Annotated in this window: 50 protein-coding genes, 2 tRNA genes and 1 riboswitch (2 of these 53 running past the window's edge); of the genes, 29 read left to right on the plus strand and 23 right to left on the minus strand. The window is 70.0% G+C overall.

Annotation, left to right across the window (positions count from 1 at the left end):
• From AC1D2H_RS03965 to AC1D2H_RS04000, 8 genes are all read left to right on the plus strand, one after another.
• Nucleotides 1–1,480, plus strand: the 3' portion of a protein-coding gene (locus AC1D2H_RS03965) for a nitrite/sulfite reductase (protein ID WP_478009956.1). It extends 236 nt beyond the left edge of the window; the window shows 1,480 of its 1,716 coding nt (coding positions 237–1,716); its start codon lies off the left edge, out of view; its stop codon occupies nt 1,478–1,480.
• Nucleotides 1,481–1,485: 5 nt separating this feature from the next.
• Nucleotides 1,486–1,980 carry a DUF934 domain-containing protein gene (locus AC1D2H_RS03970; protein ID WP_478009957.1) on the plus strand — a complete coding sequence of 165 codons (495 nt, stop codon included), beginning with the start codon at nt 1,486–1,488 and terminating at the stop codon, nt 1,978–1,980.
• A complete protein-coding gene (locus AC1D2H_RS03975) occupies nt 1,977–2,735 on the plus strand; it encodes a phosphoadenylyl-sulfate reductase (protein WP_478009958.1) in 759 nt (252 codons plus the stop codon). Before AC1D2H_RS03970 ends, AC1D2H_RS03975 begins: the two co-directional genes overlap by 4 nt.
• Nucleotides 2,732–3,697 (plus strand): sulfate adenylyltransferase subunit CysD, encoded by a 966-nt coding sequence (gene cysD / locus AC1D2H_RS03980; protein ID WP_478009959.1) that lies wholly within the window; start codon nt 2,732–2,734, stop codon nt 3,695–3,697. Before AC1D2H_RS03975 ends, cysD begins: the two co-directional genes overlap by 4 nt.
• The gene (locus AC1D2H_RS03985; RefSeq protein ID WP_478009960.1) at nt 3,697–4,986 is read left to right on the plus strand and encodes a sulfate adenylyltransferase subunit 1; all 1,290 of its coding nucleotides are present in this window, start codon (nt 3,697–3,699) and stop codon (nt 4,984–4,986) included. Before cysD ends, AC1D2H_RS03985 begins: the two co-directional genes overlap by 1 nt.
• Before the next feature lie 76 nt (nt 4,987–5,062).
• Complete coding sequence (gene cobA, locus AC1D2H_RS03990; RefSeq protein WP_478009961.1) at nt 5,063–5,851, plus strand: uroporphyrinogen-III C-methyltransferase; 789 nt, start codon at nt 5,063–5,065, stop codon at nt 5,849–5,851.
• Nucleotides 5,848–6,171 (plus strand): ferredoxin FdxA, encoded by a 324-nt coding sequence (gene fdxA / locus AC1D2H_RS03995; RefSeq protein WP_056194839.1) that lies wholly within the window; start codon nt 5,848–5,850, stop codon nt 6,169–6,171. The genes cobA and fdxA overlap by 4 nt, the downstream gene beginning before the upstream one ends.
• A 19-nt stretch (nt 6,172–6,190) precedes the next feature.
• Nucleotides 6,191–7,276 carry an NAD(P)/FAD-dependent oxidoreductase gene (locus AC1D2H_RS04000; RefSeq protein WP_478009962.1) on the plus strand — a complete coding sequence of 362 codons (1,086 nt, stop codon included), beginning with the start codon at nt 6,191–6,193 and terminating at the stop codon, nt 7,274–7,276.
• Between the two features lie 12 nt (nt 7,277–7,288).
• On the opposite strand, the gene AC1D2H_RS04005 is transcribed toward AC1D2H_RS04000, so the two are convergent.
• Complete coding sequence (locus AC1D2H_RS04005; protein WP_478009963.1) at nt 7,289–8,524, minus strand: type II toxin-antitoxin system HipA family toxin; 1,236 nt, start codon at nt 8,522–8,524, stop codon at nt 7,289–7,291.
• Nucleotides 8,514–8,783, minus strand: coding sequence for a helix-turn-helix domain-containing protein (locus tag AC1D2H_RS04010; protein ID WP_477932694.1), 270 nt, complete (start codon nt 8,781–8,783; stop codon nt 8,514–8,516). Before AC1D2H_RS04010 ends, AC1D2H_RS04005 begins: the two co-directional genes overlap by 11 nt.
• Nucleotides 8,784–8,940: 157 nt before the next feature.
• A riboswitch (TPP riboswitch) is annotated at nt 8,941–9,044 on the plus strand.
• Between the two features lie 69 nt (nt 9,045–9,113).
• Here AC1D2H_RS04010 and AC1D2H_RS04015 point away from each other — a divergent pair.
• The 4 genes from AC1D2H_RS04015 (at nt 9,114) to AC1D2H_RS04030 (ending at nt 12,481) form a co-directional block, all read left to right on the plus strand.
• The gene (locus AC1D2H_RS04015; RefSeq protein WP_478009964.1) at nt 9,114–11,255 is read left to right on the plus strand and encodes a TonB-dependent siderophore receptor; all 2,142 of its coding nucleotides are present in this window, start codon (nt 9,114–9,116) and stop codon (nt 11,253–11,255) included.
• 36 nt (nt 11,256–11,291) lie between these two features.
• Nucleotides 11,292–11,367, plus strand: a tRNA-Asn gene (locus AC1D2H_RS04020).
• A 114-nt stretch (nt 11,368–11,481) separates the two neighbouring features.
• A tRNA-Asn gene (locus AC1D2H_RS04025) sits at nt 11,482–11,557 on the plus strand.
• A 189-nt stretch (nt 11,558–11,746) separates the two neighbouring features.
• Nucleotides 11,747–12,481 (plus strand): hypothetical protein, encoded by a 735-nt coding sequence (locus AC1D2H_RS04030; RefSeq protein WP_478009965.1) that lies wholly within the window; start codon nt 11,747–11,749, stop codon nt 12,479–12,481.
• 45 nt (nt 12,482–12,526) lie between these two features.
• On the opposite strand, the gene AC1D2H_RS04035 is transcribed toward AC1D2H_RS04030, so the two are convergent.
• Nucleotides 12,527–15,766 carry a di-heme oxidoredictase family protein gene (locus AC1D2H_RS04035; RefSeq protein ID WP_478009966.1) on the minus strand — a complete coding sequence of 1,080 codons (3,240 nt, stop codon included), beginning with the start codon at nt 15,764–15,766 and terminating at the stop codon, nt 12,527–12,529.
• A 157-nt stretch (nt 15,767–15,923) separates the two neighbouring features.
• Between AC1D2H_RS04035 and pdxR the strand changes: the two genes are divergently transcribed.
• Nucleotides 15,924–17,381 carry a MocR-like pyridoxine biosynthesis transcription factor PdxR gene (pdxR, locus tag AC1D2H_RS04040; protein ID WP_478009967.1) on the plus strand — a complete coding sequence of 486 codons (1,458 nt, stop codon included), beginning with the start codon at nt 15,924–15,926 and terminating at the stop codon, nt 17,379–17,381.
• Between the two features lie 65 nt (nt 17,382–17,446).
• On the plus strand, nt 17,447–18,847 hold the full coding sequence (locus AC1D2H_RS04045) for a B12-binding domain-containing radical SAM protein (protein ID WP_478009968.1): 1,401 nt from the start codon (nt 17,447–17,449) through the stop codon (nt 18,845–18,847).
• Here AC1D2H_RS04045 and AC1D2H_RS04050 read toward each other — a convergent pair.
• On the minus strand, nt 18,837–19,850 hold the full coding sequence (locus AC1D2H_RS04050) for a phosphoenolpyruvate carboxykinase (ATP) (RefSeq protein ID WP_478009969.1): 1,014 nt from the start codon (nt 19,848–19,850) through the stop codon (nt 18,837–18,839). The genes AC1D2H_RS04045 and AC1D2H_RS04050 overlap by 11 nt on opposite strands.
• A gap of 14 nt (nt 19,851–19,864) precedes the next feature.
• Between AC1D2H_RS04050 and AC1D2H_RS04055 the strand changes: the two genes are divergently transcribed.
• The gene (locus AC1D2H_RS04055; protein WP_478009970.1) at nt 19,865–21,094 is read left to right on the plus strand and encodes a nucleotidyltransferase family protein; all 1,230 of its coding nucleotides are present in this window, start codon (nt 19,865–19,867) and stop codon (nt 21,092–21,094) included.
• Here the strand turns inward: AC1D2H_RS04055 and AC1D2H_RS04060 are convergent.
• On the minus strand, nt 21,070–22,161 hold the full coding sequence (locus tag AC1D2H_RS04060) for a glycosyltransferase family 4 protein (protein WP_478009971.1): 1,092 nt from the start codon (nt 22,159–22,161) through the stop codon (nt 21,070–21,072). The two genes, AC1D2H_RS04055 and AC1D2H_RS04060, sit on opposite strands and share 25 nt — an antisense overlap.
• Nucleotides 22,162–22,175: 14 nt before the next feature.
• Here AC1D2H_RS04060 and AC1D2H_RS04065 point away from each other — a divergent pair, with 14 nt between their 5' ends.
• Nucleotides 22,176–22,982, plus strand: a complete 807-nt coding sequence (locus AC1D2H_RS04065) for a class I SAM-dependent methyltransferase (protein WP_477932714.1) — start codon at nt 22,176–22,178, stop codon at nt 22,980–22,982.
• On the opposite strand, the gene AC1D2H_RS04070 is transcribed toward AC1D2H_RS04065, so the two are convergent.
• From AC1D2H_RS04070 to AC1D2H_RS04130, 13 genes are all read right to left on the minus strand, one after another.
• On the minus strand, nt 22,946–24,352 hold the full coding sequence (locus tag AC1D2H_RS04070) for an oligosaccharide flippase family protein (protein ID WP_477932716.1): 1,407 nt from the start codon (nt 24,350–24,352) through the stop codon (nt 22,946–22,948). The two genes, AC1D2H_RS04065 and AC1D2H_RS04070, sit on opposite strands and share 37 nt — an antisense overlap.
• The gene (locus AC1D2H_RS04075; protein ID WP_478009972.1) at nt 24,349–25,449 is read right to left on the minus strand and encodes a glycosyltransferase family 4 protein; all 1,101 of its coding nucleotides are present in this window, start codon (nt 25,447–25,449) and stop codon (nt 24,349–24,351) included. The genes AC1D2H_RS04070 and AC1D2H_RS04075 overlap by 4 nt, the downstream gene beginning before the upstream one ends.
• 1 nt (nt 25,450) lies before the next feature.
• Nucleotides 25,451–26,944 (minus strand): B12-binding domain-containing radical SAM protein, encoded by a 1,494-nt coding sequence (locus AC1D2H_RS04080; protein WP_478009973.1) that lies wholly within the window; start codon nt 26,942–26,944, stop codon nt 25,451–25,453.
• The gene (locus tag AC1D2H_RS04085) at nt 26,941–28,050 is read right to left on the minus strand and encodes an amidohydrolase family protein (RefSeq protein ID WP_477932722.1); all 1,110 of its coding nucleotides are present in this window, start codon (nt 28,048–28,050) and stop codon (nt 26,941–26,943) included. The genes AC1D2H_RS04080 and AC1D2H_RS04085 overlap by 4 nt, the downstream gene beginning before the upstream one ends.
• The gene (locus AC1D2H_RS04090; protein WP_478009974.1) at nt 28,047–28,712 is read right to left on the minus strand and encodes a class I SAM-dependent methyltransferase; all 666 of its coding nucleotides are present in this window, start codon (nt 28,710–28,712) and stop codon (nt 28,047–28,049) included. Before AC1D2H_RS04090 ends, AC1D2H_RS04085 begins: the two co-directional genes overlap by 4 nt.
• A complete protein-coding gene (locus AC1D2H_RS04095; protein WP_478009975.1) occupies nt 28,709–29,701 on the minus strand; it encodes a radical SAM protein in 993 nt (330 codons plus the stop codon). The genes AC1D2H_RS04090 and AC1D2H_RS04095 overlap by 4 nt, the downstream gene beginning before the upstream one ends.
• Nucleotides 29,688–30,770: a hypothetical protein gene (locus AC1D2H_RS04100; RefSeq protein ID WP_478009976.1), complete on the minus strand. Its 1,083-nt coding sequence runs from the start codon at nt 30,768–30,770 to the stop codon at nt 29,688–29,690. The genes AC1D2H_RS04095 and AC1D2H_RS04100 overlap by 14 nt, the downstream gene beginning before the upstream one ends.
• Nucleotides 30,767–31,216, minus strand: coding sequence for a hypothetical protein (locus tag AC1D2H_RS04105; protein ID WP_478009977.1), 450 nt, complete (start codon nt 31,214–31,216; stop codon nt 30,767–30,769). The genes AC1D2H_RS04100 and AC1D2H_RS04105 overlap by 4 nt, the downstream gene beginning before the upstream one ends.
• Nucleotides 31,217–31,317: 101 nt before the next feature.
• Entirely contained in the window at nt 31,318–32,025 is a 708-nt protein-coding gene (locus tag AC1D2H_RS04110; RefSeq protein ID WP_478009978.1) for a TorF family putative porin, read from the minus strand.
• Nucleotides 32,025–33,227: a S8 family peptidase gene (locus AC1D2H_RS04115; RefSeq protein ID WP_478009979.1), complete on the minus strand. Its 1,203-nt coding sequence runs from the start codon at nt 33,225–33,227 to the stop codon at nt 32,025–32,027. The genes AC1D2H_RS04110 and AC1D2H_RS04115 overlap by 1 nt, the downstream gene beginning before the upstream one ends.
• A complete protein-coding gene (locus AC1D2H_RS04120; RefSeq protein ID WP_478009980.1) occupies nt 33,224–33,847 on the minus strand; it encodes a zf-HC2 domain-containing protein in 624 nt (207 codons plus the stop codon). Before AC1D2H_RS04120 ends, AC1D2H_RS04115 begins: the two co-directional genes overlap by 4 nt.
• On the minus strand, nt 33,847–34,482 hold the full coding sequence (locus AC1D2H_RS04125; RefSeq protein WP_478009981.1) for an RNA polymerase sigma factor: 636 nt from the start codon (nt 34,480–34,482) through the stop codon (nt 33,847–33,849). The genes AC1D2H_RS04120 and AC1D2H_RS04125 overlap by 1 nt, the downstream gene beginning before the upstream one ends.
• Nucleotides 34,483–34,577: 95 nt before the next feature.
• Complete coding sequence (locus AC1D2H_RS04130) at nt 34,578–36,785, minus strand: phospholipase C/P1 nuclease family protein (RefSeq protein WP_478009982.1); 2,208 nt, start codon at nt 36,783–36,785, stop codon at nt 34,578–34,580.
• Nucleotides 36,786–36,870: 85 nt separating this feature from the next.
• Between AC1D2H_RS04130 and AC1D2H_RS04135 the strand changes: the two genes are divergently transcribed.
• The 8 genes from AC1D2H_RS04135 (at nt 36,871) to AC1D2H_RS04170 (ending at nt 44,453) form a co-directional block, all read left to right on the plus strand.
• Nucleotides 36,871–38,049: an MlaE family ABC transporter permease gene (locus tag AC1D2H_RS04135; RefSeq protein WP_477932741.1), complete on the plus strand. Its 1,179-nt coding sequence runs from the start codon at nt 36,871–36,873 to the stop codon at nt 38,047–38,049.
• Complete coding sequence (locus AC1D2H_RS04140) at nt 38,050–38,898, plus strand: ABC transporter ATP-binding protein (RefSeq protein WP_477932743.1); 849 nt, start codon at nt 38,050–38,052, stop codon at nt 38,896–38,898. It abuts the gene before it with no gap.
• Nucleotides 38,899–38,903: 5 nt separating this feature from the next.
• Nucleotides 38,904–39,860 carry an MlaD family protein gene (locus AC1D2H_RS04145; RefSeq protein WP_478009983.1) on the plus strand — a complete coding sequence of 319 codons (957 nt, stop codon included), beginning with the start codon at nt 38,904–38,906 and terminating at the stop codon, nt 39,858–39,860.
• Nucleotides 39,857–40,435 (plus strand): ABC-type transport auxiliary lipoprotein family protein, encoded by a 579-nt coding sequence (locus AC1D2H_RS04150; RefSeq protein ID WP_478009984.1) that lies wholly within the window; start codon nt 39,857–39,859, stop codon nt 40,433–40,435. The genes AC1D2H_RS04145 and AC1D2H_RS04150 overlap by 4 nt, the downstream gene beginning before the upstream one ends.
• A 109-nt stretch (nt 40,436–40,544) precedes the next feature.
• The gene (locus AC1D2H_RS04155) at nt 40,545–41,894 is read left to right on the plus strand and encodes a phenylacetate--CoA ligase family protein (RefSeq protein WP_478009985.1); all 1,350 of its coding nucleotides are present in this window, start codon (nt 40,545–40,547) and stop codon (nt 41,892–41,894) included.
• On the plus strand, nt 41,891–42,730 hold the full coding sequence (locus AC1D2H_RS04160) for an alpha/beta hydrolase (RefSeq protein WP_478009986.1): 840 nt from the start codon (nt 41,891–41,893) through the stop codon (nt 42,728–42,730). The genes AC1D2H_RS04155 and AC1D2H_RS04160 overlap by 4 nt, the downstream gene beginning before the upstream one ends.
• 108 nt (nt 42,731–42,838) lie before the next feature.
• Complete coding sequence (locus AC1D2H_RS04165) at nt 42,839–43,606, plus strand: hypothetical protein (RefSeq protein ID WP_478009987.1); 768 nt, start codon at nt 42,839–42,841, stop codon at nt 43,604–43,606.
• A 94-nt stretch (nt 43,607–43,700) separates the two neighbouring features.
• Nucleotides 43,701–44,453 (plus strand): substrate-binding periplasmic protein, encoded by a 753-nt coding sequence (locus AC1D2H_RS04170; RefSeq protein WP_478009988.1) that lies wholly within the window; start codon nt 43,701–43,703, stop codon nt 44,451–44,453.
• Here the strand turns inward: AC1D2H_RS04170 and AC1D2H_RS04175 are convergent.
• From AC1D2H_RS04175 to AC1D2H_RS04190, 4 genes are read right to left on the minus strand one after another with little or no spacing between them, the layout of a single operon-like run.
• The gene (locus AC1D2H_RS04175; RefSeq protein WP_478009989.1) at nt 44,450–44,842 is read right to left on the minus strand and encodes a RidA family protein; all 393 of its coding nucleotides are present in this window, start codon (nt 44,840–44,842) and stop codon (nt 44,450–44,452) included. The two genes, AC1D2H_RS04170 and AC1D2H_RS04175, sit on opposite strands and share 4 nt — an antisense overlap.
• Nucleotides 44,839–46,800 (minus strand): amidohydrolase family protein, encoded by a 1,962-nt coding sequence (locus tag AC1D2H_RS04180; RefSeq protein ID WP_478009990.1) that lies wholly within the window; start codon nt 46,798–46,800, stop codon nt 44,839–44,841. Before AC1D2H_RS04180 ends, AC1D2H_RS04175 begins: the two co-directional genes overlap by 4 nt.
• The gene (locus AC1D2H_RS04185; RefSeq protein WP_478009991.1) at nt 46,797–47,858 is read right to left on the minus strand and encodes a dipeptidase; all 1,062 of its coding nucleotides are present in this window, start codon (nt 47,856–47,858) and stop codon (nt 46,797–46,799) included. The genes AC1D2H_RS04180 and AC1D2H_RS04185 overlap by 4 nt, the downstream gene beginning before the upstream one ends.
• On the minus strand, nt 47,855–49,135 hold the full coding sequence (locus tag AC1D2H_RS04190; RefSeq protein WP_478009992.1) for an MFS transporter: 1,281 nt from the start codon (nt 49,133–49,135) through the stop codon (nt 47,855–47,857). Before AC1D2H_RS04190 ends, AC1D2H_RS04185 begins: the two co-directional genes overlap by 4 nt.
• Before the next feature lie 315 nt (nt 49,136–49,450).
• Here AC1D2H_RS04190 and AC1D2H_RS04195 point away from each other — a divergent pair, with 315 nt between their 5' ends.
• Nucleotides 49,451–50,089, plus strand: coding sequence for a TetR/AcrR family transcriptional regulator (locus AC1D2H_RS04195; RefSeq protein WP_478009993.1), 639 nt, complete (start codon nt 49,451–49,453; stop codon nt 50,087–50,089).
• Between the two features lie 272 nt (nt 50,090–50,361).
• On the opposite strand, the gene AC1D2H_RS04200 is transcribed toward AC1D2H_RS04195, so the two are convergent.
• Nucleotides 50,362–51,363 (minus strand): LacI family DNA-binding transcriptional regulator, encoded by a 1,002-nt coding sequence (locus AC1D2H_RS04200; RefSeq protein ID WP_478009994.1) that lies wholly within the window; start codon nt 51,361–51,363, stop codon nt 50,362–50,364.
• A 132-nt stretch (nt 51,364–51,495) separates the two neighbouring features.
• Between AC1D2H_RS04200 and AC1D2H_RS04205 the strand changes: the two genes are divergently transcribed.
• The 4 genes in view from AC1D2H_RS04205 to AC1D2H_RS04220 are tightly spaced (at most 5 nt apart) and all read left to right on the plus strand, a layout consistent with a single transcriptional unit that may run on beyond the window.
• A complete protein-coding gene (locus tag AC1D2H_RS04205) occupies nt 51,496–52,791 on the plus strand; it encodes an ABC transporter substrate-binding protein (RefSeq protein ID WP_478009995.1) in 1,296 nt (431 codons plus the stop codon).
• A complete protein-coding gene (locus AC1D2H_RS04210; protein WP_478009996.1) occupies nt 52,788–53,657 on the plus strand; it encodes a carbohydrate ABC transporter permease in 870 nt (289 codons plus the stop codon). Before AC1D2H_RS04205 ends, AC1D2H_RS04210 begins: the two co-directional genes overlap by 4 nt.
• Nucleotides 53,654–54,487, plus strand: a complete 834-nt coding sequence (locus AC1D2H_RS04215; RefSeq protein ID WP_477931392.1) for a carbohydrate ABC transporter permease — start codon at nt 53,654–53,656, stop codon at nt 54,485–54,487. The genes AC1D2H_RS04210 and AC1D2H_RS04215 overlap by 4 nt, the downstream gene beginning before the upstream one ends.
• Before the next feature lie 5 nt (nt 54,488–54,492).
• A protein-coding gene (locus AC1D2H_RS04220) for an ABC transporter ATP-binding protein (protein ID WP_478009997.1) crosses the window boundary here: on the plus strand, nt 54,493–55,244 show its 5' portion. The gene runs 277 nt beyond the window's last position; the window shows 752 of its 1,029 coding nt (coding positions 1–752); it begins with the start codon at nt 54,493–54,495; the stop codon falls past the right edge of the window.

Consider the following 55,244-nt stretch of genomic DNA (forward strand, 5'->3'; position numbering starts at 1 on the left):
CCGCCAGCCCGACGGCCCGTTTGCCGGCCAGGGTGGTTATGGCCATTTCACGACGCGCCAGAACCTGCAATACAACTGGATCCCGCTGGTGGACAGCGCCACGGTGATGGAGCTGCTGGCCGAGGTCGACATGCACGGCATCCAGACCAGCGGCAACTGCATCCGCAACATCACCAGTGACGCCTTCGTCGGCATCGCGCCGGACGACATCGTCGACGCGCGCCCCTACTGCGAGATCCTGCGCCAGTGGAGCACGCTGCACCCCGAGTTCGCCCACCTGCCTCGCAAGTTCAAGATCGCCGTCTCGGGCGCCAAGGAAGACCGCGCCGCCATCGGCTGGCATGACATCGGCCTGCAGCTGAAGAAGAACGAAGCGGGCGAGGTCGGCTTCCAGGTGCTGGTGGGTGGAGGCATGGGCCGCACGCCGATTCCGGGCGTCGAGATCAACGCCTTCGTGCCCTGGCAGCAGATCCTCGTCTACATCGAGGCCATCGTGCGCTGCTACAACCTGGCCGGCCGGCGCGACAACCTCTACAAGGCCCGCATCAAGATCCTCGTCAAGGCCGAGGGCCAGAAGTTCTTCGACGCGGTCAACGAGGAATACCGCCGCATCCTGGCCGACGACAACGGCGGCCACGAGCACATCATTCCCCAGGCCGAGCTGGACCGCGTGGCGGCCTGCTTTGTCGACCCTGAGGGCGTCGCACCGGTCGCCGAGCCCGTGCTCGACACCAGCGATCCGGCCTTCGCACGCTGGCTGGCGCGCAACGTCGACGGCCACCGCGTCGCCGGCTACCGCGCCGTGACGCTGAGCCTCAAGCGCGTCGGCATCGCGCCCGGCGACACCAGCGCCGACGTGATGGACACCGCCGCGGCCCTGGCCGACCAGTTCAGCCACGGCGAGCTGCGCGTCACGCACCGGCAGAACCTCGTGCTGCCCTGGGTCAAGGCTTCGGACCTGCCCGAGCTCTTCCAGGCCGCCCGCGCCGCCGGCTTCGCCACGCCCAATGCCCGCCTGCTGACCGACCAGATCGCCTGCCCCGGTGGCGATTTCTGCGCGCTGGCCAATGCCCGCTCGCTGCCGCTGGCCGCCGAGATCGCCGAGCGTTATCAAGACCAGGACGAGCTCGAAGACCTCGGCGAGATCGACCTGCACATCAGCGGCTGCATCAACTCCTGCGGCCACCACCACAGCGGCCACATCGGCATCCTCGGCGTCGACAAGGACGGCGACGAGTGGTACCAGCTGACGCTGGGCGGCAGCGACGGCACCAAACTGTCGGGCACGACCGTGGCCGGCAAGGTCATCGGCCCCAGCTTTGCGGCCGACGAGATCGCCGACGCCATCGACGCCGTCATCGAGACCTTCAAGCGCGAGCGCCAGGCCGGCGAGCACTTCGTTGACGCCGTGAAGCGCCTCGGCCTCGACCCCTTCAAGACCGCCGCGAATGCCGTTCGCGTCTCGACCGCGAAGGCTTGATCGATATGAAATTCATCAACGCCACCACCTGCCAATGGAAGCACGCCATCGGCGAAGACGGCCCCAAGCCCGATCCCGATCCGGCGCCCAACCGCCTGCTGTCGCTGGAGCAATGGCATGCCGTGAAGACGCGCTGGCCGGCCGGCACGCCGGTCGCCATCGAGTTCCCGAACGACGCCGACATCAACCAGCTGGTGCCCGACCTGGGCCGCATCGCCCTCGTCGTGCTCGACTTCCCCAAGTGGACCGACGGCCGCGCCTACAGCCAGGCCCACATCCTGCGCAGCCGCTTCAAGTTCAAGGGCGCCATCCGCGCCCGCGGCGAAGTGCTGGTCGACATGATGCAGTTGCTGGCCCGCACCGGCTTCGACGAGGCCGTCATGCGCGGCGACCAGTCCCAGGCTGCCGCGCAGAAGGCGCTGGACCTGTTCGCGCCGGTGGGCTTCTACCAGGGCGACGTCGGCGAGACGCGACCCTGGTTCCAACGGAGCGCAGCGTGAGCACCGAAGCCAGCAGCCTGCCCTGGGCCGCCGCGCCTGCGGCTGGCAACGCCATCGGCCTCTACGCCAAATGGACGCCGGCGCTGGACGCCAAGATCGATGCCGCGCTGCAGCGCCTGCGCGACGCCAGCATCGAGCATGGCGACGGCCTGGTGCAGAGCAGCAGCCTGGGCGTGGAAGACATGGTCATCACCGACCTGATCGCCCGCACCCAGCTGCCCATCGCCATCGCCACGCTGGACACGGGCAAGCTGCATCCCGAGACGCTGGCGCTGATCCCGCGCATCCACGAGCGCTACGGCCGCGAGGTCGAGGTCTTCAAGCCGGTGGCCGACGCCGTCATCCAATTCGTCCGCAAGGAGGGCGAGGAGGCGATGTACAAGAGCATCGAGCTGCGCAAGGCCTGCTGCGGCCTGCGCAAGATGGAGCCGCTGGGCCGCATGCTGAAGGGTCGTTCGGCCTGGATCACCGGCCTGCGCCGCGAGCAGAGCGGTGCCCGTGGCGACGTGGCCTTTGACGAAGACGACGGCAACAACCGCCGCAAGATCAGCCCCATCGCCGACTGGACCTGGGCCGAGGTCTGGGCCTATGTCGAGAAATACGCCGTGCCCTACAACCCGCTGCATGACCAGTTCATGCCGAGCATCGGCTGCGCGCCATGCACCCGAGCGATTGCCGTGGGAGAAGACTTCCGCGCCGGACGCTGGTGGTGGGAGGACTCTACGAAAGAATGCGGCCTGCACGCCAAATCATGAATGCTGCTGTGAAACCCGAACAACTCATCGCCGACGTCGACCACGCCCACCTGGATGCGCTGGAAGAGGAAGCCATCTTCATCCTGCGCGAGGTCGCAGCCACCTTCGAGCGCCCCGCCCTGCTCTTCTCCGGTGGCAAGGACAGCTGCGTCGTGCTGCGCCTGGCCGAGAAGGCCTTCAAGATGAAGAACGCGGCGCACCCGAGTGGCTACTCGGGCCAGCTGCCCTTCCCGCTGGTGCATATCGACACCGGCCACAACTTCCCCGAGGTGATCACCTTCCGTGACCAGCGCGTCGCCGACATGGGCGAGCGCCTCGTCGTCGGCCACCTCGAAGACTCGATGGCCCGCGGCACCATCCGCCTGAGCCACCCGCTGGAAAGCCGCAACGGCCACCAGACGGTCACGCTGCTGGAGACCATCGAGGAGCACAAGTTCGACTGCCTGATCGGCGGCGCCCGCCGCGACGAGGAGAAGGCGCGCGCCAAGGAGCGCATCTTCAGCCACCGCGACAGCTTCGGCCAATGGCAGCCCAAGGAGCAGCGCCCCGAGCTGTGGACGCTGTTCAACACGCGCATCCGCCCGGGCGAGCATTTCCGCTGCTTTCCCATCAGCAACTGGACCGAGCTGGACGTGTGGCTCTACATCGCCCGCGAGAACATCCCGCTGCCGCAGATGTACTTCGCGCATGAGCGCCAGGTCATCCGCCGCAAAGGCCTGCTGGTGCCGCTGACCGAGGTGACGCCGCCGGAAGCAGGCGAGACCGTCGAGACCGCCACCGTGCGTTTCCGCACCGTGGGCGACATGACCTGCACCTGCCCAGTCGAGAGCCCCGCCGCCAATGCGAGCGAGGTCGTGGCCGAGACGTTGACCGTCACCGTCAGCGAGCGCGGCGCTACGCGCATGGACGACCGCACCAGTGAAGCTTCGATGGAGAAGCGCAAGAAGGAAGGGTATTTCTGATGAAGGCGCTGCGATTCCTCACGGCGGGCTCCGTTGACGACGGCAAGTCCACGCTGATCGGCCGCCTGCTGTTCGACGGCCAGGCCATCCTGGCCGACCAGCTCGACACGCTCGAACGCCGCGCCGCCGGCCGCCCCATCGACCTGAGCCTGCTGACCGACGGCCTCGAAGCCGAGCGCGAGCAGGGCATCACCATCGACGTGGCCTACCGCTACTTCGCCACCAAGACGCGCAAGTTCATCATTGCCGATGCCCCTGGCCATGAGCAGTACACCCGCAATATGGTCACGGCCGCAGCCGGCAGCGATGCCGCCGTCGTGCTTGTGGACATCACCAAGCTGGACCTGACGGAAGCCGAAGTCACGCTGCTGCCGCAGACGCGCCGCCACTCGCTGCTGGCCCAGCTGCTGCGCGTGCCCAGCATCGTCTTCGCGATCAACAAGATCGACGCACTGGACGACGCCGGCGCCGGCTTCGCCAAGGTCAAGACGGCGCTGGACAAGTTCGCCGCCGCGGCGGGCCTGAACGTGGCCGCCACCGTGCCCGTCAGCGCCCTGCGCGGCGACAACGTGACCCAGCCGCTGGACGCACCCTGGTGGAACGGCGAGAGCCTGCTGCAGGTGCTGGAGCGCCTGCCCACGCTGAGCGAGCGCGCCGACGCGCCGCTGTCCCTGCCCGTGCAATACGTGCAGAAGGACGCCTACCAGTCCAAGGGCACCGGCGTGCAGCCGCGCGTGCTGTGGGGCCGCATCGCCCACGGCGCCGYCAAGGCCGGCGACACCATCGAGGTGCTGCCGTCCAGGCAGACCGCCGTCGTGTCCGAGGTGCGCCTGGCCGGCGAGACCGTGCCCAGCGCCGAAGCCGGCGACTCGGCCGGCCTGGTGCTGGACCGCCAGCTCGACGTCAGCCGCGGCGACTGGATCGTCACGCCCGGCTCGGCCGCGTCGACCAAGACCTTCCCGGCGACGCTGGCATGGCTGGACACCGAAGCCGCCAAGCCCGGTCGCAAATACTGGGTGCGCCACGGCAACCGCTGGGTGCAGGCGCGCATCTCGGCCATCGACTCGGTGCTGGACATCAACACCCTGCAGCCGCAAGACGCCCACGAGCTGCCCGTCAACACCATCGGCCGCGTGCAGATGGAAGTGCAGCACGAGCTGCCGGTCGAGCCCTTCGTGGACAACCGCGTCGGCGGCGCGCTGATCGTCGTCGACCCGGCCAGCCACCGCACCAGCGGCGCCCTGCTGGTGGACGTGCAAGCCGCCACGCCGGCGGAAGAGGCCTGGTGATGAGCGCCGCGCCGCGCCGCCCCAAGCAAGCTCGCTCCCGCTTGGCGGGACAGCACGAAGTGCGAAGGGTGCAGTCATGACCGGCCGTGTGATCTTCGTCAGCGCCGGCCCCGGCGCGGCCGACCTGATCACGCTACGCGGCGCGCGCGCGCTGTCGCAGGCCGACGTCGTGCTGGCCGATGCGCTGGCCGACCCAGGCCTGCGCGAGCTGGCGCCGCAAGCCCGCTGGATTTCTGTGGGCAAGCGCGGCTTCGAGCATTCAGCCAAGCAGACCGAGATCAACGCCCTGCTCGTCAAGGCGGCGCAGGAACACGCCCTCGTCGTGCGGCTGAAGGGCGGTGACGCCAGCGTCTTCGGCCGCCTGGAAGAAGAACTCATCGCCCTGGCTGAGGCCGGCATCGCCAGTGAAGTGGTGCCCGGCGTGACCGCGGCTCTTGCCGCCGCCGCCCAGGCGCAACGCCCGCTGACGCGCCGCGGCCGAGGCCGCAGCGTGTCGCTGACGACGGCCATGACCGAGGCGGGTGAACTGCGCGCCGCGCAGAGCGCCGACACCGAAGTCTTCTACATGGCCGGCCGCCAGTTGGCCGCCCTTGGCCGCCAGTTGCTGGCCGCCGGCTGGGCGCCGGACACGGCCACGCTGGTCGTCAGCCGTGCCGGCTGTGCCGATGCCATCACCAGCGAGCACACGCTGGCTGACCTCGCCCACGCGGCCCTGCTGCACCGCGGCCGTCCCACGGTCGTCACGGTCGGGACAGGAGCCAGCCGCGTCCACGCGCAGGATCAAAACCACGCCGACCTTAAAATCGTCGTTTCGCCCGAATCATTGCCCATCGGGGCGCCCCTTACTTCCCAGAGCCGCTCATGACCCACGTCGTCACCGAAGCCTGCATCCGCTGCAAATACACCGACTGCGTCGACGTCTGCCCGGTCGACTGCTTCCGCGAAGGCCCGAACTTCCTCACCATCGATCCCGATGAGTGCATCGACTGCGCGGTCTGCATCCCCGAATGCCCGGTCAACGCGATCCTGCCGGAGGAAGATGTGCCGGGCGATCAGATCCACATGATCAAGATCAACGCCGACCTCGCCAAGGGCTGGCCCAGCATCACCAAGCGCAAGCCCGCGCTGCCGGACGCCGACGAGTGGAAAGACAAGACGGGCAAGCTGCCCGAGCTGATCCGCTGAACTTTCCTTCCCTCTCCTCATGCAGGCAGTAGAGATCAGGCCCGACGCCATCCACACCGACGCCGTCATCGTCGGTGCCGGCCCGGTCGGCCTCTTCCAGGTCTTCGAGCTGGGCCTGCTGGAGATCAAGGCCCACATCATCGACAGCCTGGCCTACCCCGGTGGCCAGTGCATCGAGCTCTATCCCGACAAGCCCATCTACGACATCCCGGCAGTGCCCGTGTGCACCGGCAAGGAGCTGACCGACAACCTGCTCAGGCAGATCGAGCCCTTCGGCGCGACCTTCCACCTGGGCCAGGAAGTCACGGTCGTGCAGAAGCAGGACGACGGCCGCTTCCTGATCGAGACGAACAAGGGCACGCAGCTCCTGACCAAGACCGTCTTCATCGCTGGGGGCGTCGGCAGCTTCCAGCCGCGCACGCTGAAGGTCGAAGGCGTCGAGAAGTACGAAGGCACGCAGGTCCACTACCGCGTCAAGGGCCCGACCCAGTTCGCCGGCAAGAACCTGCTCATCATCGGCGGCGGTGACTCGGCGCTGGACTGGGCGCTGAACTTCTGCGCGGCGCACGCTGACGGCAACCCGCACAAGGCCGAGAGCGTCATCCTCGTACACCGCCGCGACGGCTTCCGCGCCGCGCCCGCCAGCGTCGCCAAGATGCACGAGCTCTGCGACGCCCACGAGATGCAGTTCATCGTCGGCCAGGCCACGGGCATCGACGAGCGGGATGGTCAGCTCACCGGCGTCAAGATCACCGGCAACGACGGCATCACCCGCGTCGTGCCCTGCGACCAGGTGCTGGCCTTCTTCGGCCTCAGCCCCAAGCTTGGGCCCATTGCCGAATGGGGCCTGGCCCTGGAACGCAAGCAGATCGTCGTCGACACCGAGAAGTTCGAGACCAGCGTGCCCGGCATCTTTGCCGTCGGCGACGTGAACACCTATCCGGGCAAGAAGAAGCTGATCCTCAGCGGCTTCCACGAAACCGCGCTGGCTGCGTTCGGTGCCGCCCCTTACGTGTTCCCCGACAAGCGCGTGCATCTGCAATACACGACGACCAGCCCGAAGCTGCACAAGGTGCTGGGCGTGGAGTCGCCGGTGTTCGACTGAGCCGAGCGGCCCTCACTGGCCGTAGGCCAGGCCCGACTGCCAGACCTCCCGCATGCGCGACAGCAGCTCGCGCGGGATGCGGTCATCCGACTCCGCTTCAGCCAATGCCCGTTGCATGCCCTGGGCCAGGCGTTGCAGCACCGCCGCTGGTGCCTTCACATTGCACACCTTGGTACCGAAAACGAGCAGCTCCTGCGTCGTCGGATAGGCCTTGCTCGTGTGCTTGCCGGCAAACAGCTTGAGGGCCAGCGTCCGGTCCTCGAGCTCGGGGCCGCCGGCGTACTGCGTGTAGCGGTAGATGGCCGTCGTGACGACATCGAACATCGGTGCCAGCCAGATGTCGCTCGGTGAGCGGTAGAGCAGGCCGAAGTTCTTCAGATGCGCATCGCCATTGCGAACCATGATGGAGAACGAGACCTGCTCGAAGAACCGGTCAAGGTCGGCTTGCGGCAGTTGCAGTTGCCTCAGCAGCCCCGCGATGCGCTCGTAGCTGCCGTGGTATTTGCGGTCGGAAAGCGTGTCGCGAACGCGCTGCCCGGACAGTGCCGCAATGTCTTCGAAGCCGAGGCGCTCCACCGTGCCATCCGGCTTCAGGACGGTGTCGAAGCGCTCTAGCACCAGCATCTGGCCGTCATGCGACAGGTCGAACACCGGCGTCGCGATGCCGGCCAGGTTGGCTGCGCGCAGGCACAGGTATTCGTTGGCCGCCAGGCCGGGATAGGCCTCGCTCGCCGCCTTCACGATGAGGGTGGGAATGGGCACCGCGATCCGCAACTCGGGCACCATGATTTTGGGCTGCATGCCGGCAATGCCGGCACCGGTGCTCAGATAGGCCGCCACCAGGTCGTTGAACACTTCAGGCGAGTAAGCGGTGCTGAGCAGGCCCTCCTTGCTCAGCGGTACCGCGGCCTGCGGCGCGTCGGCACCGGGGATGCGATAGCCCAGCCGGCCGATGCCGTTGTCGCCGATGAGGGCCAGCATGTGCATGGCCGTCGTCTGCTGCTTGGGGAACAAGGCCCGGATGCGCATGAACAGATCGCCCTCGGGCAGGTTCTGGTCCATGGGCGCAAAGAGGTCGCCATCCGTCCACGTGAGCCGGGCCGCCGCAGGCATCAGCAGCGCGACCGAGGGCTGCTCGGCAGAGGCCTCCAGGTACCGGAACTCATAGGTCGACGCCTTGAGCAATTGGCCCGCACTCAGGCGCGGCCAGATGGACACGTCGAGCTGGGCGATGCGCTCAGGCAGCATCGTCATCCTTGTTGAAGGCCGCAGCCACTTCCTCCATCGTCGGCAGGCCCACCGGCTCCAGGCGCATGGCCATATTCAGGGCGCGAAGCACGTCGAACAGCGACGACACGGACGCCTCCTCGCCCCCCTCCAGGCGGTAGACCACCTCACGCACCCGCCCGGCCCGCTCGGCCACCGCCTTCTTGCTGAGGCCCAACGCTTCGCGCCGCTGCTGAAGCAGCTCGCCGAGTTCGGCAGGGAGCCTGATATTGCCAGTCATGGCTTGCATTTTCCGTATAAATACAGAATGTGCAAGTCATGACTTGCACATTCATCAACCGACTTACGTGCGGCGGGCCGGGCAAAGTCGGCTCCMATCAAAGGCCGGAACACCACGCAACCCGTAGAATGCAACCCGCGCACCACCTCGTGTGGCGTGTCTTCGCTAGGGGTGTTGAACGGCCACGGCCGGTTCGACTGAGACAGTCCCTTTGAACCTGATTGAGGTAATCCTCGCGCAGGGAAGCAGCCGATCAGCAGGGCCTCCTTTCTCTCGTCTCCGGAGCCCTCCGCGTCCTCGTTTGCCGACCTGCCATCGCTTTGCATTCCGATGGCACGACTCTCTTTCTCCCTCTCCGTTCTTGGTGCCGCTACGGCGCTGCTCGTCACCAGCCTCGCCGCCGCCCAGACCCTGCCCCAGGTCAGCGTGACCGGCAAGGCCGTCGAGGCCGCGCCGGGCCTGTCCGGCTTCAGCGACCCGCCGGCCAAGCTGCCGATGCAGGCCGTCAGCCTGTCGGCCGAGCGCCTCACCGATCTCGGCATCGGCCAGCTGTCGGGCCTGACCAAGCTCGACGCTTCCGTCTCCGATGGCTACAACGCCGTCGGCTACTGGTCGCAGCTCAAGGTGCGCGGCTTCGATCTCGACAACCGCTTCAACCTGCGCCGCGACGGCCTGCCCATCAGTGGCGAGACCTCGCTGTCGCTGGCCAACAAGGCCTCGGTCGAGGTGCTCAAGGGCAGCTCAGGCATGCAGGCCGGCACCAGCGCGCCGGCCGGCCTCGTCAACCTCGTCGTCAAGCGGCCGCTGGCCGAGGATGCGACGGCCTTGATGCTGGGTGCCATCCAGGGCGGCAGCGTGGAAGCCAGCCTCGACCATTCGCAGCGCTTCGGCACCCAGCGTGAGTTCGGCCTGCGCATCAACCTCGCCGCGGCCCACCTCGACCCGACGCTGCGCAACAGCAGGGGCAATGCACGCACCGCCGCTCTGGCCGCCGACTGGCGCGTCAGCCCCGACACCCTCGTCGAGGCCGAGGTCGAACTCAACCGCCAGAGCCAGCCCAGCCAGGATGGCTTCAGCCTGCTCGGCGACACCCTGCCCGACGCCCGGCGCATCGACCCGAACCTGAACCTCAACAACCAGCCCTGGACGCTACCCGTCGTCTTCGACAACACCCACGCCTCTCTGCGCCTGCAGCAGAAGCTGGCGGGTGAGTGGCGCGCCCAGGCCCATCTCGGCATCCAGCGCCTGCGCACCGACGACCGCAACGCCTTCGGCTTCGGCCTGGACTGCAACGAGACCAGCAGCTTCGAAGGCGTCTACTACTGCGACCGCTACGGCGCCGATGGCCGCTTCGATCTCTACGACTACCGCAGCGAGAACGAGCACCGCGACACGACTGCCCTGGACCTGTCCGCCAGCGGCCCCCTGCAACTCGCCGGCCTGCGTCACGACCTGACCGTTGGCGGCCTGAGCAGCCATTTCAAGGCCCGCTTCCAGCGCCAGGCCTACAACTTCGCCGGCGTCGGCAACATCGACGGCAGCGCGGTCACCGCCCCGCAACCCGCCCTCACCGGCGAGAACACCAACCGCGACGAGCGCAGCAACGAGCTCTACCTGCGCGACCGTGTGGCGCTCAGTGCCGACACCAGCGCCTGGCTGGGCGTGCGCCACACCCGCCTGCACCGCGAGAGCGTGCGCACCGACGGCTCGCGCGCGACGGACTACTCGCAGAGCGTCACGACGCCCTGGGTCGCGCTCAGCCATGCCATCGCGAGCGACTGGCTGGTCTACGCGAGCTGGGGCCAGGGCGTCGAAAGCGAAGTCACGCCCAACCGCTCGCGCTACAAGAACGCCGGCCAGGCCCTGCCCGCGCTGAAGAGCCGCCAGACCGAGATCGGCCTGAAGACCGGCACCCAGCGCGTCGAAGGCTCGCTGGCTGCCTTCGACATCCGCCGCCCGCTATGGCGCGACATCGGCAGCTGCGACGTCGCCCTGAGCTGCGAGCACATCACCGACGGCTACGCCCGCCACCGCGGCATCGAAGCCAGCGCCGACCTGAAGTGGAGCGGCGGCGGCCTGTTTGCCAGCGTCACCCGCCTGCACGCCCGCCGCGAAGGCAGCAGCGACGCCGCCCTCAACGGCCTGCTGCCACCCAATGTGCCGCAGACCACCCTCAAGGCCCAGCTACGCCAGGACCTGTTGCCCGGACTGCAGGCCCAGGCCGGCCTGCGCTTTGAGGGCAGCCGCTTCGCGACGCCCGACAACAGCATCGCCGTGCCAGCGTGGACTGTCGTCGACGCTGGCCTGCGCTACACACAGAGCGTGGGCAACCAGACCTGGGTCTGGCGCGCCGCGGTCGACAACCTGACCAACCGCCGCGCCTGGCGCGAGTCGCCCTGGCAGTACGAGCACAGCTATCTCTACCCCCTGGCCGCTCGGACTTTCCGCACGAGTCTCGAGATCCGCCTCTGAGCCCGCACAAAAAACTGCTATAGTCACGGGCTCTGTTCCTCGATAGCTCAGTCGGTAGAGCGCCGGACTGTTAATCCGTAGGTCCCTGGTTCGAGCCCAGGTCGGGGAGCCAACAGAATTTGAAGTTGTCGCGCGAGCGGCAACGGATGAAAACAAGAGCCCGCTGCAACCGAACGGCGGGCCGACAGACAGGAAACCCGTCGCAAGCGGGTTTCAACCGAACGATTCCTCGATAGCTCAGTCGGTAGAGCGCCGGACTGTTAATCCGTAGGTCCCTGGTTCGAGCCCAGGTCGGGGAGCCAAATCAAGCCTCATTCGCGAAAGCGGATGGGGCTTTTTCTTTGGCCGGCTGCAGCCGCCGCAACCCTGCCTGACTAGAAGCGCTCCAGGTGCGCCCCCTAACTCCGCACTACGTTGAAGGCCGCGGATGTCACTTGCATCGCCTAGATTCGGTTGCCCCTCAGCAAGTCACCCTGCGATTGGAGCTGAACATGTACCGACTCTCCCACTTAACCGGTGCCCTGTTGCTGGGGTGCTGCCTGCAACTCGCCGGGACCAACGCCTTGGCAGCGACCTGCGACGGTTCGAGCGACCCGTGCAGCATTGACCTCGGCCGCGCCACCGCCAATTTCGCAACCGGCGCCGCGTCGTACTACGCCGAAGCGGTGCTGGTGAACGGCACAGACGCCTACTACGGAGTGAACCCGCAGTTCCTGCCGACGTTGCAAGTCACGCACTCGGCCAGCAGCGATGGCTTCACCTTCCARCCGCAGATGTACGCCAGCGTGGGCGGCAGTGGCATCCAGGGGTTGTTTGAGGTCGCAGCCATGCTGCAGTTCACCGGCCTGACGTTTGTCGCCGAACCGGGCTACCAGATCACCGGCCTCCAGGCCGTGGTGAAGGGCAGCTTCTCCTTGGTAGGCAATGGCTACGGGGGACTGTCCTTGCCCGGCCCGCTCCAGTGGGTTGACCAGAACTTCACCGCCATGGTCTCGCTCGATCCGGCCGCTGCTGACTTCCAGACCGGCTTCACGGTCGCGGCCAGCTACGTCGAGGGAGAAGACGGCACGGCGCTGTCGTACGGGACAGGCAGTGCCAGCATAGATAGCGTGGCTTTCATCGTCAGCGTGTCACCCGTGCCCGAGCCAGGTTCGTGGACCCTGCTGGGGAGTGGCATTGCACTGCTGCCTTGGCTGGCGAAGCGTCGTTCACGGCATTCTCGTTAGAAGAAAAAGCGCCGGGTTCCCACCCGGCGTCTCTGATTCAAAGCCTCACAGCGATTTCAGGAACGCCAGCACCGCCTCCCGATCCGCCTTGCTCATCGCCTCGAACCGCTGACGCGACTTCTCACCTTCCCCGCCGTGCCAAAGAATGGCCTCGGTCAGGTTGCGGGCGCGGCCGTCGTGCAGATAGCCGACGCGGGCGGCGTTGCCCATGACCTTGTCGGTGTAGCCGATGCCCCAGAGCGGCGCGGTGCGCCACAGGCCGCCGCTGGCCTGGCCCTCGACATAGTTGTCCGCCAGGCCCGCGCCCATGTCGTGCAGCAGCAGGTCGGTGAAGGGCTTGATGGTCTGGTTGCGCAGTTCCGCGAACAGATGGCCCGGGCCGGTCTTCAGCGTCGCCGCGTGGCAGGCCGTGCAGCGGGCCTGGTCGAACAGGCGGCTGCCGGCCGTGACCTGCAGCGGGTCGACGCGATGCTCGTCCAGCGGCGCCACGCCCTTGGGGAAGCCGCTGGCCAGGCTGCGCTGGGCCGGCACCCCCACGAGGGCCAGGTAGCGCGACACCTGCTGCAGATCGGCCTCGGAGATGCCCGGCTGCGCCGCGCCCGCCGCGCAGGCCACAGGGCCGTTGTTGCACGCACGGCTGGGGTAGACGGGCGAGGTGACGGCCATGTCCTGCAGCAGCGCGGCGGCGGCCTGGTGGCGCAGCGACACCTTGGAGGCCTTCCAGCCGAAGCGGCCCAGGCGCACGGCGCCGGTCTCGGGGTCGAAGACGTAGTTGGGCACGCCCTTCACGCCGTCGACATCCGGCGTCGCGCGGGCCAGGGCGAGGATGTCGGCCTCGGGCACGGCTTCGAGCAGGCCGGTGCCAATCATGGGCTGGGCCGCGCGCAGCGAGACCACTGCGGGCACCGGGCCGTCAAAGGCCAGCGTGGGCTTGCGCAGCTCGACCGTCGTGCCGTCAGCCAGCTTGACGCTCTTCGTCTCGAAGCCGGCCACACGCACGCCGTTGCCCCAGTCCTGCGGCACGCCCGTGGCGGACTGCGCATTCATCTGGATGGACGTGCCATAGCGCGAGTGCGGCACCTGCTGGCCGTTCGCGTCCAGCATCGCGGCGCGTACCGACATCGCATCCAGCCGCTGGTTCACGGCCAGGGGCGCGGGGCTGCGGCCGTTGTTGACGTGGCAGCCGATGCAGGCCGACTGGTTGAAGCGCGTGCCCTGCAGGCCCACGGCGCCCAGGTAGCGGTCGTTGCCCGCTTCGTTGTGGTCACCCGTCGTGAAGTTGGTGTGCACCAGGCGGCGGCCCTCGACGAAGCGCTGCACGTTCTGCATGCCGGTGTGGTTGTGCGGCTGCTGGAACATGAAGAGGCCGTTGTCGGAATAGTTGTACGACACCGAGCCGTCGCCACCCGACAGCGTCGCCACCGGCAGCGGCGCGTTCATCAGCCGCGGCTGCACGCCGTAGGACGGGCGCAGGCCCACGCCGACGACATAGGTCCACTCGCCGGCGTAGTAGCGGATACCGCCGTTGTCGCCGATGGCCTGCATGGCCTGGGTCGTCGAGAAGAAGGACGGCGAGACCTCGATGACGTCGCCGACGACCAGCGGCCGGCCCGGCACGCTCCTGCCGTTGGGCATGCCGTCGGCGCCGATATCGCCGTGGCCGGGATAGCCGTTCACTGTCAGGCTGCAGCCGTTGTTCAGCACATTGGCGTTGAGCAACTTGCCATTGGGCGGATAGGCCACGGGCGGGCAGATGGTGATGTTCTGGTCGGCCAGTTGGCCGGGGTTCATCCAGCCATAGCCGGTCACGCCCACGCGATCGAAGGCGCGGAACCAGGCCACGCCACCGGGCAGTTGCGGCTGCGGGAAGTATTGGTTGACCCGCAGCGTCGGCTTGGTGACGCCGGCCACGCGGCTGTTGTCGACGACCTCGAAGCCCCAGGTGCGGTTCTTGAAGTACTGGGGCACAAACGTCAGGAAGTTGCCGGGGCCCTTGTCGACGGGGTTGCCCAGCGCATCGACCGTCTCGTTGGGGCCGTAGCCGATCTCGTTCCAGTCCTCGCCGCGCTCGCGCCCGTGGCGGGCCAGGCCGCGCACGCCGAAGCGCGTGACGAGCGTCCCATCGGGCAGCGTGAACTGCAGCGACTCCAGCGGCTCGGTGCTGGTGGGCAGGGGCACCAGGCCCGTGCCGTTGGCCGGGAATCTGATGGCGGAAGTGGCGACGTCGGCAATGGTGTTGTCACTGCCCGGCGACTTGAACTCGACCTCGAACAGCGAGTAGCCATAGGCCGTGGCCCGCGCCACGCCCTGCAGGCGGATGAAGCGCGCATTGGCATTGAGGTTGAAGAACTCCTCCGTGCCGCCGCGGCCGTTGCCGACGTTGCGCAGCTCGGTCCAGTTCTGGCCGTCGTCGGACACGCGCAGCGAATAGGCCTTGCCGTAGGCGTTCTCCCAGACCAGCTTCATGTAGCCGACGGGCGTCTTGGCGCCGAAGTCGAACTGGATCCAGGCGCCGTCTTCGAAGGTGCTGGCCCAGCGCGTGCCGGGCTTGCCGTCGATGGCCTGCAGCGCGTTGTTGCCCTGGTTCTCCACGGCTGACGAGGTGGCCGTCACCGGCTTGACGGCAACGCCGGGCTTGCTTAGGTCGGGGCCCGGGCCAGGGGCAGGTGCCGGGCTGGGCGCGGGCGCAGGTGATGGCGCCGGGGCGGGCGAAGGTGCAGGCGCGGGCGCCACGCCCGAGAAGGCCTGGATCTCGAAGAGGGAATAGCCATAACCCGAAGAGCGCTGGATGCCCTTCATGCGCAGATAGCGACCCTGGCCGTTCAAGCCGGTCCAGTCCTCGCTGCCGCCCTGGCTGTTGGGAATGGACTTGATCGTCGTCCAGTTGCTGCCGTCGCTGGAAACCTGCAGCTCGTACTGGTTGGCGTGCGCGCGCTCCCAATCGATGTGCACGCGGCTGATGGTCACCGTGCGGCCGTAGTCCAGCACCAGGAACTGGTCGTCGCTGAAGCCGCTGCTCCAGCGCGAGTTGTCGTCATGGTCGATGGCCTTGGCCGGGCCGAGGTCGGCGCGCTCGGACGAGCTCGCCGTCGCGCTCACCGGCGTCAGCGCTGCCTCGGATTCGCCGGCGCTGGCCGCCAGGGCCCGGGCCGTCGGGCCGGCCTCGCTGCTCTGCGCCGACGGCTGGGCTGGGTCGCCAGAACCGCCGCCGCAGGCCGACACCAGCAGGCTCACGGCGAAGGGCAGGCCGAGGGTTGAAAGATTGCGTAAACCGTGTGGCTTCATTGATCCCTCTTGATCGTGTTTGAGATGACCCGCCTAAGATGACATCGTCGTCATCCGCGGCCGAACAGCCCGTGGAATGACGCGCATGCTGCCTACCCCCTAGTCCGCAGTCGCGGGCCAATTCAGCTGTCACACACCAAACCAATTCGAGTGCCGCATGCGTCGCGCCGCTGAACATTCGCTGGCCCTCGGCCCTCGGCCGATCGGCGTCACGCTGCAGCAATGGCTGTACGCGGCCCTTTGTGAAGCGATACGCGATGGCCGCCTCCCGCCCGGCAGCCGCCTGCCCACTTCGCGTGGCCTGGCCCGCGACCACGGCTGCTCCCGCTCCACCGTCACCGCAGTCTTTGAGCGGCTTCTTGCTGACGGTTACATCTCAGCCCATGTCGGCCGCGGCAGCTTTGTCGCGCCGCAGCCTCCGCCGGCGTCTGTTGTCGAAGTGGCATTGCCGCCCCAGGCCCCTGCGCTGTCCCGCCGTGGCCGCCAGATGAGCGCGGCCGGTGTCGTCGTCATGAGCCGCAACGGCCCGCTGCCGCGCACCTTCGAGGCCGACCGCATCGATGCCGGCCTGTTCCCGGCCGCCGTCTGGGCCAGGCTCGCCGCCAGGCGTGCGCGCTGGCACGAGACCCGCATCGTGCAGGGCATCGAATGGCAAGGCCTGGCACCGCTGCGCGAATTGCTGGCCCAGCAGCTGCTGCTGACGCGCGGCATCCGCTGCGACGCCGACCAGATCGTCATCGTGCCCGGCACGCGCCAGGCCCTGGACCTGCTCGCCCGGCTGCTGCTCAACCCCGGCGAGCAGGCCTGGGTGGAAGACCCCGGCTCCCCCGCCGTGCAGGCCCTGCTGGCGGCGGCCGGCGCGCGCGTCGTGCCGGTGCCGGTAGACGAACAGGGCCTGCAGGTCGACGCGGCCCTGCGCATGGCGCCGCGCGCCCGCCTGGCTTGCACGACGTCCGCCGCGCAGATGCCGCTGGGCCACGCCATGTCGGCGCCGCGCCGCCAGGCCCTGCTGGCCTGGGCCCGCGGTGCCTGCGCCTACGTCATCGACGAGGACCGCGACGGCGACTTCGTCTTCGACGGCAGCGGCGCCCACGCACTGAAGGCCGAGGACGACGGCGACTGCGTCATCCACCTCGGCAGCCTGGCCTTCAGCATGGCACCCTGCATGCGCCTGGCCTACCTGGTGCTGCCGCGCCGCCTCGTCGAGCCGGTGTGCACGGCGCTGGCACTGACCCAAGCCCAGCCGGCGCTGCTGGACCAGGCCGTGCTGCACGACTTCATCGCCGACGGCCACTGGGCCCGGCATCTGCGCGAGCTGCGCCAGGTCTACGGCGCCCGCGCCGAGGCGCTGCGCCATGGGCTGGACAAGCACTTCGGCCGCTGGCTGCAACTCGTGCCCGCGCGCCGTGGCCTGAACCTGACGGCCTGGCTGCCCGGTTCGGCCCGCGATGCCGACCTGGCCGGCCGCGCGGCCGCCGCGGGCGTGACGGTCGCGCCGCTGACGGCTTACCGGCTGCAACACCCCGCACCGGCCGGCCTGCGCTTCGGCTTCGCGGCCTTCAGCGAGGCCAGCATCCGCAGCGGGGTGCAGAGACTCGCCGCGGCCTTGGACTAGGGATGCCTTGAACCTGCCGGCCTCCGGCCGGCACCCACGCCTCAACTCCAACTTGAGGGGAAGGCGTGCTCTCCATCCTGGTCGGCCACAGCTTCTTTCTGCGCTTCGACGCCAAACAGTTCGACCGCGCCAAGCCCTACCCGCCCCTGGCCACGCTGCAGGTCGCCGAACTGCTGCGCCGCCAGGGCCATGAGGTCGCCCTCTTCGACGCGATGCTGGCCGCCGGCACGCAGGACTTCGACCAGCAGCTCGCCGCCGTGCGGCCGCGCGTCGTGCTGCTCTACGAGGACAACTACAACTACCTCAGCAAGATGTGCCTGGCCAAGATGCGCGAGGCCGCCTGCGCCATGATCGCCAGCGCCGCCCGGGCCGGCGCGCGCGTCATCGTGGCCGGCTCGGACGCCAGCGACGCGCCAGAGATCTATCTGCGCGCCGGTGCCGACGTCGCCCTGCGCGGCGAAGGCCTGGACGTGCTGCCCGCCCTGCTGCGCCGCCTGGAGGCCGAGCCCGCGCGGCCCGGCCGCGAACTGCTCGCCGGCCTGGAGCAGCCCGTCACGCTGCAGCCGCGTGGCGACCACGCCGAGCTCGAAGCCCCTGCGGCCTGGGACCTCGTCGACATACCGCGCTACCGCGCCACCTGGACGGCGGCCCACGGCTACTTCAGCCTCAACATGGCGGCCTCCAAGGGCTGCTCATTTCGCTGCAACTGGTGCGCCAAGCCCATCTGGGGCCAGCGCTACCAGCAGCGCAGCGCGGCGGCCGTGGCGGCAGAGATGGCCGAGCTGAAGCGCCGCTTCGCGGCCGACCACGTCTGGTTCGCGGACGACATCTTCGGCTTCCGCGCCGACTGGGTGCAGCGCTTCGCCGCCGAGCTCGATGCGCGGGGCGGCGGCGTGCCCTTCACCATCCAGGCCCGCGCCGACCTCATCAGCGACGCGATGGCCCAGGCGCTGGCCGACGCCGGGTGCCGCGAGGTCTGGATAGGCGCCGAGAGCGGCAGCCAGCAGGTGCTGGACGCGATGAACAAGGGCACGACGGTGGAAGAGATCCGCCAGGCCAGAGAGCGCCTGCAGGCGGTGGGCGTGCGCGTGGGCTTCTTCATCCAGCTCGGCTATCTCGGCGAGGGCCTGGACGAACTGCTGCAGACGCGCCGCCTCATCGAGGAGGCGCGGCCTGACGACATCGGCGTCAGCGTGTCCTACCCGCTGCCGGGCACGCGCTTTCACGAGCAGGTCAAGGCCCAGCTCGGCGCCAAGACGCATTGGGACGACAGCGGCGACCTCGCCATGATGTTCCGCGGCACCTTCGGCAGCGAGGTCTACCGCGCGGTGCGCGACCTGCTGCACGCGCAGGTGGACCTGGGCGCCGCCGACACGCCCGCGCGCCGCCGCGCCGGCGACGAGTTGAAGCAGCGCTGGGCCCGGCTGATCGCCAGCCTGAGCCCCGCCACCGCCCTCACGCCATGAGCAGGCCCTTCAGCGCCAGGGCGCCCGCGCGCGGCTGGCTGCCGCGGCGCAGTTCCCAGCCATGAAGCCCGCCGCAGCCTTCGACAAAGTCGGCCCAGCCCGGCTGGCCGGCGGCATAGGGCTGGCTGATGTGCAGGCGCTGCATCATCTCGGCGGCGTCCAGCGGCCGCAGCAGCACATCGTCTGCCGCCGCCTCGGGCGAGGCGAAGACGAGATGCGCGAGACGCAATGGCTCGGCCGCCAGCGGCGCCCAGCCGCCGCGCAGGTCCAGCTCATGCTTCTCGACGCCGCTGCGCCGGCGAATGACCGGCGTCGCCGCGATGCGTGCCCGCAGTGCCACGTCGTCCACCCAGCGCAGCGCATCGAAGCGCAGGTGCAGGAAGTTCGCGACGCCCGTCACCCGGCGCGTCAGCGGGTCGACAAAACTGGCGTCCTCGGTCAGGAAGTCCAGCCCCTGCAGCATCGCGTGCAGGGCCAGCGTCGACTTGCCGGCACCGCTGGCGCCCAGCAGCAGCGCGCCGACACCCTGCAGGCCCACGCAGCCGGCATGCAGGGGCACCAGGCCACGGGCACGACAGGCCAGCGAGTAGGCCGCGAACTCGATGAGCTCGTAGCGCAGGTGATAGGGAAAGGCCAGCAGCTCGCGCGAGACCTGCACCACGGCGCGGCCGGCGGCCACGTTGACCAGGGCCAGGTTGCAGGCGTCCATCGCCGCGCCCAGCAGGCCGGCGCCACCGAGCATGCGCGGCAGCGGCGGCTCTGCGCCGAAGCTGCCGCTGCCCTCCACCAACTTCAGCTCGATGCACAGCGTGGGCCCGCCCACGGTCTGCGGCGGCAGGCCGAAGTAGGCCGCGTCGGCCAGCGCCAGCAGCTCGGCGCTGTCGCTGCGGAACTCGACGCGCGCGCCCAGCAGCGGGTGGCTGCGGCTCAGGGCCAACGGGGCCCGCTCGCCAAAGGGATCGGCGGTCTGCCGGGGATCGGCCTGCCAGGTCGTGGTGCTCATGAAAGGGAAGCGGTGTGAAAGAGTTGGAGTTGCCCAAGGCAGCGGTGCTGCAGAGGGCGCTGCGGTCGACGACGGACCGGCTGGCGGCCGAACTGGCCGCCCCCCTGCCCATCGCGCCGGCCTGGAACGATTTCGAATGGCGGGCCGCGATGGCCGTGTCCGTCATGCACGGCATCAGCGGCCTGCTCGCCGCCCGCCTGATCTGGGCAGGCCCCGCGCCTTGGCAGGCCTTCCTGGCCGAGCAGGCCGCGCAGGGCCGCCGGCGCGAGGCCCGCATCCGGGAGCTGCTGGCCCGCCTGCAAGGCGCCGCCGTTGCGGCCGGCCTGCCGCTGCTGGGCCTCAAGGGCGCCAGCCTGCTGCGGCTCGATGTCTACGCGCCGGGCGAGCGGCCGATGAGCGACGTGGACCTGCTGGCCCGCCCCGGCGACCTGGATGCCGCCGACCGCCTCGTCACGGCCCTCGGCTACCGGGCGGGCGCCGCCAAACGTCGCCACATCGCCTACGAACCCCTGCAGCAGCGCGCCGACCGCGCCTTCGGCGAGCATGAGGACGACCCGATCAAGATCGAACTGCACCAGGCCGTCAGCGAGCCGCTGCCGCTGCATGAGATAGCCATCACGGCCGGTCTTCTGGCAGCCGATGCCGGCCCGGGGCTGAATGCCTACCCAAGCCAGGCCGCGCTGATGCGCCATCTGCTGCTGCACACGGCCGGCAATCTCTGCAGCCGCAGCGTGCGGCTGATCCAGTTGCATGACATCGCCGCGCTGGGCGCCCGCCTGGATGCAGCCGACTGGGCGCAAGCCCTGGCACCCGCCTCCGATGGCCGGCCGGCCTGGTGGGCCGTGCCGCCGCTGCGGCTGGCGCAGCGACTCTTCCCCGGCCGGTTGGCGCCCATCCCGGCCACGGCGCTGGCCGCCTGCCCGCCACGGTTGCGCCGCGCCAGTGCCGCCCAGGGCCTGGCCGATCTGTCGCTGTCCCACCTCGGCATTCCCATGCTGCCCGGCATCGCCTGGGCACGCGGCCCGGCGGAAGTCCTGGGCCTGGCCTGGCAGCGCCTGCGCCCCGCGGAGCAGGCCGCCACCGCGCAGATCGTGCAGCGCCAGCATTCGCTGGCCGGCTCCGCCTGGACTCGCCGGCCGGCGTGGCTCAAGGCGCTGGGCTTCCTGCTCGGCGCGCCACCACGGGCGCAGACGCTGTACTGCGTGCATCGCGCCCTCGCCTACCGGCCCACCAGCTCGGCATGAAGCTGCTCGAACTGCGCGCAACAGAAGTCCGCGTCCTCGGCCAGGGCGCGGCGCTGGGCCTCGCGCGCCAGCCGCAGCCGCAACGCTTCGTCGCCCTCCAGACGGGCGATCAAGGTCGCCAGGCCACGGGCATCGCCGGGCTCGACAACCAGGGCCGCCTGCGGCGCCCACTCAGCCAGATGCCCGACCGCCGTGCCGACGCTGGGCACGCCCAGCACGGCCGCCTCCAGCACCGCCAGCGGGCCGGCCTCGTGGCGCGAGGTGATGACATGCAGATGCGCGCGCGCCAGCAGTGGCTGCAGCTCGGCCTGGGTCATGAAGCCGTGGAAGCGAACGCGGTGGCTCACACCCAGGCGCGCCGCCAGGGCCTGCACTTCACCGCGCAGCGTGTCCTCGCCGACGAGGTCCAGCTCGGCCGTGGGCAGACGGGCAACGGCCTGCAGCAGGCAGGCCTGATCCTTCACGCGGTTGAGGCTGGCGACCTGCACGAGGCGCAGCGGCGCGCCGGCCTGGCGACGCAGCGGCTCACGCGGCGGCCAGGCCTGCAGGTCCACGCCCAGCGGCAGGCGCTGCGCGCTGCGGCCCAAGGCGGCCAACTGATCCAGCACGGGCCGGCTGGCCGCCGTCAGTGCATCGGCGCCGCGCAGCACCCAGGCCTCGCGCAAGCGGCCGCGCCAGCCCTGGCGACCGCCGTAGGCGATGTCATGCAAGGCCACCAGCTCGCCACCTGCCACGTGCACCGCGCTGCGCAACTTCAGCCACCGCGCGGCCGCGACGGCCACCACGCCGCAGCTGCTCGACCAGATGGACTGCACCAGGTCGAAGCGGCCGCGGCCGTGCTCTCTGACGATGGCCCGCACTGCCCGCGGCACGGTGGCGCGCCCGCCGATGTTGTGCACGCGCGCGCCGCACAGCCACCACTCGCCCGGCTCGGCCTCCTGCCTGAGCGCGAACACATGCACCTCGTGCCGCATGGCCAGGCGCTTGAGCAGGGCCAGCAGCGCCGGCACCACCCTCACCTCGCCCGAGCGGTCCACACCGCCGGGCACGACGACAGCGATCTTCAAACCCGGACCTCCGCATGAACACCCAGACCCGTCTGCTTGATACCCAAGAGGCCTTCGACAGCGTCGCCGCCGACTACGACGGCCCGCGCGGCAACAACCTCGCCATCCAGGACATGCGCGACGAGATGTGGCGCTGGCTGGACAAGAGTTTTTCGCCCGGCAGCCGGCTCATCGACCTGGGCTGCGGCACCGGGCTGGACGCCGTGCACCTGGCGAGCCAAGGCCATCACGTGACGGCGACGGACTGGTCCGAGCGCATGGTCGAGCGCACGCGCGACCGGGCGCGTGAGGCCGGCCTCGCCGTCGATGCGCTCGCCATCGGCGCGCACGAGCTGAACCGCCTGGAGGGCAGCTTCGACGGCGCCTATTCCAACCTCGGCCCGCTGAACTGCGTACCCGACCTCGGCGCCGTGGCGGCCGAATGCGCCCGCCTCATCAAGCCCGGCGGCCGCCTCGTCTTCACCGTCATCGGCCGCTACTGCCCCTGGGAGCTGGCCCACTATCTGCGCCAGCGCCGCTGGAAGCGCGCCGGCATCCGCTTCGCGAAGGGCACCGTGGCCGTCGGCATGAATGGCCGCACGATCTGGACGCGCTACTACACGCCGGCCGAGTTCCACGCCGCCTTCGCCGAGCATTTCGAGCTGGAGGTGCAGCGCGGCCTGTGCGTCTTCGTGCCGCCGCCCTATCTGACCTGGCTGGCCGAGCGCCACCCGCGCTGGCATGAGCGTCTGTGGGCCCTGGACCGGCGCGTGGCTGGCTGGCCGCTGATCAATCGACTGGGCGATCATTTCCTGCTCGTCATGCGCCGGCGCATGAGCTGACCCAGCTCATCCAGCATGGGGTGGCGGCACCAGCGCCAGGCCGCCACGCAGGCGATGGGCGCGAGCGTCAGCGGCACGGCCAGCACCGCGACGGCCGCGAGTGCGCTGCCGCCCAGGGCCGCCCACAGCGCCCGCGGTGACTGGCCGAGATGCCGGGCCGCCAGCCAGAGCTGCACCGGCAGGGCCAGGCAGGCCGCCGCGCACAGGGCCCAGGCGAAGGAGGCCAGGCTGCCATCGAAGATCGCCACGCCCAGCACCAGGCGTGCGCCCAGCGTCACGCCCGTGGGCCAGGCCGCCAGTGCGGGCCGGCCCACGGCGGCCAAGGCGGCGCCGAGTTGCGAGAACGCCAGGCCGAGGGCCGCCGTCAGCGCGAGGGGCAGCACCGCGGGCGTGCAGTCGCCCCAAGCCGGACCGTAGAGCAGGCGCACCAGCGGCTCGCGATAGGCCACGGTCAGGGCGAGCAGCGGCCAGCCCAGCCCCGTCAGCAAGGCCGTGGCGCGGCGCAAGGCGGGCTCGAGTGCTTCGGCGCGTGCATGCCGCCCGGCCAGCAGCGGCAGCGCGCCAAAGCTCAGGGCCTGGCCGGCCACGGCCTGCAGCAGGCTCACCGCGCCCTGGGCACGGCCGAGCAAGCCGACGAGGTGGGCCGAGCCCAGCCGCCCCAGCCACAGATCGGGCAGCACGCCATTGACGCCTCCCAGCAGGCCGACGAGCAGCGCACCCACGCCAAAGCCCAGCACCTCGGCCCAGCCCCGCGAGGACGGCCACCAGCTGCGGCCCGTGGGCATGCAGGCATAGGCCAGGCCGCAGACGAGGATGCTGGCCACCTGCGCCCAGGCCAGGCCGAGCGCGCCCCAACCCTCCATGGACAGCAGCAGCGCCACGCCCGCATGGGCGAGCGTGCCCATGCGTGACACGAAAGCGATGCGCGACGCGGACAGCGCCCGCAACTGCAGCGCAGCCATGACGCTGCCATAGGCCGACAGCAGCAGCCCCAGGGCCAGCACCTGCAGCAGCACCGTCAAGCCGGGTTGGCCGAAGTGCCGGGCCAGGGGATCGGCCAGCACCAGCAGCGCCGTCGTGGCCAGCAGCGTCGTGCAGGCCAGCAGCCCCAGGCAGGCCGAGAAGCGCGCCGGCGTCAACTCGGGCTCGCGCTGCAGATAGGCCGACACGCCGGCATCGCGCAACAGTTGGGCGACACTGAAGACACCCAGGCCCAGCGCATACAGGCCCAGCTCGGCCGGCTGCAGCAGTCGCGCCAGCAGCAGGCCCAGCACGAAGCGCGTGGCGACGCCGCCGGTGGCCGAGGCCAGATTGACGAGGAAGGCGCGCCGGAAGTCGAGCGCCGCGGGCGCGAGGACGAAGCTGTTCATGCCGCCAGCAGGTCGTCATAGGCCGCGACGAGGCAGCGGCCCAGGGCTTCGGTGGAGCAGTGCGACTCGAAGCGGGCGCGCGCCAGTGAGCGCCGCTGCGTCGAAGGCAAGGCGGCCAGCGCCACGATGGCGTCGGCCAGCCGCGCCGCATCGCCCGCCGGCCACAGCCGCGCGGCCGGGCAACCGGAGGCCAGCGCACGGAAGGACGGGATGTCGGTCACCGCCAGCCCCAGCCCGCAGGCCAGGGCCTCGACGACGCTGTAGCCCGTGGCTTCGCGGTGGCTGCCCTGCACGAGGATGTCGGCGGCCGCCATCAGCGTTTCGATGCGCGCATGCGGCTGGGCGCCGAGCAGGTGCACGCGGCCGGCCAGCAGCGGATCGCGCATGCGCTCGCGCACGGCCTCGAACAGCGGCGCGCGGCCGTAGCAGAGCCAGAGCTGCAGGCCGGGCAGGCGCTGTGCCGCCAGGGCCACGCCGTCGAGCACGGTCAGCGGGTCCTTGTTGGCGTCGAGGTGGGCCACCCACAGCAGGCAGGGGTCGCCGGCCAGCCCGGTCGCGGCGCGGGCAGCGGCCGGGTCACGGGTCGCAAAGCCACAACTCGAACCGGGCACTTCGTAGACGCGCGTTGCGGCGGTGATGAGGCCGCGGCGGCGGAAGGGCAGCGCCTGTTCACGGGCACAGAACATCAGGCCACGCGCCGTCGTCGTCAGCGCGCGCCGCCAGGCCGGCCAATGCCAGGGGCGCGGCGGCGCATCGGCGCGGTCCTGCAGCACGATGGGCCGGCCCGGCGCCAGGGCCGCCAGCGCCCTTACCTGCTGCACAAAACCCAGGCCCTGCACATGCACCAACTCCGGCCGCAGGCGGTCGAACAACTCGATGAGTCGCTCGGGCTGGCTGTCGCAGGGCAGGAAGTGGTAGCCGATGCCGCCCCGGCCGACGTATTCCACGTCGGCACAGGCCTGCACGACGCTCACAGCGGCCCCGGCGCCCGCTGCGGCCTCGGCGAGCTGGGTGACGGTAGGCCAGTCCTTCAGCAGTCGCTCGGGCGCACGACCCTGGGGGTCGCGGTGGAAGCTGATCTGCACGACGCGGGCCATGTCAGAGCGAATGCAGTTGCGGGTCCCACAGCTTCACGGCGCGCTCCAGCCAGCGCAGCTCGCGCGGCTGGTCATAACGCGCCAGCCGGTAGCGCCAGGCGGAGGCGGCGCGCAGGGCGGCCTTCTGCCAGGCCGGCGCGCGGATGTCGGTCAGCGTCGGGAAGCGGCAACCCAGCACGGTGCGGAAGTCGCGGATGCGCTGGCGCAGCGCGGGGTTCAGCCAGGGCGCGTCCTTGTGGCACCAGTAGTCCACCCATTCCTTTTGCGCCCAGGCGTCGGCGCTGTCGGGGAAGGTGAAGCCCTTGGGCAGGGCCGGATCGCGCGGCGTCCAGCGGCCTTCTCCACTACCTCCGAGGCGGCGCGGCGGCAGCGGCGTGTGGATGTGCAGCATGATCTCCGCGCCCGGGTGCAGGCGCTTGACCTGGCGGATGAAATCGAAGGTCCTCTCCGTCTCGCCCTCGGGGTCCTGCGGCGGCGCCAGCATGAAGGACAGCTCGGGCACGATGCCGTTGGCGCGGCAGGTCTCGACGACGGCCAGCGTCTGATCGGAGCGCGTGCCCTTGCGCATGTCGCGCAGCAGGCTGTCGTTGGGCGACTCGGCGCCGATATAGGCCATGCACAGCCGGCTGCGCCGCACCAGGGCCCATGAAGCCGCGGACAGGCCTTGCAGCGCGTCGGCGCGGGCGTAGCACCACCAGGGCATCTGCATGCGGGCCAGCACCTCGAGCAGGGGCTGCATGTCGACCTCACGGTCGAAGAAATTGTGGTCGTAGAACTGCACAGAGTCCGCACCGAAGCGCGTCTGCAGGCCGCGCAGGTCATGCTCCAGCCGCTGCGCTTCGGGCAGGGCCGTCTTGCCGCGGAACATGGCGGCCACGCCGCAGAAGCTGCAGCGGTAGCGGCAGCCCAGCGCCGCCTGATAGCCCGTCGTGCGGCGGCCGAGATAGGTCGGGCCGAGATAGCGCTGCGGGTCGTCGACCTCTTCGTAAGTGACGTCCATCTGCAGCGGCGCCGTCGAAAAGGCGCGGTCGGCGTTGTGCACGACGACCCCGCCACCCTCGCGGCGCCAGGACAGGCCACCCACTTCGTCCAGCGGCTTGCCTTCGGTCAACGCATCCAGCAGCTCCATGAAGCCCTGCTCGCCCTGGCCGCGCAGCGCGTAGTCCACGCAGTCGCTGTTCAGGGCCGCATCGGTACAAAGCGTCGGGAAATAGCCGCCCCAGACGATGGGCAGCCCGGGCGCCACGGCGCGGATGGCACGCGACACAGCCAGCGCCGCCGGCAGTTGCGGCCCGCCCATGACGGACAGGCCGACGGCCGCGTAGCCGCCCTCGCGCACGGCCGCTGCTGCCGTCTCGGGCAGATGGCGGTCCAGGTTGCCATCGAGGATGCGAGCTTCGTAGCGGCCCTTCAGCGCTGCGGCCAGATGCATCACGGCCAGCGGGAAGCGCGCATTGGACGTGATGCGAGGGTTGATCAGCAGCACGCGCTTCATGCGAGGGCCTCTTCGGTCATCAGTTCAAGCCCGGGCTCCGCGACAAGTAGATGCGGGGCAATGGCCTTGGCACGACCATCCACCCGCACCGGCAGCAGGCCGAGCAATTCGCCTAGATCAGGGTCGGCATACAGCGGCCGCCCCCCCACGACGACGAGGCGCAGGTCGGTCCGCGTCGCGCGGGACAGCGGCAGGCCGGGTGGCAGCGCAATCAGGTCGGCGCGCAGGCCGGGCTCCAGCCGCCCGCGGTCGTGCAAACCCAGCAACCGAGCGGCATCCTCCGTGACCCACGCTTCCAGGCCCTCCTCGCTCCAGCCGGTCAGCTCGCGCACCAGCGCCAGCTCGGCCAACAGGTCGCGGCCACCGCTGATGCGTGAGTCGCTGCCCAATGCCAGGCGGCCTTGGGCACGCAGCCATTCGGGGTCCAGCGTGCGGCCGAAGAGATGCAGATTGGAGCCGGGGCACCAGACGACGCCGGCGCCGGCATCGACGGCGCGCCGCTGCTGCGCCGTGCTCAAGCCCAGGCCGTGGATGAGCAGGGTTCCCGGGGCAACGCAGCCCAGCGCCTCGAGGCGATCAAACTCCAGCGCCGCCGCGGTGTCGACGCCTTCGGCTGCGTGGATGATCCACAGCCGGCCGGTCGGGCTCGCCCGGCGCGAGTCACGCACCGCCGCTTCACCATCCAGCGCGAGCGAGTGCGACCAGCCGCCAGGCTCGGGCACGTCGACCGGGAAGCCGGGCGCGTCCAGCACGGCGTCGCGCGGGTCGTGGTGCAGCACCGTCGTGACGCCGCTCAGCAGGTTCTTCAGCCCACCGGCCAGCAGGCGTTGCGCGCGCGGCTGGGCCCGGTGCGCGACAAGCTCGGGCGCCGTCGACAGCCGCGGTGTGATGTCGGTGATCCACTCGCTGGCGTTGCGATAGCCGGCGCGGAACTTCAGCCGCGGCAGGGCGCCGTTGAGATGCAGATGGTCGTGGGCGTTGATGAGGCCGGGCAGCAGGCGGGCACCCTTGAGGTTCACGCGCAAGCCGCCGCATGCGCCAGCGATGCGATCACCCTCCGTGCTCAGGCTCAGGCCATCCGCCGCATTGAAGAAGTGAAAGCTCATGGCTTCACCAAGCTCAGCGCGAGGACGACGGCCAGGCCGTTCCAGCGCGCGTAAAAAGCCTCGGAACCGGTGAAGGCTTCCGTCAGCTCGCATCCGACGCGCACCTCGCGCTGTGCCTCCAGCACCAGACCGGCGCGCCAGGCCGCGGCGAGGTGGGCATCGGGATCGTGCAGGGCATGCAGCAGCTCGTGGCGCTGGCCGCTGGCGTCGGTGAAGCTGCGCGTCATGCCGGCGCGCGCGGCGTCGGGGTGGAAGTCGGAGTAGACCAGGGCCCCGCCCGGCGCCAGCACGCACGCCACCTCGGTCATCCAGGCATCGAGGCTGGGCGCATGGCCGACGGCGAGGCCACTGATGACGAGGTCGAAACTCGCCGGCGCAAAGGGCAGGCGCGACATGTCGGCCCTGACGCGATGGGCCAGCGGCGCGCGCGCCAGCATGCCGGCGGACAGGTCGCTGCCGACGACGAAGCGCGCACCCTGCTGCTGCAACAGCAGGCCATAGCGCCCGCTGCCGCAAGCCAGATCCAGCACGCGCCTTCCCGCCACGCCGGGGCAAAGTGCCAGCAGCGCCGCCTGCTCGGCGCGCATCAACGGGTTGTGCGGCAGCGGCGGGTAGGCCTCGGCCCAGAGGTCGTAGGCCGCTTCGTTGGCCAGCTTGCTCATGAGGCAAACCATTTGGAGCACACGCAGTGCGCGCATTCGGGACGACGGCCCGCGCTGACGAGGGCGCGCAGCCGGCGCTGGGCGGGCGAGTTCAGCGCCRCCACCAAGCCGGGCTCGCCCAGGCGGCCGGTGCCGGCGATGAAGAAGCAGGGGCGCACGCCGCCGTCCGCTTCGATGACGGCCGAATGTTCGGGCGCGTTGCAGCGGACTGGCGGCGGATCACCCAGGCCGAGGAGCGCGCGGTAGTGGGTTTCGATGCGGCGCAGCTTGGCCGGCGACTCGGCGATGAAGCCGGTTGCAAAGTCCTCCGCCGCCAGCGCACCGAGGCTGCGGGCCAGCACCGGCAGGTCCTCTGGCTGCAGCGCGACGCCGTCGGCAACCTCGCCATGCCGGCCAAAGGCCTCGGCATGGCTGACGTCGGCGGCAAGAAAGGAGATGTGGGCCACGCCGAGCCGGCGCGCGAGCGCGACGAGCTCTGCCAGCTCCCCGGCATTGCGGCGTTGCACCGTCACGCGCAGGCCGACTTCCATGCCCTGGCGCACCGCGGCGCGGATGCCGGCGCAGACGATCTCGAAGGCGTCCAGCCCACGGATGGCCGCATAACTCGCCGCCGTGCTGCCGTCCAGCGACACGGTCACCTGCTCGAACAGCCGCGCGACCTCTTGTGCATGCTTGGCCAGCGCCAGCCCCGCCGTCAGCAGCCAGAGCTTGTGGCCCTGGCCGCGCAGCAGGGCTGCGATCTCGGCCCATTGCGGATGCAGCAGCGGCTCGCCGCCGGAGACCAGTACGGTCTGGGTGCCGAGTTCGCGCAGGCCCGGCAGCAGGCGTTTCACCGTCTCGATGTCGATGTCCCGCCGCCCATGGCGCCAGTAGTCGCAGCTGACACAGCGCGAGTTGCAGCGCTCCGTCAGGTAGAGCGTCGCCAGCGGCAGCCGCGTGATGGCCGGCGCCAGCGCGATTGGCGGGTCGATGACGCTAGAACAGTCCATGCAGCTCGACAAAGCTCTGCCGCCGGTTGTCGATGGCGTTCTGCGGGATGCCGCCGAATTTGCGATAACCAGCGCGCAACTGCATGAAGGCGATGGGCGTGTACTCGTAGACCAGGCTGTAGCGCGCCTTGTTGTCGTGGGCCACGCGGCGGTCGGGGTCGAGGTATTCGCCGGTGAGCTTGAGGTTGTGGCCCTGCTGTACCAGCCAATTGGCCTCCAGCAGCGTCGCGTATTGCTTGCGCTTGCCTTCGGGGTAACCGGCGTCGCTGACCATGTCGATCTCGGCCAGCCAGGCCACCGGCCCCGTCGTCGTGCCGGCGAAGAGACCATAGGCCTGGCGGTCACCCGCCGTCGACTTGACCTGGGCGGCCGCGGCGCCCACGCGGCCCCAGGGCTGCATCCAGATGGCCTGCGCCGTCGTCTGGTGGCCCGTCGTGCCGCCCTTGTTGCCAGGGCCGTTGCTGCGCACCAGCTGGACGGACCATTCGTCGCCCTCGTGGCCCAGCTCCAGGCCCTTGTCGGGCACCGTCATGCTGACGCCGCTCAACTGGCGCACGAAGGCGAGGCTGTCCTGCAGCCGCCAGCCGAAGGGCAGGTAGAACTGGCCAGCCTTGGCATACCAGCCCAGGCCCGGCGTCGACAGGCGCACATAGGCCTCCTGGCGCTCGGACTTGCCGGGTGCGACCTGCTGGTCGAGGTAGGCGCCGAGGTAGTCCTTGATGAGCTGCACATCGGCATACAGCCTTGTCTGCTCGGTACCGCCGACGCTGCGCGTGGGCTGGCCCGAGACCGAAGTGCGCGTCGTCGCCGTGCGCAGGTCGCCGCCCAGGCGCAGGCGATCGTCGAAGAGCGAGCCGTTCCAGCCCTGCAGGGCCTCGGGCAAGGCATTGGCCGGGATGACGTTCTGCGCAAAGGTGTTGCCCACCGCATTGCGCAGGCCGCCACCGCTGGGGTTCACATGGCATGCCACGCACTTCAACCCGGCACGGATGGCCAGATACGGTTCGGCCTGCGCCATCGACATCAGGGCCATCAAAGCCAGGCCGAGGAGGATTCGCACGGCCTTCATTTCAGAGCTCCGTTGTCGATCCACTGGCGGATCAGGTTGATGGTCTGGGCGTCCAGATAAGGTCCGCCAAACGGCATGCGCGCACCGACGGACTGGTGGCCTTCGAGCTTGTGGATCAGATAGCTGTTGGCCGCATCGCCCGGCGCCACGCGCTTGAGCGAAGCCACCTCTGCGCTCGATACGCCGACCAGCATCGTGAAGCTGTTGGCCGCATCCAGCCTCAGGCCCTGCGGTGCCGCACCGCCGGCATGGCAGGCCGTGCACACGGGTGTGAAGACATGGGACTGGATGGAGCTGAAAGTCGCCGTCATTGGCCCGCTGGGGTCATCGCCCTCGCCGAGCGGTCGACCGTTGGCATCCAGCCCTGCGCCGCTGCCACCGCCACAACCGGCGACCAGCGCGGCTGTGGTGCCCAGTGCAGCCCAAAGCAATCTCGACAATCTCATCAACCTCTCCTGCTACTCACTGCGCCGTGAGTGCCAGCCCGCCTCGGGCGGGTTCAAGAGAAGCTAGGGAGGGCCTGCCAATGCCATGGCAATGGCAGGCCCTAGAAAGCGACCGTCAGGCCGAGCACGAGCGCGCGGCGGCGTGTCGCATCGGTCCACGTGTAAGGCCCACCGCGGCCGGCCGCCGTCCAGGCGAGTTGCAGATCGCTGCTGGCGCCCAGTTGCCAGGACGCGCCCAGGCGCAGATCCGCACGCGTCGCACCGCGCGGCTCGGCATAGGGCGAGACCTGCCCTCCCCAGCCATGTAGCAGGCCAACATGGCCTAACGCAGCGATACCTGGCACGAGCGGCCAGCGCAGGTTGAACTCGGTGTAGAGGCTGCGCTGGCCGACACCGTAGTAGTCGGGCGAGACATAGGCGCGCAGATTCCAGCGTTCGCCCAGCAGGCCGGCGTAGGCCTCCTGGTAGTCGTACTTGGACACGTTCTCGTAGGCATGGGCGACGATGCCGGCCTCGCCGTCCAGACCCGGCGCCAGGCCGAAGACACGGCCACCGTAGAGCTGCAGCGTGGCGCCGCGCCGCTGCGAGAAGCGGGCATGCGCCAGCTGCGCACCGCCATACCAGCCGGCCTCGCCATCCCAGGCCAGCCCGAGCTGGGCGCTCGGACGGTTGGCGCTGTAGGACATGCCCCGCTCACGCGCATCCGTCTGCAGCGACAGCGTGCCGCCGACATCGGCCCAGGCTCCGCCCGCGCAGGCCAGCAGCGTGGCGACCAGCGTCGTCAGTCGGGCCAGGTGCGCGGGCGGCATCAGTCGGGAGTTTGCTCCATCGCCTTGCAGCTGGGCCCGCGGGTTCCGGCATGGCGGGCCAGCGTTGCGCAGCTGTCGATGCGGCCCTGACCGGCCGTGACGAGGGCCGTCTTCAGGGCCAGCGTGCCACGCGTGCCGTCGAGCTCGCGCACCAGCGCGAGCAGGCCGGCCGCATGCGCGGCTGCGAAGGACGAACCCGACACCAGCGACCAGCCGCCCCCCACCGCCGTGCTGGGCACATCACGCCCCGGCGCAATGACTGCACCGGCCGGCAGCGGTTGCGCGAGGCCGACGACGAGCACGCCCGGGTGGTTGGCCGGGAAGGGTCCGTTCTCGCCCGGCATGGCCGCGACGATGGTGGCGCCACGCGCCTGGGCCTGGTCGATCAGCAGGGCCAGCAGGCGGTCGTCCGGCCCGCCCAGGCTCATGTTGATGATGTGGGCGCCCTGCTGGATGGCGGCGTACAGGGCTTTGGCCAGGCCGAGGCTGGTGCACAGGGTCTGGGTGCCTGCCGCCTGCCAGCAGGCGCGCAGCGCCAGCAGCCGCGCCTGGGGCGCGATGCCGGCAATGCCCAGGCCGTTGTCGGCGCGGGCCGCGATGATGCCGGCGACCGCCGTGCCATGGCCCTCGGCCGGCGGCGCCTTGTCGTCGACGAAGTTCTGGTTGACGTCCAACTGGCCGATGAGGTCGGGATGGCTGGCTTCCACGCCGCTGTCGACGACGGCCACGCGCACGCCGCGGCCGGTGGCCAGCTGGTGCAGCTCGGCCAGATGCCACTGGCGGGCCGCCGGCTGGGCGGGGTAGAGCGGCTCCTGCTGGCTGCCCTGGGCGCGGTAGAGGCTGACGGGCTGGGCCCAGGCTACGCGCCTGTCTTCGGCCACGGCCTCGGCGACCTTGGCCGGCAAGCGCGTGTCACCCTCGGGCAGGCGCATGACGAAGCAGTCCACCCCGGCCAGTGGCATGGCCCATTCGCTGCGCATTTCCAGCTTGTGGGCCTGGGCCAGGGCCTGGGCAACCTGCTGGCGCGATTGCCGCCCCACACCCTCGCCATAGGTGCCGGCATAGCTGCCGTCGGGCCGGTAATGGGCCTTGGGCAGCTGCAGCATGACGAGGACCTGGCGCTGGGCCTCTTCGGCCTGGGCGTGCGCCGGACGGCCAAGGCAGCTCAGCAACAGCGCGAACAGGCTGAGCCAGAGTTTCATCGCGTCGGCCCCGGTTGCAGCGGTTCTGCCAATTGCACGATGGACGCCGTGCGCAGGGCCGCCAGGCCGCGGGCATCGACGCGCAGCAGCCAGGCGCCGGTCTCGGTCGGCCCGGCAACCACGCCGGCACCTTGGGCCTGCAGCAACTGGCGCACCGCCTTCTCGGTGGTGCCCGGCTTGAACATGACCAGGGCGTCGGCCACGACCGGCGCCGTGCCGGCGGCAGACAAGCCCTGATAGGCCGCCGGGTCATCCTGGCGCGGTGTCAGCACCAGCACCAGCAGCAGCGCGACGGCAGCCCCCTGCAAACCCAGCACCCAGGGCATCCAACGCACCGCGCGGGCGGGTTTCGCGGGTTTCGGCTGGGCCGCTTGCATCAGCACATGCATCTTCGCGAGGCCCGCTTCCACGTCGCCGCCCTGCGCCGGGGCGCCCGCCACGCTCAGCAGCGTCTGCATGGGCTGCTCGGCCGCCAGCTCGTTGCGGCAGCCCTGGCAGTGCAGCAGATGGCGCTGCACCTGGCCCGTTTCGTCCTCGCCGAGCTGGCCACGCGCATACCAGGGCAGCAGGGCCTGCATGGCAGCGTGCTCGTCATGTTCCATGGGGATCACCACACTCATCATTGTTCTCCTTGCTCCAGCCCCGCCAGGTCATCCAGCAGGAGCCGCAGCCGGCGCCGGGCATAAAACATCCGCGTCTTCACGGTTTCGGCGGGGCAGCCGACGACGTCGGCAATCTCGGCATAGGCCATGTCATGGAAATAGCAGAGTTCGACGACGGCGCGGTGCTCCGGCGACAGCTCCGCCATGGCGCCCCGCAGCCGGCCGCGCAACTGCGCCAGGCCCAGGCGCTGCTCCGGCCCGGGCCCCGGGTCGGCCGGTTCGTCCACGGCGTCGCCATCGACCGGCAGGTCCTGGCGGCTCAGCGCCTTCAGCGCCTTGCGGTAGGCGATGCCGAAAATCCAGGTCGACAGCTTGCTGCGCCCGTCGAAGCTGTCCGAGCGCTGCCAGACCACCATCAGGGTGTCGTTCAGCACCTCCTCGATGGCCTCGGGCTGGCGCATCAGATGCGACAGGAAACGCCAAAGCCGGGGGTGATAAATCCGGTAGAGGGCGTCGAATTCCGCCCGCTGGCCGCGCCTGATGCCCTCCAGCAGGGCCAGCTCCAACGCCTCGGCGGCCGGGCCACGAACCGAGCTCGCAGGCGTCGTCGGCGCGTCATCGCGCTTTTTCCTGATGCTGGGCCACTTCAACATGCTCGCCTGCGGGGTTCCATTGCCCATGAGTCCCGGCGGAGTGCCCGGAGGTTCAAAAGCGATGGTAGCGAGCCCCCTCTACCCAGAGGATTCCGTCACGAAAAGTCCGCCAGTGTCATCTCGCGCAGCCAGCGGGACTCGGCAAAACCCTTGGTGTCATAGAGCTTTTTCAGGCGCGCGGTGGGCACCGCCACCCGGCAGGCGGCCAGCGTGAAATTCTGCTCCCCCTTGCCTTCCTTCCAGGCCGACTGCCAGACGGTGGCCAGCGTGACGGCGCCGTCGGCCATGCGGTTCATGGTGCGCACGCCCAGCGCCGACCACATCGCCGCCGCCTGGCCACGGCCGTGCACGCGCTCGAAGACCTCCAGGATCTCCTGGGGTGGCAGCTCCGTGATGGTGCGGTGCATCAGCTGCACGATGGCGTCGGCCGCCGCCATGGGGCCCTTGAACAGCGGCCGGGCCGGCGCGTCGGTCACGCGCTGCTTGACGCCGGCCACCACTTCCTCGGCGGCCTGGTCCAGCATGTCGTCCTCGTAGACGGCATGCACCTTGTCGTCGTCCGGGTCGTCCGACTGGCCGTGGTGAAGGTGGGAGAGGTGCAAGGGCTGGCAGGCATCGCCGATGTAGTGGGCCAGCACGCCGGCGGCGCAGACATAGGCATCCAGCTGCCTGGCGGCCGCGGCCTGCACCATGACCTTGTAGAGCTCGGCGACGCGAAAGGGCAGCGCGCCGCGGTACTGGGGTTTGCGGTCGGGATCGATGCTGCTGTAGAACTGGTCCCAGACCTGGGGGTCGCGCGTGGCCGGGGCCTGCTGCCAGAGTTGCATCAGCGTCTTGCCGGCGAAGGGGCCGCTGCCGGCCTCGTCCATGTCGGCGAAGTGGTTGGCCTTGTCCTTGCCGCGGGTGCGGCGCCAGACCAGGTCGGGCACATCGGCCAGCGCGATGAACTGGCTCGTCTGCGTGGCACCCGGCAGATTGCCGGCGACGATGTCCTCGTCGCTGACACCGATGGCCGCCGCGTTGGCCTTGAAGACGGCCTTGGCCTTGTTCGTCTGCAGCGCGAAGCAGGCCGCGAAGCCGACGTTGTAGTGGCCGACCTTGCCCCAGTAGCGGCTCTGGCCCGTGCGCCAGTCCTGCACCAGCTCGACGTTCAGCGCCTTGCACAGCGAGCTGAATCCGCTGGCCAGTGCGAACTCGGTGGCGCGGCTGGAATTCAGCGCGCCAAAACCGTGGCCACCCCATTGCACGGCCAATGGCCGGAACTGCGTGGGCGGCGGCAGGTCCTTGTCCTTGGCCGTGCGGTCGGCCATCTCGTCCCAGAACCAGGTGACACCCGAGTCGCCCGGCCGCGACTGCACGGTATCGCGGGGGCGGCGCGGGCCGATCAGGAATTCAGACAGCGAATCCACCCCGCCCATGCTGGCATGGCGGTAGAACAGGCCGTGCACGCGGCCCTCGGTGCGGATGCCACCCGGCAGCACCGTGAACAGCGGGCAACCGATGAGGTTGAGGCTCATCTTGTCGGAGCTGAGGTCGATGACCGGGCCGAAGCTGCCGACGCCGAGGTACTGGGAGTTCGTCGCCCCGACGCTGTCGAGCTTGACCAGGGCGGCGTCCAGCGTCAGGCGTGCATCGCGGCCGGCGAAACCGGGATAGATGTCGGCCAGCGGCAGCGCATCGACGCCATGCGCCGTGATGTGGCCGATACCGACCTTCTTGCCGCGCGGCAGCGCGAACACCGGCGCGCCGGGCTCGGTGCCCGAGGTCACGTGACGGCTGACCAGGGCGAAGGCACAGGCGCCGTCCTCGACGATGGCCGAGGCGACGCCCATGCGGGTGGCGCCCTGGTCGGCCACATGGACCTGAAAGTTGGGGCCGAACTTGTCGGCCGCATAGAGGGCCGTGTCGGCCGGCGGCAGGTTGGTCACGCGCGGCTTCACCAGCACGGGGCAGGTGCGCACCTGGCGGCCGTCGGGCAGGTAGAGCACCGGCGGCACCGCCAGCTCGGGATGGCGGGACAGCTTGCTGCGGTCCAGCCATTCGCTGACGAAGACGAGGATGCAGGGCCAGGACCAGGGCCGGAAATCGCTGTTGTCCAGCGTGCGGGCGCCGAGTTCCTTGCCGGTCTGCTCGGCATGCTCGTCGGCGTAGTTGGGGTCGTCCAGCCGGATGCGGTAGCGCCCGATGGCGGTACCGATGACGGTGGGCAGGTTGGCGATGTGGACGTGGTACTGGTCGCGCGCCTCCAGCAGGTCGCGCACGCTGAGGGTGCGGGGGTCGGCGCGGCGGATGAAACGGTCCATGAAATCTCCGGATGCAACGGCAGGACGCTATCAAGCCCCAGAACACATCGCTTCATCAAGCCTGAGTAAGCGCTATCGTTGCGCCATGAGCGAAGCCGGCGCCCTGCCCCTGGACACCCAGACCTCGGTCTGGGCCGGTGGCGCCGCCGATGCCGAGCCCCAATTGCAATGCGGCGGCGGCGCCGTGGGCACGGCCCGCGAATGGCGCGTCAGTGGCGACTGGACGGTGCTGGCGCTGCGCGAACGCTACGAGGAGTTCCGCCAGCGCGTGGCCACCGCCGTGAAAGAGACGCCCGACGCGCTGTGGGATCTGCGCGAGCTGGGACGGCTGGACACGGCGGGCGCGCTGACGCTTTGGCAGGGCTGGGGCCGCAAGCCGCCACGGCGGCTGCTGTGGCTGCCCGAGCATGTGACGCTGTTCTCGCAGTTCATGCAGCCCGGCGCCCTGCCCAGACGCAAGCGCAGCCTCGGCCCGGGCATCGCGCTGGCCAACCTCAGGCTGATGGCCTTTGCCCGCCATGCGGTCGACCTGGTCACCCTCGTCGGCCGCCTGCTGCTGGACTTCGTGCAGATGCTGCGCCACCCCTCGCTGATCGGCTGGCGCGAGATCTCGGCCAATGTCTATCGCACCGGGGCCCAGGCGCTGCCGATCACGGCCCTGGTGGGCTTTCTCGTCGGGCTGACGCTGTCCTATCTGATCTCGCGGCAGCTGAAGGCCTATGGCGCCGACATCTTCGTCATCAACATCCTCGGCCTGGCCGTGCTGCGCGAGCTGGGGCCGCTGCTGGCGGCCATCATCGTGGCGGGCCGCTCGGGCTCGGCGATGACGGCCCAGATCGGCGTCATGCGCGTCACGCAGGAACTGGACGCGCTGTCGGTGATGGGCATCTCGCACACGGTGCGCCTGGTGGCCCCCAAGGTCATCGCGCTGGCCATCTCGCTGCCGCTGGTGGCCGTGTGGACGAGCGCCCTGATGCTGCTCGGCGGCATGGCGGCGGCCAGTGCCCAGCTCAAACTGGACCCGATGCAGTTCGTGCACACCCTGCCCAGCGTCGTCGAGCCGGTGAACCTGTGGCTGGGCTGGGTCAAGTCCATCCTCTTCGGCGGCCTCATCGCGCTCTTGGCCTGCCATTTCGGCCTGCGCGTGAAGCCCAATACCGAGAGCCTGGGCCAGAGCGTCACGCAGTCGGTCGTCACGGCCATCACGCTGGTCATCGTCGTCGATGCGATCTTCGCGGTGCTGTTTTCAAACATGGGAGTTTGAGTGGCCGACACCGAACCCATCATCGAAGTCGACAACGTGACGACGGCCTATGGCGGCCATGTCATCCACCGCAACCTCAGCCTGACCGTGCACCGCGGCGAAGTCGTCGCGCTGATCGGCGGCTCGGGCTCGGGCAAGACGACGCTGCTGCGCCTGCTGCTGGGCCTGGAGGTGCCACGGGCCGGCACCGTGAAGATCTTCGGCCATCCGCTGGGCCGCTGCGCGGTGCGCGACCTGGAGCGGGTGCGCTACCGCTGGGGCGTGCTGTTCCAGGCCGGCGCGCTGTTCTCGGCGCTGAGCGTCTACGACAACGTCGCGCTGCCGCTGCGCGAGCTCAAGAGCGTGCCCGCCGACCTCGTCACACCCCTCGTCATGCTCAAGCTGGCCCAGGTCGGCCTCAAGCCCGAGGACGCGCTGAAGCGCCCGTCGGAGCTGTCGGGCGGCATGGTCAAGCGCGTGTCGCTGGCGCGGGCCCTCATCCTCGACCCGCAGTTGCTCTTCCTGGACGAACCCACCGCCGGCCTGGACCCCGACAGCGCCAAGCAGTTCGTCAAGCTGCTGCGGCGGCTGCGCCAGGAGCTGGGGCTGACCGTCGTCATGGTCACCCACGACGTGGACACGCTGTTCGCCGTCGTCGACCGCGTCGCTGTGCTGGCCGACCAGCACATCATCGCCAGCGGCCCGCTGTCCGAAGTCGCCCGCCTGCCGCATTCCTTCGTGCGCAACTTCTTCCTCGGCCATGTCGAGCGCTGCGCCGAAGAGGATGTGAGGCGCTTCCGCCTTAGCCTGGACGACACCAGCGACGATGGCGGCGTGCCCGCCGTGCTGCGAGAAGAAGCCAACGTCTAGAGACCATGGAAAACAAAGCCCACGCCCTGGCCGCCGGCCTCTTTCTGCTGCTGCTCGGCCTCGCGCTGGCCGCCAGCGTCGCCTGGTTCCAGGGCGACCGCACCGAGCGCGTGCGCTACACCGTCGTCGCCCGCAGCGGCGTGCCGGGGCTGAACCTGAAGGCGCCCGTCAAGCTGCGCGGCGTGGAGGTCGGCTATGTCGAAACCATCGGCTTCGACCCTGCCGACCCGCGCCAGATCCTCGTCGGCATCGCCGTCGACGCGGCCGCCCCGGTGTCCAAGCAGACCTATGCCCAGCTCGGCCTGCAGGGTGTCACCGGCCTGTCCTTCGTCGGCCTGGAGGAAGCCGACACCCAGGCCGCGCTGCAACGCGCAACGCCGGGTGCGCGCCTGCCGCTGCGGCCCACGCTGCTGGACCGCCTGGCCGAAAGCGGCCCTGGCCTTATTGCCGGTTTTGCCGAGACGGCCACGCGCCTGAACGCCCTGCTCAGCGAAGACAACCGCGCCCAGCTCGGCAAGACCCTCGCCGGGCTGCAGCAGGCCGCCGATGACACCAGCAGGCTGATGGCTGCGCTGCAGCCGAGCGCCCGCGAGCTGCCGGCGCTGCTGAAGGACTCGGACGCCACCGCCAGACGCGCCCAGGCCGCGCTGACCCGCATCGAGGCGCTCGCCGTCGACGGCCAGTTGCTGGCCCAGGACCTCAAGACACGCGCCAAGGCGCTGGACGAGCTGCAGGCGGCCGCCGTGCAGGTGCAGGCCACCAGCCGCAACCTCGAACTCGCCCTGGTGGGCGAGACCTCGCCTCGTACCCGCCCCGTGCTGGCCGACGTCTCCGCCGCCAGCCGCAGCATCGAACGCGCCGCCGACGCCCTCGGCGAGCAGCCGCAAAGCCTGATCTTCGGCCGCGGCGCTCAGCCGCCCGGGCCGGGTGAGGCCGGCTTTGCGGAACGTCTGAAGAAATGAAAACAACCTTCGTCCTGCTCACCGCCGCCCTCGCGCTGAGTGCCTGCTCGCTGACACCGACGGCCTCGCCCAAGGCCGTCTACGACCTCGGCCCCGCGCCCACGGCCACGGCGGCCGGCGGCGCGCTGGCCTGGCGCATTGCCGACGTGACCGCGCCGCCCCAACTGGCCGGCGAAGGCATTGCCTACCGCCTCGCCTTCCAGCAGGCCCAGCGCCTGGAGCATTACCGCGACAGCCTGTGGGCCGCGCCGCCGTCCGCGCTGCTGACGCAGAGGCTGCGCGAGCAGCTCGCCGGCGCACCGGGCTGCAGCGGCAAGCCCGCCACGCTGTTGACCGTCAACCTCGACGAGTTCGAGCAGGTCTTCAGCAGCCCCACCAGCAGCCAGGTCGTGCTGCGCCTGCATGCCACGCTGTGGCCGGCCGGCACGGCCAGCACGCCGCTGCAGCAGCACTGGCGTCTCGAGCGCGCAGCGGCCTCGCCCGATGCGCCCGGCGCCGTGCGCGGCTTGGCCCAGGCCGTGGACGACTGGCTGCCGCAATTGGCGGCCTGGCTGGCAGCGTCGGCATGCCGCTGAGACCGGACCGAGGACAGCGCCTGCGCGCTGTCCGACGCCTGACGAAGGCCTGCCGGCATGCAAGCCGGCAGGCATGAATCCGAGCGGCGGCGGCGCGCGTAGCTAGGCCATGAGTCAACTCGGTCAGCTGCTGCGCGTCGGCCTGCAACGCGCCCGCCAGGACGCCAGCTCGCGCTGGAGTGCCGAACGCCTGCAACGCCACCAGCAGCAGGGCCTCGCCGCACTGCGCCGCCTGGCCCGCGAGCGCTCGCCCTTCTACCGGCGCTTCCACCAGGGGCTGGACGACGCGCCACTCGACGCCCTGCCCATCCTCGACAAGGCCACGTTGATGGCCGAGTTCGACCGCGTCGTGACCGACCCGGCCATCCGCCTGGCCGATGTCGAGGCCCACCTGGCCGCGCCCGACCCGGGCCGGCCCTATCTGGGCCGCTACACGGCGCTGTCGACGTCGGGCTCCACGGGCCTGCGCGGCGTCTTCCTGTTCGACGCCGACGAATGGCGGGCCAGCCTCGCGGCAATCATGCGGCCGCTGATGTGGTCGGGCGCACCGTCGCCACTGGCCAGGCCACGCACGGCGCTGATCGCCTCGGATGCGGCTTGGCATTACTCGGCCCGCGTCGGCGCGTCACTCTCGACGCCGCTGCTGCGCGGCCTGAAGCTGGACGCCGGCCTGCCGCTGGCTGAACTCGTCGCGCGGCTGAACGACTGGCAGCCGGTGTCGATGGCCCTCTACCCGTCCATCCTGCGCCAGCTGGCCGACGAGCAGCTCGCCGGGCGGCTGCACATCCCGCTGCGCCACGTCGGCACCAGCGCCGAGCTGCTGCCCGATGCGACGCGCGCGCGGGTAGCAGCCGCCTGGGGCATTCCCGTCTTCAACACCTATGGCGCGACCGAATACGCCCCCATCGCGACCGAGTGCCGCGAAGGTAGCCTGCACCTGCTGGAAGACCGCGCGATCTTCGAGATCGTCGACGCGGACGGCCGTGCCGTGCCGCCGGGCGAATCCGGCGCGCGCCTTCTCGTCACCGTGCTGGACCGCCACACCCAACCGCTGATCCGCTACGAGATCAGCGACGGCCTGCGCGAGCTGCCGGGCCGCTGCCGCTGCGGCCGTCCCTTCAGGCGCCTGGCGCGCGTCGAGGGCCGTGTCGAGGAGGCCCTGCATCTGCCGGCGGCCAACGGCGGCGCGGCCGTCGACATCCACCCCAACCTCGTGCACCAGTTGCTGGAGCAGGTGCCCGCCACCGGCTGGCAGCTGCGCCAGGAGTCGGCCGACGCGATCACCGTGCTGCTGACCGGCCAGCCCAGCGACCGCGATGCCAGCACGCTGCAGCACCGCCTGGCCGATCTGCTGCAAAGCCGCGGCGCCGCACCGCAGCGCCTGGACCTGCGCTGGGTGGCCGAACTGCCCCGTGGCGCCAGTGGCAAGGCGCCCCTCATCGTCGCCCTGCCCTCATGACGCGCCCGACGCGCCGCCGCTGGACCCGCCTCGCGCTGGCCGCCGTGCTGCTGCCCGGCTTCGCCTGGTCGGCGGCGACGGCGGCGCTGTGGTTCAAGCAGGAGAGCCTGCTCTTCCATCCCGAGCCGCTGCCCGCCGCAACGCGTCTGGCCGACGCGCCGGATGTGCACGAACGTTTTGTCGACGTGCCCGGCGCGCGGCTGTCGGTGCTGGAGCTGCGCCTGCCCGAGCCGCGCGGCGTCGTCTTCTTCCTGCACGGCAACGCGGGCAATCTGCAGAGCTGGTTCACCGACACCGACTTCTACCGCCGCGCCGGCTTCGATCTCGTCATGCCCGACTACCGCGGCTTCGGCAAGAGCACGGGCCGCATCGAGAGCGAAGCCCAGCTGCATGCCGACGTGATGGTCGTCTGGCAAGAGGTGGCGGCCCGCTATGCCGGCAAACACGTCGTCATCTACGGTCGCTCGCTGGGCACCGGCCTGGCGGCGACGCTGGCGGCGACGGTGCAACCCGACCTGACGGTGCTGGTCTCGCCCTATGCCAGCATCGCCGGCCTGGCCAGTGAGCACTTCCCCTGGCTGCCACCGCAGGCCCTGCGCTACCCGCTGCGCACCGACGAGGCGGTGCAGCGCCTGCGCGGCCCACTGCTGCTGGTGCATGGCGACCGGGACGAAGTCATCCCGTTTGCGCAAAGCCTCAAGCTGCAGGCGCTGGCGCCGCAAGCTCGGCTCGTCCGCATCGCGGGCGGCGGGCACAACGACCTGCAGCAGTGGCCGGACTACCCGCAGCAGATGACGGCGGCACTCGCTGCGCTGGCCGCGCCGGCGCAACGCTGACACCTCCGGCCGCGAAGGCTGGACGGGGGGCGCTCATGACCAAAGGCAGAGGGGGCCTCCAAGCCCATCATCCCGGGCATGGAAGTTCTGCCAGGCCCGTGTCCCGCCGTGCGCACGCTCGTCGTCGCCCCGTCGGACAGTCCGGCCTGTGCCCTGGCCCAGCGCCTGATCGACGGCGCCGCGCTGAAGGTGCTGGATCAGGCCCACACGGCCACCGAGGCGCTGACGATGGCGCTGGCGATGCAACCCGAGCTGATGCTGCTGGACCCTGGCCTCAAGCCTGTGGGCGCGGCCGAGCTGGCCGCCTCGCTGCACGACCCCGCACCCCAAATCGTCTGGCTCACGCTGGAAGTCGTGCGGCGCTGCCTGGCTGCCGATGACCCGCAGCGCGTCAACGCCGCGCTGCGGGGCCTGCCGCGGCGCCGGCTGGGCGTGGAGGTGCGCCATCTCATCGTGCTCGAGCACGGTCGCTTCACGACGCTGGACCTCGCCGACATCCGTTGGCTGGAGCTGCCCGACGCCCGCCACCCGACCGTGCTGCTGCACGGCTTTGGTGAACACCATGTGCTGCATCGCCGTCTCGGTGGGCTGCTGGACGATCTGCCGCCCGGCGCCATGCTGCGCTGCCAGAACCGCGTTGCCGTGGCGCCGGCTCATGTGCTGGAAGTGCTGCTTCACGACAAGCGCCGCGCGACGCTGCTGCTGGACAACGGCACCCGACTGGCCTGCGGGCCGCAGTTCTGGCCGGCGCTGGAAGCCGCGCTGCAGGCGCTGGACACGCCGGGGGCCTCGGCCGACCAGCCGCCGACTCCCAGCCGCTGGAGCGCGCCATGGCGTCTGGACGATCCGAGGGGCCCCGGCGACGGCTCCGCTTGATGACCGAGGGATGATTCACCTCCGCTGAGCTGCCCAGGCAGGCCCCGATGCGCTACCTTCGTGACAGAGCGCATGACGCGCCACGGGGTGAGACATGGACTTGGGCTTTGCGGAGCTTCCCGAATCCGCCGTCCGGCGCCGGCTGATGGCCGCCGCGCTGCTGGGCTTGGCCGCGCCTCGGACCCATGCACTGGAGACCCTGGTCATCACCGCCGTCAACAAGACCGGCGCGAGCGCCGTGGCCGCACGGCTGCTGGCCGAGATCTACCGCCGCGCCGGCCTGGGCCTGCAGATCGACGTGCTGCCGCCGTCGCGCGCCAGCCTGGTGACCTTGAGCGAGAAGGCGGACGGCGAGCTGGTCCGCATCGCGAGCTATGGCCAGACCTACCCGCAATTGCTGCGCGTGGACCCGCCCTACTACCGGGTCAGCGTGCGCGCCTACTCCATGCCTTCGCGCGCCGCCAGCGTGCAGACGCGCGACGACCTGAAGCATTACTCGGTGGGCTCCATCCGCGGCATGGCCTACGCGCAGGAGCTGACCGAGAACCACCCGGCGCTGACCCTGACGCAGAACCCACCGCAACTGTTCCGCATGCTGACAGCCGGCCGGGTCGACCTGGCGATCTGCACGACGCTGTCGGCCCAATCGGCGATGACGAGCCTGAGCATCAAGGACCTGGACGCCTCACCCGACCTGGCCCGCTTCGATCTGCATCACTACCTGCATGTCCGCCGCAAGGACCTGGCCCCGCGCCTGGCCGAGGTCATCCGCCGGCTGCGCGACAGCGGCGAGCTGGAGCAGCTGACCGCGCAGCACGAGGCGGCCGCTCTGCGCGAGCAGGCCTAGTCGGCTTCGGCCGCCGCGATGCACTCGATCTCGACGCGGGCGCCCAGCGCCAGGCCGTTGCAGCCCAGCGCGCTGCGTGCCGGCAACGGCGTGCTGCCGAAGAACTCGCGGTAGATCTCGTTGAAGGCCGGCCAGTCGGCCATGTCGGCCAGCATCACCGTGCAGCGCACCAGGTGCTGCAGGTCCAGCCCCTGGCCGCGCAGCACGCTGCGGATGTTCTCCAGCGTCTGCCGCGCCTCGGCGCGCAGGCCGCCTTCGACGAGCTTGAGCTGGCCGGGTACGTTGCCGAGCTGGCCGGACAGATAGAGCATGGAGCCGACGCGCACGCCTTCGGGAAAGGGCACGGTCGCAGGCACGACCTGACCGCTGTTGAATCGTTCGATCTTCATCGTGGGCTCATCCCCATGGCTTGTTCGAGGGCGGCGGGGTCATGGACCTGGCCGCCCTTGATGGTTCGGTAGACGCGGCGGATGTCGCCCATGTTGGTGAGCGGGTCGCCGTCGACGAGGATCATGTCGGCCAGCTTGCCCGGCGTGATCGTGCCGCGGTCTTTCTCGACGCCGAGCACGCGGGCGGGCGTGAGCGTCGCGATGCGCAGCACCTCGGCGTTGGCGATGCCGGCCTGGGCATAGAGCTCCAGTTCACGGTGCAGGCTGTAGCCGGAGAAGCCATCGCTGCCCGGCATGATGGTCACGCCGCCGTCGTGCAGGCGCTTGAGCATGCGCAGCAGGCCCGGCAGGGCCTGGGCGTAGACGGCTTCCTTGCCAGCCGGCACGGCGACGGCGCCGGACAGCTGGCGGCGCCTCACCACCGTCGGGAAACGCTGCACCACCGGCCGCAGCGCCGGCGCGGCGCGCGCCGGTTCGCCCGAGAACAGCCCTTCCAGCACCACCATGGTCGGGTCCAGCACGGTGTGGTGCTGGCGCAGGAAGGCGACGAAGTCATTGAAGCGACCGTCGTTGAAATCGAACTGTGCGAGGCGGTCGGCCAGCACCGTGTAGCGGTCGCGGCTGCGCGTGTCCTTCACGTCGGGGAAGAAGTTCAGCAGGATGAAGTTCAGGTGCTGGATCTCGTCGGCACCGGCCTCGACGAAGGCGCGCGCATGCGTGAAGGCAGGCACATGGCCGCTGACGCGCAGGCCGCGCTCGTGCGCGCGGTCGGCCACGACGGCCACCAGGGCCGGGCTGAGGGACGAATAGATCTTGACCTGGGCATAGCCGTGGTCGGCATACCAGTCCACCGCGGCGCGCGCCTTCTCGGCCGTGTCGACCTTCACGTCGGTCGGTCCGGCCAGCGGGCCCATGCCTTCGATGATGCCGGCCAGCGTCACGCGCGGGCCCAGCTCGGTGCCGGCATCGAAGCGCTTCACGCGGGCCAGCATGGGCAGGTTATCGTTGGCCATGTCGCGCGCACTCGTCACGCCGGCGATGAGGTCGAAGACGCCATCGACATTGCTGAAGTGCTGGTGCACATCCCACAGCCCCGGCATCAGCAAGCGGCCATTGGCGGCGATGACTTCGGCACCGGGTGGCACCTCGAGATCGGCATCGGGCTCGACGCGGACGATGCGCTCGCCGCGCACGAGCACGCTCATGCCGGGGCGCACGCTGAGGCTGGCGGGATCGAACAGCCTGGCGTTGCGGATCAGCAGCGCGCCCTGAGGTTTGTGAGTGTGCTGCTGCGCCAGGCCTGCATGCCAGGCCTGGTCGGCGGCCTGCTGGGCGCGCTGCAGTTCGGCCAGCGCCGGCAGCAGCGGGGCCTCCAGCACCTCGAACCAATCGTCGATGACGCCCGCGGTATCACCCCGGTCGTCCAGCCAGACGGGCAGGGGCGTGAACTCGATGCCGCCGATGCGGTAGAGCGTCAGCTTGCGGCCGGCGGCGTCGACGTCGGCCCCACCCTCCAGCCAGGCTTCGCCGGCCGGCAGCAGCTTCAGCCGTCGCCCGGGGGCCTTCAGCAGCGCGCGGGCCAGCACGCCCATGAACTCGGGCGGCGGGTTGGCCGGCAGGTAGAAGCCGGCCGCGCGGGTTTCGCCCGTTTCGATGCGGTTCTTCCAGCGCGCCAGACCCGTGGCGTCGCGCTCGAAATGCTCGCTGAACTCGACCTTCCAGTAGTCGTTGCCCTTGGCGTCGTAGTGCGTCGGCAGGCCGCGCGCGTCGAGGCGCCAGCGCGCCTCGATGACGTCGCCGCGGCCGCGGTCGTTGAAGCGGTAGTTGGCAGCGGTGACACCGGGTTCGGGCGTCGTCAGCGTCTGCGTGCCGGCGGCGTTGCCGTGGATCTGCACCTGGTCTTCGCGCGCGCAGACGGCGCCGCTGAGCAGGGCCAGAGCAAGGATGAGCAGCTTCATTCCCAGGCCTCCTGCATCACGCGGCGGAAATTGCCGCCCAGGATTTTGGCTATGCGCGCCGCCGGGTGGCCGCGCGCCGCGAGCAACTCGGCCAGCTCGATGAACTGCGTCGGCCCGCAGAGGTCGGGCAGGAAGAGGCTGACGTCAGGCGTCTCGCCCGGTGCGCCTATGCCCATGCTGCGCCGCAGCTCGGTCTCGGCCGCGAGCATGGCGCGGTAGGCCGCCATGTCGTCGATGGCCGTCGTGCCGCCATCGGTGCCCAGGCCGACATGGTCTTCGCCGCAGACGTCCAGCGCGTGCTCCAGATGCATGACCAGGTCGGAGGCCAGCGGCTGGCCGGCCAGGCGCAGATAGGGCATGAAGTAGAGGCCGACGACGCCGCCCTTGTCGGCCAGCAGGCGCAGCTCGGCATCGCTCTTGTTGCGCGGGTGATCGGCTACGGCGCGACAGCCGCTGTGCGTGATGGCCACGGGCCGGCGCGCCAGGCGCAGCGTGTCCAGGCAGGTCTGCTCGCTGCTGTGGCTGAGGTCGACGAGCACGCTTTCGGCTTGCAGGCGCTCGACGACCTCGGCACCGAAGGCGCTCAGGCCGGTGTCGTCAGCCACCGTGGCGCCGCAGCCGACGACGTTGCGGCCGTTGTAGGTGAGCTGGATGACGCGCACGCCGAGGTTGGCGAACAGCGCGATCCGGTCGCTGCTGCGGCCCAGCATCTCGGTGTTCTGGAAGCCGTAGATGACGCCGATCTGGCCCGCGGCGCGCGCCGCGTCGATGTCGCTCGCGGTCAGCACTTTGCGCAGCGCCATGGGGCGGGCGCGGATGAAGGCGTCCCAGCCCGCGATATCGGCCACCGTCGCTTCGAAGGGCTCGGCACTGCCTGCCACATGGCCGAGCGTGATGTTGACGGCCGTGAGGCCCGCCGCGCGCGCGTCGCCCAGCGAGCGGTCGTCGACGCTCTGGCCGGTGCTGGTGTAGGCCATGGCGCTGCGGTCACCGGCGCTGGGCTGGATGCGGATGTTGGGGTTGTCGAGGACGCCCAGGGCGTTGATGACGAGATTCATGGGGTCTTGGTCCGCAACAGCGGCAATAGAAGAAGACAGCTCAAGCCGACCAGGGCATCCAGGCCCAGCGTCATGGCATAGCCCCAATGCTGGACCGCATAGCCCTGCCAGACCACGCTGTAGGTGATGGAGAGATTGGTCAGCGCCATGTAGGCGGCGAACTGCGTGGCGGCCACGGCCGGCTGGGTGATGCCGATGAAGAGGGCCACGCGCGCGCCGTAGATGAAGCCGAACAGCAACTGGTAGATGACGACGGCGGCCATGAAGGCGGTGACCAGGCTGGCCGATGCCGCCTGGCCGGGTGCCCAGCCCTGGCGCTGCAACTCGAACATCAGCACCAGGCCCGGCAGGCTGAGCACGCTGACGTAGGCAGCCATCGCACGGCGCAGATTGACGCGGTCCGACAGCCAGCCGCCGACGATGCAGGTGACGGCGGTGGCCGCCTGCGAGGCCGTGGCGAGCCAGCCGATCTGACCGTTGCTGAGGCCGAGGTCGACCGCCAGATTGGATTGCAGCCCGCGCGCCAAAGCCATGGCCGAGATGGGCAGGACGGCGAACAGCAGGCCGGCCACGGCCAGGCGCGAACCGAGCAGGGCCTGCAGGGCCTGGCGCAGGAAAGCGAGCACCTCGCTGCCCGCTGCGGCCACGCCGGCCGAAGCGGGCTCATCGGCAGCGGCCGGCGTCGCCTCGCGCATGGGCAGCACGACGACGCCCATGACGGTCGCGATGATCAGCGCCAGCACGACGATGCAGAGGTTGAAGCCGATGCTGCCGATCAACAGCAATGCGCCGCCGCCGCCCACCAGCACGCCCAGGGACTGGCCGCCGAACATCATGCCGCTGGCGAAGGCACGCTCGTCTTCGCGCAACGTCGTCACCGCAAGCGCGTCGACGGCCACGTCCTGCACCGCGCCGAACAGGTTGTGCACGACGAGCAGGGCCGTGAAGAGACCGAGCTGGGTGGTCAGGTCCAAGCTGGCCAGCGGCAGCAGCGTCAGCACCATCATTCCCTGCGCGCCGAGGATCCAGCCGCGGCGCGGCCCCAGGCGCCGGGAGGCGATCAGGTCGATGAAGGGGCCGTAGACCCATTTGAAGGCCCAGGGCAGCAGCACCAGGCCGAGGAAGCCGCCGATTTCGGCCGTGCCCACGCCCTGGCGGCGCAGTTGGGTCGCAACGGTCGTCATCGCAAAACCGATGGGCAGGCCTTCGGTCAGGTACATCAGGAAGAACGCCGCAATACGCCCCTTGGGGGACGCCAGCAGATTCGGCAGTCGCATCGCCTCAACCTTCTTCGCGTGGTCGCCGAACGATTCTAGAATATTGTTCTAGGTCCTGCTAACACTGCGGCAACGGGTCGCGTTGTTGCCAGAAAGGCCGCGAGCAAGGCGCAAACCGCAGCCGGGTCGGACACCCGGCGAGGATTTGCAACGCCGCGCGCGGCCTTTCTGGCAACAACCCAAGGGAAGGCCCGCCGCCAGGGGCCACTCCGCGTTGCGTCACTTGCCCGCACATCAGTGCAGGCAGCGTGCCGTGCCTTGATTGGCCCCTGGCGGCGGGCCTTCGCGACCCATTGCCACAGTGTTAACAGGCCCATGACCCAGCCCCGAGGTTCCACCAGCCGTCTTGAAGCGGTCCTGGCGCTCGCTTCGCCCGGTGAGCGCGGCGCCAGCCGGCGCGCGGTGCTGGCGCACGCCCTGCCCTGCTTCAATGCCCGGGGCATCGAGGCCGCCACCATCGAGGACCTGCGCCGGCGCAGTGGCCAGAGCGTGGGCACGATCTACCACCACTTCCGCAACAAGGAGGGCGTGGCCGCCGCCCTCTTCTTCGCCGGTTTCGACGACCAGAGCCGCGCCATCGCGGCGCGCACCGAAGCTGCGCCCGACGCACATGCCGTCGTGGCCGAACTGGTGGCCGCCTATGTCGACTGGGTGACGGCCCTGCCCGAACTGGCGGCCTTTCTCTTCATGGCGCGCGAGACCGTGGCGCAGGGGCCGTATGGCGCCGAGCTGGTAGCGCGCCTGGAAGCGCGCTATGCGCCCATCGACGCGCGGCTGGCCGAGGGCGTGCGCGCCGGCCTCATCACCGAGCTGCCGGCCGATCTGATCCCGGCCCTGGTGCTTGGCGGTGCCGAGTCCTACTGCCGCGGCTGGCTGGCCGGGCGCCGCGCGGCCAGGCCGACGACCTATGCCGGGCTGCTGGCCGAGGCGGCCTGGCGGGGCATTGCGGCCTAGGAGCCTGTGCGGCTGAGGACGTGGTTCGCGTTGAGCCTGGCGAGGGCGCAGGCAAGGCGYGAGGAGGCCGCGGGCTCGCGCCCGCAACGACGAGCAACGCRGCATGCGCCCYYGCCAGRCYCAACCCGMAGGGCCGGGGCGAKTTGCGGGGCCAYRCGGCGTYGCCGGCTCGTTGTGGGTCCCGACCCACGCCTCGCCGGCGCCTAGCCTGGCCCCGCAACTCACCCCGGCGCGGGCCACGCCCTTGGCCGCGCAGGCTCCTGGTCGGGCAGTCATGGCGCTCGTCGGCAGGTGGACTCGCGCACGACCAGGCGCGGTGCCAGCACTTCGTCGAAGGGATGCGCCAGTTCGTCGTTGATGAGCTGCAGCAGGCGCTGCATGGCCACTTCGCCCATCTGCTCGCTGTTCATCGCCACCGAGGTCAGCGTGGGGCTGGTGTAGCGGCCGTAGGCGATGTCGTCGAAGCTGGCAATGGACACGTCGCGCGGGATGCTGACACCCAGCGCCCGCGCCTCGTTCATCAGGCCGAGCGCGATCAAGTCGTTGTAGGTGACGATGGCGTCCGGCCGCTCGCCACCGAGCAGCAGGCGCGAAGCGGCCGCCTCGCCGGCCTCGGGCGACGGCGCATCCACGTCCAGCATCTCCAGCTTGCGGCCGGCCTCGGCGAGCGCATCGCTCAGCCCGCGGATGCGCTCGGCATTCCAGCGCGAGGCCGGGAAGCCGACGTAGGCCACGCGCTGGTACTGCAGCGACATCAGGTGGCGGCCGATCATCAGGCCGGCCAGATAGCCGTCCGAGCCCACGCTGTGCACGCCGGCGTGGCCATAGCGGCCGAAGAAGACGACGGGCTTGCCCAAGGCCTGCAACCATTCGATGGATTCATCCGCCAGCCGTGAGCTGACGACCAGGCCGTCGACGCGCCTTGAGAGCGTCTCGACGAGATGGCGCTCGGGCGCCTTGCTCTCGGCCGTGTCGACGAAGGCCATGCTGTAGTCATTGGCCTGGGCCACGCGGCTGGCGCCCTTGACGATGCCGGTGAAGTGCGGGTTGCCGAGGTCCAGCACCACCAGGCCGACCGCGCCGCTGCGGCCCGTCGCGATGGAGCGGGCCATGTGGTTGGTGCGGTAGCCGAGGCTGTCGATGGCCGCCTGGATGGCCGCTTCGACGCCCGCCGAGAAACGCTGGCCGCCACTGCAGTATTTGGAGACCGTGGCCACGGAGACGCCGGCGGCTTCGGCCACGTCGCGGAGGGTGGGGAGTCGTTTCTTGATCATTTTGGTGAAGCGTTTAACTTGATGATAGTGAGCGATCCAAAAAATGAAAGTCCGTTTCAAGCCTTTGTTGCCAGGGTTTTCGCTAGAAGACTCGCTGTTTACTTGCCGAGCCTCTGCCGCAACAATGATGGAATGGTTAACCGCTTTACCTTGATTGCGTTGTCATTGGCGCTGCTGCCGATGGCGGCGCGGTCCGCGCCGCCCGACGAGCCCTTGCGCGTGTGGACGCGCTCTTCCAAGGACGGCCGCAAGACCTACGACGCCATCGCCGCAGCCTTCACGAAGAAGACCGGCATCCGCATCGAGTACTTCAATGCGCTGACCGATTTCGAGCAGCGCCTGGCGCGCGCCGCCGTCGGCGGCCACCTGCCCGATGTCATCGTCAACGAGATCGGCACGGCCGGTCAGCTGGTCAACATGGGCGTGGCGATGGAGATCGACCGCAAGCGCATCGCCGGTGCCGACGATCTGCTGGACAGCGCCTGGCGCGCCGCCACCCTGCCCGACGGCCGCATCTATGGCGTGCCGGTGTCGGTGCAGGCCCATGTGCTCTTCATCCGCCGCGACTGGCGCGAGAAGCTGGGCCTGCCGGTGCCGCGCACCTGGGAAGAGCTGGCCCAGCTGTCGCGCGCCTTTGCCGAGCGCGACCCGGATGGCAATGGCCGCCGCGACACCTATGGCCTGGCCCTGCCCGCCACCGCGGCGCGCGGCTATGCGGCCTGGTATCTGAGCTCCTTCCTCTTCCAGGCCGGCGGCGAGTTCATGCGCCCCGGCGCCGATGGCAAGCCGCATGGTGCGCTGGACGAGGCCCCCGCCGTCGCCACCCTCTCCTTCTTCCGCCGCCTCGTCTGTGAAGACCGGAGCGTGCAGCCCAATGCCATCAACGCGAACACGCAGGAGACCAACAAGTCCTTCACGTCGGGGCAGGCCGGCCTCTATGTGTCGGGGCCCTATCACCTCGCGCTGTTCGACAAGGAGCCGGGGCGCAGCCGGTTTGAGGCCGTGCCCGTGCCCGCCGGCCCGGGCGGCCAGCGCGCCAGCCTGGCCGGCGGCGAACTGGCCTACATCACGCGCGGCAGCCAGCAGCCGGACCGCGCCAGGCAGTTCGTCGAGTTCCTGATCTCGCCCGAAGGCCAGACCGTGGGCATGCACCCGCCCGAGGGCGGCATGCCCGTCGTGCGCCTGCCGGTCAACAGGCACCTGGATGCCGCGGCCGCGCACGGCGACGAGCGCTGGGCCATGGTGGCGCGGGAGTACGCGCAGCATGGCCACCCGATGCCGCAGGCGCGCAACTGGTCGCGGCTGACACAGATCGCGGCCGACGGCTTCAACGCCATCCTGGCCCACTGCAGCAGGGACATCCCCGGCGAGCTGCGCGCGCTGAACAATCGCTTCAACGCCGAGCTCGCCCGCCAGGAGGCGCAATGACGACGCGCCGCAACTTCAGCCGCTTGGCACCCTGGCTCTTCCTCGCGCCAGCGCTGATCGTCTTCACCTGGTTCAAGTTCATCCCCATGGCCAAGGGCCTGGTGATGAGCCTGCACAAGGTCAATTTCGGCAGCGCCGACAGCTTCGTCGGCTGGCGCAACTTCGAGCGCGCGCTGGCCGATGCCGCGCTGCGCGACGCCGCCGGCCGCACCCTGCTCTACGTTTTTGTCACCGTGCTGCTGTCCGCCTCCATCGCGCTGCTGCTGGCGCAAGCCCTGCAGGGCACGGCGCGGCATATGCGCTTCATCCGCACGGCGATGTTCCTGCCGGCGGTGACGAGCGCCGCGGTGGCGGCCGAGGTCTGGCGCATCCTCTATGCGCCCACGCCGGATGGCGTCATCAATGCCTTGATCGGCCTCATCGGCATAGGCCCCCAAGGCTTCTGGGCCGACCCGGCCCAGGCCCTCCCGGCCTTGATCGGCATGCATGTCTGGAAGCACGTGCCCTACGACACCGTCATCTTCGTGGCCGGCCTGGCCGGCATCAACAGCGAGCTGTATGACGCGGCCGCCGTCGACGGCGCCAATGCCTGGCAGCGCTTCACCGCCGTGACGCTGCCCGGCCTGGCGCCGGCCATCACCGTCATCTGCACGCTGGGCTTCATCCGCGGCTTCCGTGTCTTCACCGAGGTCTATGCGACGACGGGCGGCGGGCCGGCCGGCAGCACCGAGGTCGTCATGACGCAGATCTACAAGCAGGGCTTCCAGGAGCTGGACTACGGCTTCGCCGCCGCCGCCTCGACGCTGCTCTTCCTGTTCACCGCGGCCCTCACCGCCGTCTACCTCGCCTGGCGCCGCCGTCGATGAAATCCGCGTTCTCCTGGGCGCCGCGCGCCCTGCTCTACGGCCTCGTGCTGATCGTCTTCGCCGGCCCCTTCTGGGCCTTTTTGATGACGGCCCTGTCCGGCGTCACCATCGCGCCGGGCCGGCTGCTGTGGTGGCCCGAGCAGCCGACGCTGGAGAACTTCCGCTACGCCTGGGTGGAGGCCAAGGTCTGGCGCTATCTGCTGAACTCCCTCGTCGTCGTGCTCGTCGGCACCGTGCTGCAGTTGTCGGTCAGCGCGCTCGCGGCTTACGCGCTGGCGCGCAAGCGCTTCCGCGGCCTGGCGGCGGTCAGCTTCCTGATCCTGTCGACCATGATGCTGCCCGACGAGGTCATCGCCATTCCCCTCTTCATCGTGCTGGGCAAGCTGCCGCTCGTGGGCGCCAGCCTGCACGACACACATCTGGGCATGATCCTGCCGGTCGTCGGCTGGGGTTTCTCCATCTTCATGCTGAGCGAGTTCATGCGCGCGATTCCGGCCGACCTCGAAGAGGCCGCGCGCGTGGACGGCGCCAGCGACTGGCAGATCTTCTGGCACGTCATCCTGCCGCTGTGCAAGCCGGCACTCGGCAGCGCCGCGGTCTTCGGCTTCATCATGATCTGGGACCAGTACCTGCTGCCCCTGCTCGTCACCAACGACGAGTCCCTCTACACGCTGCCCGTCGCGCTGGCCACCGTGCGCGCCGACGAGACGATGAAGCCCGCCGTCTTCATCGCCATCAGCGTCATCGCCATGCTGCCCAGCATCCTCGTCTACCTGGGCCTGCAGAAATCCTTCAACCGCGGCCTGCTGGCCGGTGCCGTGAAAGGCTAGTGAGAGTGGCTGCCATCGAATTGAAGGGCGTGGGCAAACGCTTCGCCCAGACCGACGTCATCCGTGACGTTTCGCTGTCCATCGCCGACGGCGAGTTCTGCGTGCTCGTGGGCCCCAGCGGCTCGGGCAAGTCCACGCTGCTGCGCATGATTGCGGGGCTGGAGGATGTGACCAGCGGCCAGCTGCACATCGCTGGTCGCGACGTGACGCATGAGCCGCCCAAGGCGCGCGACATCGCCATGGTGTTCCAGAGCTACGCCCTCTACCCGCAGATGACGGTGCGCGAGAACATGGGCTTCGGGCTGAAGCTGATGAAGCGCCCGGCCGCGGAGATCCGCCGCCGCGTCGACGAGATCGCGCGCATGCTGAGCCTGGAGCCGCTGATGGAGCGCCGGCCGGCGGCCCTGTCGGGCGGCCAGCGCCAGCGCGTGGCCATGGGTCGCGCCATGGTGCGAGAGCCTGCGGCCTTCCTGTTCGACGAGCCCCTGTCCAACCTCGATGCCGCGCTGCGCAGCGCGGTGCGCCAGGAAATCCGCGCCCTGCATGCGCGGCTGCGCACGACATCCGTCTACGTGACCCACGACCAGGTCGAGGCCATGACCATGGGCGACACCATCGTCGTGCTGCGCGATGGCCGCATCGAGCAGAGCGGCAGCCCGGCCGAGCTCTACGACCGCCCGGCGAATCGCTTTGTCGCCGGCTTCATCGGCTCACCGGCGATGAACTTCTGCACGCCGCCAGCAGGCTTCGCGACTGC

The organism is Roseateles sp. P1_C1_2, assembly GCF_056406535.1.

Bases quoted from the DNA above. Each gene is read 5' to 3' on its own strand.
- AC1D2H_RS03970 (WP_478009957.1), top strand. From the start codon at position 1,486: ATGAAATTCATCAACGCCACCACCTGCCAATGGAAGCACGCCATCGGC.
- cysD (WP_478009959.1), top strand. From the start codon at position 2,732: ATGAATGCTGCTGTGAAACCCGAACAACTCATCGCCGACGTCGACCAC.
- cobA (WP_478009961.1), top strand. From the start codon at position 5,063: ATGACCGGCCGTGTGATCTTCGTCAGCGCCGGCCCCGGCGCGGCCGAC.
- fdxA (WP_056194839.1), top strand. From the start codon at position 5,848: ATGACCCACGTCGTCACCGAAGCCTGCATCCGCTGCAAATACACCGAC.
- AC1D2H_RS04000 (WP_478009962.1), top strand. From the start codon at position 6,191: ATGCAGGCAGTAGAGATCAGGCCCGACGCCATCCACACCGACGCCGTC.
- AC1D2H_RS04005 (WP_478009963.1), bottom strand. From the start codon at position 8,524: ATGCTGCCTGAGCGCATCGCCCAGCTCGACGTGTCCATCTGGCCGCGC.
- AC1D2H_RS04010 (WP_477932694.1), bottom strand. From the start codon at position 8,783: ATGACTGGCAATATCAGGCTCCCTGCCGAACTCGGCGAGCTGCTTCAG.
- AC1D2H_RS04015 (WP_478009964.1), top strand. From the start codon at position 9,114: ATGGCACGACTCTCTTTCTCCCTCTCCGTTCTTGGTGCCGCTACGGCG.
- AC1D2H_RS04035 (WP_478009966.1), bottom strand. From the start codon at position 15,766: ATGAAGCCACACGGTTTACGCAATCTTTCAACCCTCGGCCTGCCCTTC.
- pdxR (WP_478009967.1), top strand. From the start codon at position 15,924: ATGCGTCGCGCCGCTGAACATTCGCTGGCCCTCGGCCCTCGGCCGATC.
- AC1D2H_RS04050 (WP_478009969.1), bottom strand. From the start codon at position 19,850: ATGAGCACCACGACCTGGCAGGCCGATCCCCGGCAGACCGCCGATCCC.
- AC1D2H_RS04065 (WP_477932714.1), top strand. From the start codon at position 22,176: ATGAACACCCAGACCCGTCTGCTTGATACCCAAGAGGCCTTCGACAGC.
- AC1D2H_RS04070 (WP_477932716.1), bottom strand. From the start codon at position 24,352: ATGAACAGCTTCGTCCTCGCGCCCGCGGCGCTCGACTTCCGGCGCGCC.
- AC1D2H_RS04075 (WP_478009972.1), bottom strand. From the start codon at position 25,449: ATGGCCCGCGTCGTGCAGATCAGCTTCCACCGCGACCCCCAGGGTCGT.
- AC1D2H_RS04080 (WP_478009973.1), bottom strand. From the start codon at position 26,944: ATGAAGCGCGTGCTGCTGATCAACCCTCGCATCACGTCCAATGCGCGC.
- AC1D2H_RS04085 (WP_477932722.1), bottom strand. From the start codon at position 28,050: ATGAGCTTTCACTTCTTCAATGCGGCGGATGGCCTGAGCCTGAGCACG.
- AC1D2H_RS04090 (WP_478009974.1), bottom strand. From the start codon at position 28,712: ATGAGCAAGCTGGCCAACGAAGCGGCCTACGACCTCTGGGCCGAGGCC.
- AC1D2H_RS04100 (WP_478009976.1), bottom strand. From the start codon at position 30,770: ATGAAGGCCGTGCGAATCCTCCTCGGCCTGGCTTTGATGGCCCTGATG.
- AC1D2H_RS04105 (WP_478009977.1), bottom strand. From the start codon at position 31,216: ATGAGATTGTCGAGATTGCTTTGGGCTGCACTGGGCACCACAGCCGCG.
- AC1D2H_RS04110 (WP_478009978.1), bottom strand. From the start codon at position 32,025: ATGCCGCCCGCGCACCTGGCCCGACTGACGACGCTGGTCGCCACGCTG.
- AC1D2H_RS04115 (WP_478009979.1), bottom strand. From the start codon at position 33,227: ATGAAACTCTGGCTCAGCCTGTTCGCGCTGTTGCTGAGCTGCCTTGGC.
- AC1D2H_RS04120 (WP_478009980.1), bottom strand. From the start codon at position 33,847: ATGAGTGTGGTGATCCCCATGGAACATGACGAGCACGCTGCCATGCAG.
- AC1D2H_RS04125 (WP_478009981.1), bottom strand. From the start codon at position 34,482: ATGTTGAAGTGGCCCAGCATCAGGAAAAAGCGCGATGACGCGCCGACG.
- AC1D2H_RS04130 (WP_478009982.1), bottom strand. From the start codon at position 36,785: ATGGACCGTTTCATCCGCCGCGCCGACCCCCGCACCCTCAGCGTGCGC.
- AC1D2H_RS04135 (WP_477932741.1), top strand. From the start codon at position 36,871: ATGAGCGAAGCCGGCGCCCTGCCCCTGGACACCCAGACCTCGGTCTGG.
- AC1D2H_RS04145 (WP_478009983.1), top strand. From the start codon at position 38,904: ATGGAAAACAAAGCCCACGCCCTGGCCGCCGGCCTCTTTCTGCTGCTG.
- AC1D2H_RS04150 (WP_478009984.1), top strand. From the start codon at position 39,857: ATGAAAACAACCTTCGTCCTGCTCACCGCCGCCCTCGCGCTGAGTGCC.
- AC1D2H_RS04155 (WP_478009985.1), top strand. From the start codon at position 40,545: ATGAGTCAACTCGGTCAGCTGCTGCGCGTCGGCCTGCAACGCGCCCGC.
- AC1D2H_RS04160 (WP_478009986.1), top strand. From the start codon at position 41,891: ATGACGCGCCCGACGCGCCGCCGCTGGACCCGCCTCGCGCTGGCCGCC.
- AC1D2H_RS04170 (WP_478009988.1), top strand. From the start codon at position 43,701: ATGGACTTGGGCTTTGCGGAGCTTCCCGAATCCGCCGTCCGGCGCCGG.
- AC1D2H_RS04175 (WP_478009989.1), bottom strand. From the start codon at position 44,842: ATGAAGATCGAACGATTCAACAGCGGTCAGGTCGTGCCTGCGACCGTG.
- AC1D2H_RS04180 (WP_478009990.1), bottom strand. From the start codon at position 46,800: ATGAAGCTGCTCATCCTTGCTCTGGCCCTGCTCAGCGGCGCCGTCTGC.
- AC1D2H_RS04185 (WP_478009991.1), bottom strand. From the start codon at position 47,858: ATGAATCTCGTCATCAACGCCCTGGGCGTCCTCGACAACCCCAACATC.
- AC1D2H_RS04190 (WP_478009992.1), bottom strand. From the start codon at position 49,135: ATGCGACTGCCGAATCTGCTGGCGTCCCCCAAGGGGCGTATTGCGGCG.
- AC1D2H_RS04195 (WP_478009993.1), top strand. From the start codon at position 49,451: ATGACCCAGCCCCGAGGTTCCACCAGCCGTCTTGAAGCGGTCCTGGCG.
- AC1D2H_RS04200 (WP_478009994.1), bottom strand. From the start codon at position 51,363: ATGATCAAGAAACGACTCCCCACCCTCCGCGACGTGGCCGAAGCCGCC.
- AC1D2H_RS04205 (WP_478009995.1), top strand. From the start codon at position 51,496: ATGGTTAACCGCTTTACCTTGATTGCGTTGTCATTGGCGCTGCTGCCG.
- AC1D2H_RS04210 (WP_478009996.1), top strand. From the start codon at position 52,788: ATGACGACGCGCCGCAACTTCAGCCGCTTGGCACCCTGGCTCTTCCTC.
- AC1D2H_RS04215 (WP_477931392.1), top strand. From the start codon at position 53,654: ATGAAATCCGCGTTCTCCTGGGCGCCGCGCGCCCTGCTCTACGGCCTC.